General features: G+C 65.2%; 53 protein-coding genes (2 of these 53 running past the window's edge). 26 read left to right on the forward strand and 27 right to left on the reverse strand.

Annotated features, from left to right (window positions below):
- Positions 1–653: the 3' portion of a serine hydrolase domain-containing protein gene (locus tag ASF98_RS19965; protein ID WP_055805776.1), read on the forward strand. 487 nt of this gene lie to the left of the window's left edge; only the last 653 of its 1,140 coding nucleotides appear in the window; the start codon falls outside the window, past its left edge; its stop codon occupies positions 651–653.
- A gap of 47 nt (positions 654–700) precedes the next feature.
- Complete coding sequence (locus ASF98_RS19970; protein ID WP_055805779.1) at positions 701–1,822, forward strand: FUSC family protein; 1,122 nt, start codon at positions 701–703, stop codon at positions 1,820–1,822.
- 1 nt (position 1,823) lies between these two features.
- On the opposite strand, the gene ASF98_RS19975 is transcribed toward ASF98_RS19970, so the two are convergent.
- Genes ASF98_RS19975 through ASF98_RS19985 form a run of 3 tightly spaced genes read right to left on the reverse strand, consistent with a single transcriptional unit; the run spans position 1,824 to position 5,453 of the window.
- Positions 1,824–2,735 (reverse strand): MaoC family dehydratase, encoded by a 912-nt coding sequence (locus ASF98_RS19975; RefSeq protein WP_055805782.1) that lies wholly within the window; start codon positions 2,733–2,735, stop codon positions 1,824–1,826.
- The gene (locus ASF98_RS19980; protein ID WP_055805784.1) at positions 2,732–4,072 is read right to left on the reverse strand and encodes a 3-oxoacyl-ACP reductase; all 1,341 of its coding nucleotides are present in this window, start codon (positions 4,070–4,072) and stop codon (positions 2,732–2,734) included. The genes ASF98_RS19975 and ASF98_RS19980 overlap by 4 nt, the downstream gene beginning before the upstream one ends.
- Before the next feature lie 10 nt (positions 4,073–4,082).
- Entirely contained in the window at positions 4,083–5,453 is a 1,371-nt protein-coding gene (locus ASF98_RS19985; protein WP_156372488.1) for an acetyl-CoA C-acetyltransferase, read from the reverse strand.
- A 120-nt stretch (positions 5,454–5,573) separates the two neighbouring features.
- Here ASF98_RS19985 and ASF98_RS19990 point away from each other — a divergent pair, with 120 nt between their 5' ends.
- Positions 5,574–6,284 carry a TetR/AcrR family transcriptional regulator gene (locus ASF98_RS19990; protein WP_055806623.1) on the forward strand — a complete coding sequence of 237 codons (711 nt, stop codon included), beginning with the start codon at positions 5,574–5,576 and terminating at the stop codon, positions 6,282–6,284.
- Complete coding sequence (locus ASF98_RS19995; protein ID WP_055805787.1) at positions 6,281–8,395, forward strand: acyl-CoA dehydrogenase family protein; 2,115 nt, start codon at positions 6,281–6,283, stop codon at positions 8,393–8,395. Before ASF98_RS19990 ends, ASF98_RS19995 begins: the two co-directional genes overlap by 4 nt.
- Before the next feature lie 132 nt (positions 8,396–8,527).
- Here the strand turns inward: ASF98_RS19995 and glgA are convergent, their stop codons facing one another.
- Positions 8,528–9,724, reverse strand: coding sequence for a glycogen synthase (gene glgA / locus ASF98_RS20000; protein ID WP_055806626.1), 1,197 nt, complete (start codon positions 9,722–9,724; stop codon positions 8,528–8,530).
- Positions 9,725–9,826: 102 nt separating this feature from the next.
- Between glgA and glgC the strand changes: the two genes are divergently transcribed.
- The 3 genes from glgC to ASF98_RS20015 all read left to right on the forward strand — a co-directional run bounded on the left by glgC (position 9,827) and on the right by ASF98_RS20015 (position 13,329).
- Positions 9,827–11,224 carry a glucose-1-phosphate adenylyltransferase gene (gene glgC / locus ASF98_RS20005; RefSeq protein WP_055805790.1) on the forward strand — a complete coding sequence of 466 codons (1,398 nt, stop codon included), beginning with the start codon at positions 9,827–9,829 and terminating at the stop codon, positions 11,222–11,224.
- A gap of 68 nt (positions 11,225–11,292) precedes the next feature.
- Positions 11,293–12,744: an SDR family NAD(P)-dependent oxidoreductase gene (locus ASF98_RS20010; protein ID WP_055805791.1), complete on the forward strand. Its 1,452-nt coding sequence runs from the start codon at positions 11,293–11,295 to the stop codon at positions 12,742–12,744.
- Positions 12,745–12,864: 120 nt separating this feature from the next.
- Positions 12,865–13,329 carry a pyridoxamine 5'-phosphate oxidase family protein gene (locus ASF98_RS20015; protein ID WP_055805794.1) on the forward strand — a complete coding sequence of 155 codons (465 nt, stop codon included), beginning with the start codon at positions 12,865–12,867 and terminating at the stop codon, positions 13,327–13,329.
- A 75-nt stretch (positions 13,330–13,404) separates the two neighbouring features.
- Here the strand turns inward: ASF98_RS20015 and ASF98_RS20020 are convergent, their stop codons facing one another.
- Entirely contained in the window at positions 13,405–13,848 is a 444-nt protein-coding gene (locus ASF98_RS20020; RefSeq protein WP_055805797.1) for a universal stress protein, read from the reverse strand.
- 271 nt (positions 13,849–14,119) lie between these two features.
- On the opposite strand from ASF98_RS20020, the gene ASF98_RS20025 reads away from it, so the two are divergent.
- Positions 14,120–14,884: a response regulator gene (locus ASF98_RS20025; protein WP_055805800.1), complete on the forward strand. Its 765-nt coding sequence runs from the start codon at positions 14,120–14,122 to the stop codon at positions 14,882–14,884.
- On the opposite strand, the gene ASF98_RS20030 is transcribed toward ASF98_RS20025, so the two are convergent.
- The gene (locus ASF98_RS20030; protein WP_055805802.1) at positions 14,881–16,578 is read right to left on the reverse strand and encodes a GAF domain-containing sensor histidine kinase; all 1,698 of its coding nucleotides are present in this window, start codon (positions 16,576–16,578) and stop codon (positions 14,881–14,883) included. The two genes, ASF98_RS20025 and ASF98_RS20030, sit on opposite strands and share 4 nt — an antisense overlap.
- Positions 16,579–16,733: 155 nt before the next feature.
- Here ASF98_RS20030 and ASF98_RS20035 point away from each other — a divergent pair, with 155 nt between their 5' ends.
- Complete coding sequence (locus ASF98_RS20035) at positions 16,734–17,219, forward strand: pyridoxamine 5'-phosphate oxidase family protein (RefSeq protein WP_055805805.1); 486 nt, start codon at positions 16,734–16,736, stop codon at positions 17,217–17,219.
- A gap of 19 nt (positions 17,220–17,238) precedes the next feature.
- Here ASF98_RS20035 and ASF98_RS20040 read toward each other — a convergent pair whose 3' ends face one another.
- The 3 genes from ASF98_RS20040 to ASF98_RS20050 all read right to left on the reverse strand — a co-directional run bounded on the left by ASF98_RS20040 (position 17,239) and on the right by ASF98_RS20050 (position 20,651).
- Complete coding sequence (locus tag ASF98_RS20040) at positions 17,239–18,090, reverse strand: transglutaminase family protein (protein ID WP_055805806.1); 852 nt, start codon at positions 18,088–18,090, stop codon at positions 17,239–17,241.
- Positions 18,087–19,013, reverse strand: coding sequence for an alpha-E domain-containing protein (locus tag ASF98_RS20045; RefSeq protein WP_011691978.1), 927 nt, complete (start codon positions 19,011–19,013; stop codon positions 18,087–18,089). Before ASF98_RS20045 ends, ASF98_RS20040 begins: the two co-directional genes overlap by 4 nt.
- Positions 19,014–19,094: 81 nt before the next feature.
- On the reverse strand, positions 19,095–20,651 hold the full coding sequence (locus ASF98_RS20050; protein WP_028269258.1) for a circularly permuted type 2 ATP-grasp protein: 1,557 nt from the start codon (positions 20,649–20,651) through the stop codon (positions 19,095–19,097).
- A gap of 233 nt (positions 20,652–20,884) precedes the next feature.
- Between ASF98_RS20050 and ASF98_RS20055 the strand changes: the two genes are divergently transcribed.
- Together ASF98_RS20055 and pepN are read left to right on the forward strand one after the other, a co-directional pair.
- A complete protein-coding gene (locus ASF98_RS20055) occupies positions 20,885–21,910 on the forward strand; it encodes a putative sulfate exporter family transporter (protein WP_235506118.1) in 1,026 nt (341 codons plus the stop codon).
- A 77-nt stretch (positions 21,911–21,987) separates the two neighbouring features.
- The gene (gene pepN, locus ASF98_RS20060; protein WP_055805810.1) at positions 21,988–24,597 is read left to right on the forward strand and encodes an aminopeptidase N; all 2,610 of its coding nucleotides are present in this window, start codon (positions 21,988–21,990) and stop codon (positions 24,595–24,597) included.
- Here the strand turns inward: pepN and ASF98_RS20065 are convergent.
- The 5 genes from ASF98_RS20065 to ASF98_RS20085 form a co-directional block, all read right to left on the reverse strand.
- Positions 24,594–25,700, reverse strand: a complete 1,107-nt coding sequence (locus ASF98_RS20065; protein ID WP_055805813.1) for a lipoate--protein ligase family protein — start codon at positions 25,698–25,700, stop codon at positions 24,594–24,596. The genes pepN and ASF98_RS20065 overlap by 4 nt on opposite strands.
- A gap of 90 nt (positions 25,701–25,790) precedes the next feature.
- The gene (locus ASF98_RS20070; protein WP_011691973.1) at positions 25,791–26,048 is read right to left on the reverse strand and encodes a type B 50S ribosomal protein L31; all 258 of its coding nucleotides are present in this window, start codon (positions 26,046–26,048) and stop codon (positions 25,791–25,793) included.
- Positions 26,049–26,238: 190 nt separating this feature from the next.
- Positions 26,239–27,048: a TrmH family RNA methyltransferase gene (locus ASF98_RS20075; RefSeq protein WP_055805816.1), complete on the reverse strand. Its 810-nt coding sequence runs from the start codon at positions 27,046–27,048 to the stop codon at positions 26,239–26,241.
- A gap of 47 nt (positions 27,049–27,095) precedes the next feature.
- Complete coding sequence (locus ASF98_RS20080; RefSeq protein WP_055805819.1) at positions 27,096–27,881, reverse strand: sulfite exporter TauE/SafE family protein; 786 nt, start codon at positions 27,879–27,881, stop codon at positions 27,096–27,098.
- Positions 27,882–27,899: 18 nt separating this feature from the next.
- Positions 27,900–28,685, reverse strand: a complete 786-nt coding sequence (locus ASF98_RS20085; protein ID WP_055805822.1) for an ABC transporter ATP-binding protein — start codon at positions 28,683–28,685, stop codon at positions 27,900–27,902.
- Positions 28,686–28,807: 122 nt separating this feature from the next.
- Here ASF98_RS20085 and serB point away from each other — a divergent pair, with 122 nt between their 5' ends.
- A complete protein-coding gene (serB, locus tag ASF98_RS20090) occupies positions 28,808–29,701 on the forward strand; it encodes a phosphoserine phosphatase SerB (protein WP_055805825.1) in 894 nt (297 codons plus the stop codon).
- A gap of 105 nt (positions 29,702–29,806) precedes the next feature.
- Here serB and ASF98_RS20095 read toward each other — a convergent pair whose 3' ends face one another.
- Positions 29,807–30,568, reverse strand: coding sequence for an SDR family oxidoreductase (locus ASF98_RS20095; protein WP_055805828.1), 762 nt, complete (start codon positions 30,566–30,568; stop codon positions 29,807–29,809).
- 203 nt (positions 30,569–30,771) lie between these two features.
- Here ASF98_RS20095 and ASF98_RS20100 point away from each other — a divergent pair, with 203 nt between their 5' ends.
- Complete coding sequence (locus ASF98_RS20100) at positions 30,772–31,152, forward strand: DUF5655 domain-containing protein (RefSeq protein ID WP_235506096.1); 381 nt, start codon at positions 30,772–30,774, stop codon at positions 31,150–31,152.
- 134 nt (positions 31,153–31,286) lie between these two features.
- The gene (locus tag ASF98_RS20105; RefSeq protein ID WP_082506970.1) at positions 31,287–33,899 is read left to right on the forward strand and encodes an AMP-binding protein; all 2,613 of its coding nucleotides are present in this window, start codon (positions 31,287–31,289) and stop codon (positions 33,897–33,899) included.
- Positions 33,900–33,930: 31 nt separating this feature from the next.
- Here the strand turns inward: ASF98_RS20105 and ASF98_RS20110 are convergent, their stop codons facing one another.
- Both ASF98_RS20110 and fabG read right to left on the reverse strand, forming a co-directional pair.
- Complete coding sequence (locus ASF98_RS20110; protein ID WP_055805831.1) at positions 33,931–34,347, reverse strand: Hsp20/alpha crystallin family protein; 417 nt, start codon at positions 34,345–34,347, stop codon at positions 33,931–33,933.
- 154 nt (positions 34,348–34,501) lie between these two features.
- On the reverse strand, positions 34,502–35,227 hold the full coding sequence (gene fabG, locus ASF98_RS20115) for a 3-oxoacyl-ACP reductase FabG (protein ID WP_028269270.1): 726 nt from the start codon (positions 35,225–35,227) through the stop codon (positions 34,502–34,504).
- Positions 35,228–35,367: 140 nt separating this feature from the next.
- Here fabG and ASF98_RS20120 point away from each other — a divergent pair, with 140 nt between their 5' ends.
- From ASF98_RS20120 to ASF98_RS20135, 4 genes are read left to right on the forward strand one after another with little or no spacing between them, the layout of a single operon-like run.
- The gene (locus ASF98_RS20120) at positions 35,368–35,799 is read left to right on the forward strand and encodes a DUF3099 domain-containing protein (protein WP_055805834.1); all 432 of its coding nucleotides are present in this window, start codon (positions 35,368–35,370) and stop codon (positions 35,797–35,799) included.
- On the forward strand, positions 35,796–36,056 hold the full coding sequence (locus ASF98_RS20125) for a hypothetical protein (protein WP_055805837.1): 261 nt from the start codon (positions 35,796–35,798) through the stop codon (positions 36,054–36,056). Before ASF98_RS20120 ends, ASF98_RS20125 begins: the two co-directional genes overlap by 4 nt.
- The gene (locus ASF98_RS20130; protein WP_055805840.1) at positions 36,057–36,923 is read left to right on the forward strand and encodes an SURF1 family cytochrome oxidase biogenesis protein; all 867 of its coding nucleotides are present in this window, start codon (positions 36,057–36,059) and stop codon (positions 36,921–36,923) included. It abuts the gene before it with no gap.
- 3 nt (positions 36,924–36,926) lie between these two features.
- Positions 36,927–37,406 (forward strand): YbaK/EbsC family protein, encoded by a 480-nt coding sequence (locus tag ASF98_RS20135; protein ID WP_055805843.1) that lies wholly within the window; start codon positions 36,927–36,929, stop codon positions 37,404–37,406.
- Positions 37,407–37,423: 17 nt separating this feature from the next.
- Here the strand turns inward: ASF98_RS20135 and ASF98_RS20140 are convergent, their stop codons facing one another.
- Entirely contained in the window at positions 37,424–39,022 is a 1,599-nt protein-coding gene (locus ASF98_RS20140; RefSeq protein WP_055805845.1) for an ABC-F family ATP-binding cassette domain-containing protein, read from the reverse strand.
- 327 nt (positions 39,023–39,349) lie between these two features.
- On the opposite strand from ASF98_RS20140, the gene ASF98_RS20145 reads away from it, so the two are divergent.
- The 3 genes from ASF98_RS20145 to ASF98_RS20155 are packed head-to-tail and all read left to right on the forward strand — an operon-like array spanning position 39,350 to position 41,464.
- Entirely contained in the window at positions 39,350–40,039 is a 690-nt protein-coding gene (locus tag ASF98_RS20145; RefSeq protein WP_055805848.1) for a biotin transporter BioY, read from the forward strand.
- A 1-nt stretch (position 40,040) separates the two neighbouring features.
- Entirely contained in the window at positions 40,041–40,793 is a 753-nt protein-coding gene (locus ASF98_RS20150; protein WP_055805850.1) for an energy-coupling factor ABC transporter ATP-binding protein, read from the forward strand.
- Positions 40,790–41,464, forward strand: a complete 675-nt coding sequence (locus tag ASF98_RS20155) for an energy-coupling factor transporter transmembrane component T family protein (protein ID WP_055805854.1) — start codon at positions 40,790–40,792, stop codon at positions 41,462–41,464. The genes ASF98_RS20150 and ASF98_RS20155 overlap by 4 nt, the downstream gene beginning before the upstream one ends.
- Before the next feature lie 14 nt (positions 41,465–41,478).
- Here the strand turns inward: ASF98_RS20155 and ASF98_RS20160 are convergent, their stop codons facing one another.
- Positions 41,479–42,708 (reverse strand): thiolase family protein, encoded by a 1,230-nt coding sequence (locus tag ASF98_RS20160; protein WP_055806637.1) that lies wholly within the window; start codon positions 42,706–42,708, stop codon positions 41,479–41,481.
- 16 nt (positions 42,709–42,724) lie between these two features.
- Positions 42,725–44,119, reverse strand: a complete 1,395-nt coding sequence (locus ASF98_RS20165; RefSeq protein WP_055805857.1) for a class I adenylate-forming enzyme family protein — start codon at positions 44,117–44,119, stop codon at positions 42,725–42,727.
- A 60-nt stretch (positions 44,120–44,179) separates the two neighbouring features.
- Here ASF98_RS20165 and ypfJ point away from each other — a divergent pair, with 60 nt between their 5' ends.
- A complete protein-coding gene (gene ypfJ / locus ASF98_RS20170; RefSeq protein ID WP_055805860.1) occupies positions 44,180–45,061 on the forward strand; it encodes a KPN_02809 family neutral zinc metallopeptidase in 882 nt (293 codons plus the stop codon).
- A 91-nt stretch (positions 45,062–45,152) separates the two neighbouring features.
- Here ypfJ and ASF98_RS20175 read toward each other — a convergent pair whose 3' ends face one another.
- From ASF98_RS20175 to ASF98_RS20200, 6 genes are read right to left on the reverse strand one after another with little or no spacing between them, the layout of a single operon-like run.
- Complete coding sequence (locus ASF98_RS20175) at positions 45,153–45,485, reverse strand: metal-sulfur cluster assembly factor (protein WP_028269281.1); 333 nt, start codon at positions 45,483–45,485, stop codon at positions 45,153–45,155.
- A gap of 13 nt (positions 45,486–45,498) precedes the next feature.
- Positions 45,499–46,296, reverse strand: coding sequence for a Fe-S cluster assembly ATPase SufC (sufC, locus tag ASF98_RS20180; protein ID WP_028269282.1), 798 nt, complete (start codon positions 46,294–46,296; stop codon positions 45,499–45,501).
- A 43-nt stretch (positions 46,297–46,339) separates the two neighbouring features.
- The gene (locus tag ASF98_RS20185; RefSeq protein WP_055805863.1) at positions 46,340–46,696 is read right to left on the reverse strand and encodes a non-heme iron oxygenase ferredoxin subunit; all 357 of its coding nucleotides are present in this window, start codon (positions 46,694–46,696) and stop codon (positions 46,340–46,342) included.
- A gap of 19 nt (positions 46,697–46,715) precedes the next feature.
- Positions 46,716–47,966, reverse strand: coding sequence for a Fe-S cluster assembly protein SufD (gene sufD / locus ASF98_RS20190; protein WP_055805867.1), 1,251 nt, complete (start codon positions 47,964–47,966; stop codon positions 46,716–46,718).
- Entirely contained in the window at positions 47,966–49,429 is a 1,464-nt protein-coding gene (gene sufB, locus ASF98_RS20195) for a Fe-S cluster assembly protein SufB (RefSeq protein WP_055805870.1), read from the reverse strand. Before sufB ends, sufD begins: the two co-directional genes overlap by 1 nt.
- Complete coding sequence (locus ASF98_RS20200; protein ID WP_082507000.1) at positions 49,429–50,298, reverse strand: helix-turn-helix transcriptional regulator; 870 nt, start codon at positions 50,296–50,298, stop codon at positions 49,429–49,431. The genes sufB and ASF98_RS20200 overlap by 1 nt, the downstream gene beginning before the upstream one ends.
- A 114-nt stretch (positions 50,299–50,412) precedes the next feature.
- Here ASF98_RS20200 and ASF98_RS20205 point away from each other — a divergent pair, with 114 nt between their 5' ends.
- Genes ASF98_RS20205 through ASF98_RS20215 form a run of 3 tightly spaced genes read left to right on the forward strand, consistent with a single transcriptional unit; the run spans position 50,413 to position 53,088 of the window.
- Complete coding sequence (locus tag ASF98_RS20205; RefSeq protein ID WP_055805875.1) at positions 50,413–51,381, forward strand: ABC transporter ATP-binding protein; 969 nt, start codon at positions 50,413–50,415, stop codon at positions 51,379–51,381.
- Entirely contained in the window at positions 51,378–52,136 is a 759-nt protein-coding gene (locus ASF98_RS20210; protein ID WP_055805877.1) for an ABC transporter permease, read from the forward strand. Before ASF98_RS20205 ends, ASF98_RS20210 begins: the two co-directional genes overlap by 4 nt.
- 7 nt (positions 52,137–52,143) lie before the next feature.
- Positions 52,144–53,088, forward strand: a complete 945-nt coding sequence (locus ASF98_RS20215; protein WP_055805879.1) for a COX15/CtaA family protein — start codon at positions 52,144–52,146, stop codon at positions 53,086–53,088.
- A 373-nt stretch (positions 53,089–53,461) separates the two neighbouring features.
- Here the strand turns inward: ASF98_RS20215 and ASF98_RS20220 are convergent, their stop codons facing one another.
- Positions 53,462–54,421, reverse strand: coding sequence for a heme o synthase (locus ASF98_RS20220; RefSeq protein WP_055805882.1), 960 nt, complete (start codon positions 54,419–54,421; stop codon positions 53,462–53,464).
- 438 nt (positions 54,422–54,859) lie between these two features.
- Between ASF98_RS20220 and tkt the strand changes: the two genes are divergently transcribed.
- Positions 54,860–56,532: the 5' portion of a transketolase gene (tkt, locus tag ASF98_RS20225; protein ID WP_055805885.1), read on the forward strand. 445 nt of this gene lie beyond the right edge of the window; 1,673 of the gene's 2,118 nt are visible here — the first part of the coding sequence; its start codon is at positions 54,860–54,862; its stop codon lies off the right edge, out of view.

A 56,532-nucleotide genomic window follows, 5' to 3' on the forward strand; every position in this document is an offset into this window, starting at 1 on the left:
GGCGGCTCTCCGGCAGTACCCTCCAGGAGCTGTACGCGTCACGCATCCGGCTGCCGTACGGCATCGACTTTTTCCTGGGGCTCCCGGCGGAGCAGGAGCCCCGTTACCGGGACGTGCTGTACACCGTCGACCCCAGCCAGCCTTGGCTGGACCCGCTGGGACTTGAAGGCCTCAACGGCAATGCCGCAGTCAGCACAGTGATGGAACTCCCCAACCAGCGAGTCATTCGCGAACACGGCATGAGCAGCGCCGGAGGCGTGGGATCGGCAGAGGGTCTGGCCCGGCTCTATGCTGCCGCCACCACTGGCCTAGAGGGCCGTCCGGCCTTCCTGTCACCGGAAACCATCCGGATCATGTCCGAAGAACAGGTATGGGGGCTGGACCGCGCGTCCGGGCTGGACAACGCCTTTGCTGTTGTCTTTATGAAGCCGCACCCCAGCCGCAACTTCGGCAGCCACCGGGCGTTCGGCCACGAAGGTGCCAGTGGCGCCCTGGGTTTTGCGGATCCTGCCTACGACCTCGCCTTCGGCTACGTGCCCGGAACGCAGGAGGAAGGCAGAACCCCGGGCCGCGCACACCGGCTGGCCCACGCGGTCCGGCAGGCGGCTGCCTCCGTCGGAGGGGCCACGGCGCCAGCTCTTACCCGTGAGTAGGTTTATCCACTTGTAGCAGCTTCAGGACAGCCCTATGGTGAGGCCCAATGGCTAACTCAAAACAGCAGGAAGAGGCCCTCCCCTCGCGGGCCGGCAAGATATGGCAGTCCGTTACGGACAGCATTGCGGTGGCACTGTCAGGCCCACGGCTGAAACTCGCAGCCAAGGCAGGGCTGGCCGCCGGGCTTTCCTTCCTCATTGCGCCCCTGATGCCCGGCGCCGCGGCCCAGTACCCTTACTATGCCCCGCTCGGCGCACTGGTCGCCATGTACGAGAACGTGTCGGGTTCCATGAAGCAGGGCGTCCAGACGCTGGTGGGCCTTGGGCTTGGCATCGGCCTGGCCTTCCTGCTGATCAGTGTCAGCAAACCCTCGCCTGTCACCGTGGCCATCTTTATGGGACTCGGCGTCCTGTTGGCCGGGCTGCCGCGCCTGGGGGCCGGCCGCGACTGGATCCCGACGGCGGCCCTGCTGGTGCTGCTGGTAGGCGGAAACAACCCTGACGATTTCTCCTTCGGCTACCTTGTTCAGATGGGCGTCGGAGTCGCCGTCGGTATCGCCGTCAACATGCTGGTTTTCCCGCCCCTGCATTTCAAGGCTGCCGCGCTCAGCCTCGCCGAGCTCCGGTGGGCGCTCGCCAAGCAGCTCTCGGACATGGGCGAGGCCCTGAGGGAAACATGGCCGCCCGAGCATGAAGACTGGGCGGTGCGGTCGGAGGAGCTCGCCCAGTCGGCCCGGGCTGTTCGGGCCGCCGTCCAAAAGGCGGATGCAAGCCGGCAGGCCAATCCGCGGCGCCGGCTCCATCCACATGACCTGGACCGGGACTACAACAACGTCAGGGGCCTGGAGAGCGTTACCTTCCACATCCAGGACATGACCGAGGTGCTGGCGGACGTCATTTGGGACAAGGACGTGCCCTTCGTCATCCCACTGCCCTACAGCGAGCCGCTGGCTGATGCACTGGCCGCAGTCAGCGAGGTCCTCAGGTCCATGGAAGACGAGCACCCGCAAAAGCAAAACGAGCTGATTGAGTCAGCCAAAACCGCCGTGGACGCACTGGCAGAGCGGATGGCATCCGACGATGTCAATCCGGATGCCCCCAGCGCTGCCGAATCCATCGTGCTGAATCTCCACCGGATCCTCCGGGTGGTCTCGGCCGGGCAGTCCTGAGCTACAGCAAACTTACGCTGCCTGTGAAGTGCCGGCGGCCGGACCGCGGATTCCATGCGGAGTAGTCGGAGCACAGCCAGGCCCCGGCAGGGGTATGGACCGAACTGATGTCCAGCGCGACCCGTGCCGGCAGGAACACCGGCGCTTCAAACGCAACATCCCAGCGGAAGGAATCCCCCTTCACGGCGCCGACGTCGGCGAGTGCCCGCGAGGCCAGGTACATGCCGTGCGCTATGGAACGGCGCAAACCCAGGGCTTTGGCCGAGAGCACGCTCAGGTGGATGGGGTTGAAGTCGCCGGACACGGCCGCATAGGCCCTTCCCGTGTCAACGCCCAACTGCCACAGCGCCGTGGGATCCGGCGCAGAAAACGACGCAGGTGCAGCCGGCGCCGAGGGCTTGTCGATCCCGGGGAGGAAGACGCCCTTGGCGAGGTAGGTGGACGTTCCCTTCCAGAGGACCGCGGATTCCCCTGCGCGCCGAACCTCCGCGACGATGTCAACCTGCGTGCCGGCACGGTGACCGCCCAGGTTCTCGGCCCAGGACGTGATGTCCAGGGCCTCCGTGAACAGGATGGCTCCGTGCTGCTCCACTTTGTTGCTCAGGTGCACCATTCCTAGTAGCGGCAGCGGAAAATCGTCACGGTTCATTACGCTCATGGACACCGGAAACGCCAGGGCGTGAATGAATCCGGCAGGCAAAACGTCGCTTGCCGTCTCGCCCACCAGATGCTGGTAGGCGGTAAGATTTGCCACCTGGGCCCGCACTCCCCTGACTTCATGCCCGCAGGGTGGAAGCGTGATCCCCGCGTCAGTACCCAGCACCCGGCGCCGTGCTGCGGTGGCCGCGGCATTCACATAGAGCTTGGATAACGACGGCATGTCCCCGAGGATCACGGGCTGGGCACCGGTCATGCGCCCACCAGGCTCTGTCCGCACACCCGCAGCACTTCGCCGGTAATGCCGCCGGCGGCGTCGCCCGCCAGGAACGCGATCGCCTCTGCGACGTCTTCGGGCCGGCCGCCCTGCTGGAGGGAGTTCAGGCGGCGGGCAACTTCGCGGGTGGCAAACGGAATCCGGGCAGTCATTTCGGTTTCGATGAAGCCCGGCGCCACAGCGTTGATGGATCCGTGGCGTTCCGCGAGCAGCGGTGCCGTGGCACGCACCATGCCCATCACGCCGCCTTTGGATGCCGCGTAGTTCGTTTGCCCGCGGTTGCCTGCGATACCGCTGGTGGACGCGACCGAGACGATCCGCGGGGAGTTGCGGAACTGTTCTGACGCCAGCAAGGCCTCATTGATGCGCAGCTGGGCGGCGATGTTGACGGCAATGACGGAGTTCCAGCGGTCCGGATCCATGTTGGCCAGCAACTTGTCCCGGGTAATGCCAGCGTTGTGGACAACTATGTCCAGGCGTCCGTGCCTGCCCACTGCATGGTCGATGATCCGCTGCCCGGCGTCTTCCCGGGTGATGTCTAGCTGAAGCGCTGTGCCGCGGACCTCGTTGGCCACTGCCGCCAGATGGTCGCCGGCGGCAGGGATGTCGACGACCACCAGGGTGGCCCCGTCCCGGTGAAGCGTGCGGGCAATTGCGGCGCCGATGCCGCGGGCAGCACCGGTCACGACTGCGACCTTCCCGGCCAGCGGCTTGTCCGGATCGGCCGGCAGTTTCCCTTCCCCGGATGCAATGGTGAGGAACTGGCCGTCGACGAAAGCCGACCGGGCGGAGAGGAAGAACCGCAATGCTCCCAGGGCGCTGGGACTCGTGGTGGTTACCCCGTCCGCAAGGACGATGCCGTTTGCCGTGGCGCCGGCGCGCAACTCTTTAGCGAGGGAGCGCAATAGTCCGTCCACACCCTGGCGCGCTGCCGCAGACGCCGGACCCGGCGCGCCTGCCGCTGTCCGGGACACCGTCACGACGCGGGCGTTGGGTGACAAATCCCGGATGGACGCTGCTGCCGCGAGGACGGGCCCTTCCAGATCCTCGGGGCGGGCCAATTCGTCAAGCACCAGGATGATGGCGCCCAGCTTCTCCCGGGGCACCGCATGCCGGCGGACGTCGAGGTCCCAGGACAAAAGGGCAGCGGCCAGTTCGTCGGCGCTGTCGCTGGAGCCCTGGACCAGGATCGGACCGGGGACCAGGGGCTGTCCCGGCTGGTAGCGCCGGAGCACTACCGGCTGCGGCAGGCCGAGCTTTTTGGCCACATCCTTGCCGATTCCGCGGCTTACAAATTGTGTGTACTTGTCAGTCACACCGGCCTCCTTAGAATGCTTCAAGAATGGCGACGACCCCTTGGCCGCCGGCGGCGCAGATGGAAATCAGGCCGCGCGCCGGACGGCCGTCCACCCGGCCCTTTTCGTGGAGCATCTTCGCCAGGGAGGCCACGATCCGGCCGCCGGTCGCAGCAAAGGGGTGCCCCGCGGCCAGTGAGGATCCGTTGACGTTCAGTTTGGAGCGGTCGATGCTGCCCAGCGCGCCGTCCAGGCCCAGGCGAGTGCGCCCGAATTCCTCGTCTTCCCAGGCGGCCAGCGTGCTGAGGACGGTGCCGGCAAACGCTTCGTGGAGCTCGAAGAAGTCGATGTCATCGAGCGTCAGGCCGTTGCGGGCCAGCAGGCGCGGCACGGCAAATGCCGGCGCCATCAGCAGACCGTCCTTGCCGTGGACGAAATCGACGGCGGCCGCCTCGCCGTCAATTACGGTGGCGAGCTTGGGAAGTTCGTGGGCGTCGGCCCATTCCTCCGACGCAAGAAGCACGGTGGACGCGCCATCGGTGAGGGGTGTGGAGTTGCCCGCTGTCATAGTTGCCTCGGCGCCGAGGTTCTTGCCGAAGACGGGCTTGAGCGTTGCCAGTTTTTCCAGGGTGGTGTCAGCGCGGAGGTTTGAGTCCCGGGTCAGCCCACGGTAGGGCGTGAGCAGATCGTCGAAAAAGCCTGCATCGTAGGCGGCGGCGAGGTTGCGGTGGCTGTTGTACGCCAGCTGGTCCTGGGCTTCCCGTGTGATCTTCCACTGTGCGGTGGTGAGGGCCTGGTGCTCACCCATGGACAGCCCGGTCCGGGGCTCCCCCGTATTGGGGGCGTCGGGTGCCAGGTCCTTGGGACGAAGGCGGCTCAGGACCTGAAGCCGCTGGGGCAGGGTTTTGACCCGGTTGAGGTCCAGCAGGACCTCGCGCAGACCCTCACTCACGGCAATCGGCGCATCGGATGCTGAATCGACGCCACCGGCAATCGCCGAATCAATCTGTCCAAGCTTGATCTTGTTGGCTAAGCCCAGGACCGTTTCGAGCCCCGTGGCACACGCCTGCTGGAGGTCATAGGCGGGTGTTTCCGCGGAGAGCGCCGAGCCCAGAACTGCTTCCCGGGTGAGGTTGAAGTCGCGGGAGTGCTTGAGCACGGCGCCGGCGGCAACCTCGCCGATCCGTTCATCCTGAAGGCCGAAACGGGCGATCAGACCGTCCAGGGCTGCAGTCAGCATGTCCTGGTTCGAAGACTTGGTATATGCGCCGCCGGTCCGCGCGAACGGAATCCGGTTTCCGCCCACCACCACAGCTTTGCGCAACGAGTCCCGTCCATGTGTGGCCGCTTGGGCGTTGGATGATTCCTCTGGTCCGGTGGCGGACTGTCCGGTAAAGGACATGTGCTGTCTCCTTTGGCTGAACTCTGATTACCGATACCCAGCGTACCTGATACGCTGAGTATCGTGAAGATTCCCCCCGTTGATCCTCCCGCGCGCCGGGACGGCAACTCCCCCGGCGGTATTTCCGCAAGCGGCACGGCCATCGACGGACGTGCCGCCCGCTGGCAGTCGCACCGTGAGGAGCGGCGGCGCGAACTGATCAAATCGGCTCGGAAGGCAGTCCACGCCCTGGGGAGCGACGCTTCCATGGAGGACATCGCGGCTGCAGCCAGCACGTCCAAGTCCGTGTTCTACCGCTATTTCGGCGACAAGGCCGGCCTGCAGCAGGCAGTCGGCGAGGTGGTGCTCAGCCAGATGCAGCGCCGTATCCAGGAAGCAGCGCAGAGCGCGCAAACGCCCAGGGAGGGGCTTCTGGCCATGGTGTCCGCCTACCTCCAAATGGCTGAAACCAGTCCCCACGTCTACACGTTCGTCACCACCTATTCGGCGGGCGAGCCGGGAACGACCACCGGCGGAATGGCCGCCGCCGGTGCCCTTGGCCACTTCTTCGAAGAAGTCCGCGACATGATCGCCCGGCCCATGCGGGAACACCTCGGAGCTGGCAAGGAAGCTGTGATCGGGTACTGGCCTACCGCGGCGATCGGACTCGTCCGGAATGCCGGGGAGCAGTGGCTCGCCACACCGGAATCATCCAACAAACCGGACCAGGAAACGATGGCCCGCCAGATCACGGCGTGGCTGTGCGTCGGGATAGCCCCGGAACTCGAAGTCCTGGATCCGCTCCATCCGACCCTTAGTGAATTGTCAGAACCAAAGAAGGAATCGACATGACTGACGTAGTTGACCGCCCCGCCAGCCAGGCAAGCCGCCCCGCCGCCCGCGCACACCACCGCGCAGACGCAACGCCGTCCGTCGACGTCGCGGCGCTTGGTGAGCAACTTCTGGGCAAGTGGGCCCGGATCCGCCTGCACTCGCGCGAGCTTGCAGGCCGCCCCGAACTGTACAAGACCGAGGGCCTGACCCATACGCAGCACCGGATGCGCACATTCGGCCAGCTCAAGTACCTGGTGGACAACGGCGCCGTCCACCGCGCCTTTCCCGCGTCGCTGGGCGGTTCCGATGATCACGGCGGCAACATCGCCGGGTTCGAGGAACTCGTCACGGCCGATCCGTCGCTGCAAATCAAGGCGGGCGTCCAGTGGGGCTTGTTTGGTTCGGCTGTGATGCACCTCGGCACTGAGGAACACCACGCCAAGTGGCTGCCCGGCATCATGAATCTGGACATTCCCGGCTGCTTCGCGATGACGGAAACCGGGCACGGCTCCGATGTTGCCAGTATTGCCACCACGGCTACCTTTGACCCGGCCACCCAGGAATTCGTGGTCAACACGCCTTTCCGTGCAGCGTGGAAGGACTACATCGGCAACGCCGCCATAGACGGGCTCGGCGCCGTGGTGTTCGCCCAGCTGGTCACCAGCGGCGTGAACCACGGTGTGCACGCCTTCTACGTGGACCTGCGGGATCCGGAAACGAAGGAATTCCTGCCGGGCATCGGCGGTGAGGACGACGGCGTCAAAGGCGGCCTGAACGGCATCGACAACGGCCGGCTTCATTTCAGCAACGTCCGCATCCCGCGGACCAACCTGCTCAACCGCTACGGCAACGTTGACACTGACGGCGCCTACACCTCGTCCATCGCCAGCCCCGGCCGACGCTTTTTCACCATGCTGGGCACCCTGGTCCAGGGCCGCGTCTCGCTGGACGGTGCCGCGGTGGCTGCCAGCAAGATCGCCCTCAAGACCGCCATCCAGTACGCCACCGAACGCCGCCAGTTCAACGCTTCATCACACACTGACGAAGAAGTGCTGCTCGACTACCAGCGCCACCAGCGGCGGCTGTTCACCCGGCTGGCCACGACCTACGCCGCGGGCTTCGCCCACGAGCAGCTGCTTCAGAAATTCGACGACGTGTTCTCGGGCGCCCACGACTCCGACGAGGACCGCCAGGACCTCGAGACCCTGGCCGCTGCGCTCAAACCTCTCAGTACGTGGCATGCCCTCGACACGCTCCAGGAATGCCGTGAGGCCTGCGGCGGTGCCGGGTTCCTGATTGAGAACCGCTTTGCATCCCTGCGCGCCGACCTGGACGTCTATGTCACCTTCGAAGGTGATAACACGGTGCTGCTCCAGCTGGTGGCCAAGCGGCTCCTCGCGGATTACGCCAAGGAATTCCGCAACGTCGATGTCGGGGTGCTGGCCCGCTACGTGGTGAGCCAGGCCGCCGGCACTGCAGTCCACCGGACGGGCCTTCGCCAGGTCGCCCAGTTCGTGGCCGACACGGGCTCCGTCCAGAAGGCAGCCATTGCGCTGCGGGACGAGGCCACGCAGCGGTTGCTGCTGACCGACCGGGTGCAGACCATGGTTGCCGAGGCGGGAGCCGCACTGAAGGGGACGAACAAGCTGCCGCAGCAGAAGGCTGCCGAGGCGTTCAACCAGCACCAGCACGAACTGATCGAAGCGGCGCAGGCGCACGCGGAGCTATTGCAGTGGGAGGCCTTCACCGAGGCCCTGGCCAACGTGAAGGACCCGGGCACCAAGCGGGTGCTGACCTGGCTGCGGGACCTGTTCGGACTCTCGCTCATCGAGAAGAACCTGTCCTGGTACCTCATGAACGGGCGGCTGTCGATGCAGCGTGCGCGAACGGTGGGCGACTACATTAACCGGCTCCTGGTCAAGATCCGTCCGCACGCAGTGGATTTAGTGGACGCCTTCGGGTACGGACCGGAGCATCTCCGGGCGGCGATTGCGACCGGCGCCGAACAGATCCGGCAGGACGAAGCCAGGGCCTACTTCCGTTCGCAGCGCGCCGACGGCAAGGCCCCCGTTGACGAGAAAGTCCTTCTTGCGAAGAAGGCGCGTGAGTCCAAGCCTCAGCGCCGCTAGGTTCCCGGCACTGTCCGGACAGTCTGAGGACGATCGCTGGTAGGAAAACCGCTTCTAGGAAGTCATACCGGCAGGAAACCACGACGGCGCCGCCCCCTTAGGGGGTGCGGCGCCGTCGTCGATTAATTCCGTTTAGGCAAGGACCGAGCGGTACACCTCAAGGGTGGTTTGCGTGATGGAGTCCCAGGAGAAGTGCTCCTCCGCGCGGCGGCGGCCGGCCTGTCCCATGGCGCGGGCGCGCTCGGGGTCGGACACCACCTCGGTCAAGGCGGCTGCGAATTCGTTGACGAACTTCTCCGGATCCAGCGGGGTTCCGGTGCCGTCGGTGACCTGTTCCAGATCCACCAGCAGTCCGGTTTCGCCGTGCTGGACCACTTCCGGGATCCCGCCGGTGGCGCTGGCCACCACGGCCGCACCGCAGGCCATGGCCTCGAGGTTGACGATCCCCAGCGGTTCGTAGATGGACGGGCAGGCAAAGGCGGTTGCGTGGCTGAGGACCTGGATCAGTTCGTTGCGCGGAAGCATCCGTTCAATAAGGACAACTCCGCTGCGCTGACTCTGCAGCTCCTCGATCAGGCGGGCAGTTTCCGCGGCGAGTTCGGGAGTGTCCGCCGCGCCGAGGCACAGCACCAGCTGGACATCCGCCGGCAGCTTGGCCGCGGCACGCAGCAGGTACGGAACACCCTTCTGGCGGGTGTTGCGGCCTACGAACACCACGCTGGGCAGGGCCGGATCGATGCCCAGGGCGCGGATGGCGTCATCGGCCTCGTCACGCTGCCAGAGTTCGACGTCAATGCCGTTATGCACCACGCGGACCTTGGCCGGATCCACATCGGGGTAGCTGCGCAGGATGTCCTGCCGCATCCCTTCGGACACGGCGATGATGGCAGCGGCGGCCTCGTAGGCGGTCTTTTCCACCCAGGAGGACAAGGCGTAGCCGCCCCCGAGCTGTTCGGCTTTCCACGGCCGGAGCGGCTCCAGGCTATGGGCGCTCAACACATGCGGGATGCCGTGCAGCAGCGAGGCCAGGTGGCCCGCCATGTTGGCATACCAGGTGTGCGAATGCACAAGGTCGGCCCCCGCGATGTCCGGCACGATGCGCAGATCGACCCCGAGCGTCTGGACGGCGGCGTTGGCGGCTCCCAGATCCTCCGGAACGGAGTAGGACGTCACCTTCGCCCCGTGATAGTCGGGATCCCGGGGCGCCCCGAAGGCCCGCACCTGCAAATCCACATGCTTGGCCAGCACGCGGCTCAGTTCAGCCACATGGACCCCGGCGCCACCGTAAATCTCGGGCGGGAACTCTTTAGTCACAATGTCTATTCGCACGATACCCAAGGTAGTCCTTACGGCGTATCTGTTCTAGTGTGAAGGGGTCCGGGCGTGCCGGACTATTGGGGAAAGATACGAAGGCGTACAGGAGCGACCACCATGCCGTTGAATAAGAAAGTCCTGGCCATTGTCCTCGCAGGCGGCGAGGGCAACCGTCTGATGCCATTGACGGCGGACAGGGCCAAACCCGGCGTGCCTTTTGCCGGAAGCTATCGGCTGATTGACTTTGCACTTTCCAACCTCGTGAATTCCCGTTATTTGCAGATTGTGGTGCTCACGCAATACAAATCCCACAGCCTGGACCGGCACATTTCCGAAACGTGGCGGATGTCCACGCAGCTGGGAAACTACATTGCTTCCGTCCCCGCGCAGCAGCGTGTGGGCAAGAGCTGGTTCCTTGGCAGCGCTAATGCCATTTACCAGTCCCTGAACCTGATCCATGACGCCAACCCGGACATCGTGGTCGTCGTCGGTGCGGACCACGTCTACCGCATGGACTTCGCGCAGATGGTGGAGCAGCACGTCGCCAGCGGCGCCAAGGCAACGGTGGCCGCCGTCCGCCAGCCCCTCAACATGGCCGACCAGTTCGGCGTCATCGAAGTGGACCAGAACGATCCCCAGAAGATTGCGGCCTTCGTGGAGAAGCCGTCCTCAACTCCGGGCCTGGCCGCTGATCCGACGCAGTTCCTGGCTTCCATGGGTAACTACGTGTTCGATGCCGATGCCCTGGTGGACGCCCTGCATGTTGACGCCGAGCGCCTCGACACTAAGCACGATATGGGTGGCGACATCATTCCGTACTTCGTCAACAAAGGCGAAGCAGGCGTTTATGACTTCACGCTGAACGACATTCCGGGTTCCACCGAACGGGACCGGACTTACTGGCGCGACGTGGGCACCATCGACTCCTTCTACGATGCGCACATGGACCTTATTTCCCCGATGCCGGTTTTCAACTTGTACAACTCGGAATGGCCCATTTACACCCGGCAGAGCATTTCCCCGCCGGCAAAGTTCGTTCGCGGCAAGGGAAACACCGTGGGTACGGCGCTCGATTCGATCGTGGCCAGCGGCGTGGTGATCTCCGGCGGCATCGTGGAGGGTTCAGTCCTGTCCAACGACGTCTACGTGGGTACGTCCAGCCGGGTGGTTGATTCGGTCCTGATGGACAAGGTCCAGATCGGCGAAGGAGCCGTAGTCAACCGCGCCATCATCGACAAAAACGTCAAAGTACCCGCCGGCGCAGCGATCGGCCTGGACCCGGAGCGCGACCGGGCCCGCGGGTTCAAAGTCACCGATTCGGGCATCACCGTGCTGTCCAAGGGCCAGGAAGTCCCCGAGCCGGACGACGCCGAACGCGCACTGTCCGCCGCCAACCTTCACTTGGTCCCCAACGCGATAAAGGCGGCAACGGAAAACTACCCGGCTGTGCGGGACACCGTGACCAAGCTGGGCGAAGCCCACGCAGCGACGCTGGGTGTGACGGTCGCCGACTAGGACCCGGATCCCTATCCCCCGAAACCTGACGGCAGGCCGAAGGATTCCCAGGCTGTAAAATTGGACCAATGAACACCGCCGATTTGACGCCTGAGGACATCCAGGCCTGCCTCAAGGTTCTCAACACCATCCACGCCTACGACGAGGAACACCCTGACTACGTCTCGGTGCGCCGCGCCACGGGCAAGATGTTCAAGGCTGTTAAACGCCACCGCCGGGTCACGAAACGCGACCTGATCGCGGAATCGGACCGGGCAGTGATCGCCCAGACGGCCACGGCTGCACCCGACCGGATCGACGACGAAACCCGCGGGAACAAACTGGAACCCTCAGCGACGGGGAAAGTTGCCGGGCACCTCATCAGGTCCCGCCCCTGCTACATCTGCAAGAACCACTACACGCAGGTTGACGCTTTCTATCATCAGTTGTGCCCTGAGTGTGCTGCCTTCAGCCACAGCAAGCGTGATGCGCGCACCGACCTCACAGGCCGGCGCGCTCTGCTCACGGGAGGGCGCGCAAAAATCGGCATGTACATTGCGCTGCGGCTGCTCCGCGACGGCGCCCACACCACGATTACCACGCGGTTCCCGAAGGATGCTGCACGTCGCTTCGCGGCCATGGAGGACAGCGGTGACTGGCTTCACCGGCTCCGGATTGTGGGCATCGACCTCCGTGATCCCTCCCAGGTGATGGCCCTGACCGACTCCCTCGACGCCGCGGGGCCCCTGGACATCATCATCAACAACGCCGCCCAGACCGTCCGCCGGTCCGGGAACGCGTACAAACCCCTGGTTGATGCCGAGGACGAGCCCTTGCCGACAGCCCTTGAAGTAGCCAATGGCGGCCCGGAACTGGTGACGTTCGGCCATGCCCATGACAAACACCCGCTCGCCCTTGCCAGCAGCGTCATGGAGCACCCCGTCCTGGCCGGGGATGCCATCACCTCCCTTGCCCTCTCGACAGGCTCGGCATCGCTGGAACGCATTGCCTCCGGCACGGCCATTGACGCCGGCGGACTGGTCCCGGATCTTGCCGCGATCAATAGCTGGACCCAGGTGGTGGACGAAGTGGATCCGCTGGAAATGCTCGAGGTGCAGCTCTGCAACGTCACGGCGCCCTTCCTGCTGGTAAGCCGGCTGCGTGCAGCCATGAAGCGCTCCACCGCGCACCGGAAGTACATCGTGAACGTCTCGGCCATGGAGGGCCAGTTCTCACGCGCCTACAAGGGCCCGGGCCACCCCCATACGAACATGGCCAAAGCGGCGCTGAACATGATGACCCGGACCAGTGCGCAGGAAATGCTTGATTCCGACGGCATCCTGATGACCGCGGTGGACACCGGGTGGATTACCGATGAGCGGCCCCACTTCACGAAGGTCAGGCTCATGGAGGAAGGCTTCCATGCACCGCTGGACCTCGTGGACGGTGCAGCCAGGGTCTACGACCCGATTGTCATGGGCGAAAACGGCGAGGACCAGTACGGCGTCTTCCTCAAGGACTACAAGCCCAGCCCCTGGTAGGCGCCACAATCCTGGTAAGGCGCAACAACGCAGCTCGTCCGCTATCAGAGGCTGTTGTGGTGCCGCAAGGGGCCCTATGGCCCTAATGGGCATGGCGGCAGGACCGTAACGTGGGTTTACATGAACAACATGACGCCGCCCGAAGGCCAGCTGTCCATTGACCAGTGCTGGGTCATGCTCGACACGGAGACGGTGGGAAGGATCGCCCTCATTGTCGACGGCCACCCCGAGATCTTCCCGGTGAACTTCGTGCTCCAGCGCCGCAGCATCGTCTTCCGCACTGCAGGCGGGACCAAGCTCTGGGCTGCCATGACCGCCAAGCCCGTGGCTTTCGAAATCGACGGCTATGACGCCCATGAAGAGATGGCCTGGAGCGTCGTTGCCCGCGGCGAAGCCGAACTGATCGAGGCCAAGGACGAAAAGGACGAGGTTGATGCCCTCTTCCTGGAACCATGGCAGCCCGGCGACAAGGACTACTACGTCAGGGTCGCGCCAAAGGCCCTGACCGGCCGGCGATTCAAGGTCAAGAAGCCGGACCTGTGGAACACCCGGCTCTCCGATCCCCGGCGCGCGGCTTTCGAGTAGGCAGCGCGGCCTTCGGACAGGCCGCGCACGCCCGGCCGCCGGCGTCTACATTCGCCGGCGTCTACATTCCGCGCGTCAACGCTTCTCCGGGGTGTGCACCACCAGCACCGGGCAATGCGCGTGCGCAACGCAGGCAGAACTCACGGACCCTAGCAGCAGGCCGCCGAAGCCGCCGTGGCCGCGGCGGCCGACCACCAGCATGTCCGCGGTCCGGCTGGCGTCAATGAGGGTATGACGCGGGCGCCCCTGCACCAGCCGGGTCTCGACGTTCGGCGGTGTCTCCGGCCCGAAGGCCTTGGCTACGGATTCGTTCAGGATCTCCCCGGCACGGACATCGAAGTCGTTAATGCCCATGGCCACGTAGCCGTCGTACACGGGTGGGTAATCCCAGCACGCCAGCGCGACAACCTGGGCTCCGAGTTGCCCCGCAAGGCCCTGCGCCCGCTTCAGGGCTTCCACCGACGCGTCCGAACCATCCACTCCGACAACGATGGTACGGACATCCCTGGCCTCATTCATGTCGTTCCCTTTCGCAGGGGCTTTCACGGGTGGAACCCGGCCGCGGACCGGCAGGTGTTCTTCAAGGATGTGTGCCGGAACCGCGCGGTGCTAGGGCCTAAAGTCATGCCCGCTGTGGGTCCAAGGACCCTTGTTGCGCCCGGAGGTGTCAACGAGAATGGCAGGGCCGGATGAGGGAAACCGGGTCCGGACAGACATAATGGGATCTGCACCGCACCGCAAGCCGGTTGCGGACCGATGATGGCGGCTCCGGCCGCCGGACAGGAGGACCATGATTCCTCGGGCAGACCAAGGTCCCACCGCACAGGACGCGCACACTGACCTGATCCGTGTGTTCATCCTCGATGACCATGAACTTGTCAGGCGCGGGCTTCAGGAGCTTCTTGAGGGCGAGGGTTTCCAGGTTGTGGGCAGCTCAGGTTCCGCTGTCGAGGCAACGCGGCGCATCCCCGCTCTGCACCCCGACGTTAGCGTGCTCGACGCCCGCCTTCCGGACGGCACGGGCATCGAAGTCTGCCGGGATGTCCGGTCGGTGGACCCGAATCTCAACTGCCTGATCCTGACGAGTTTCGACGATGAGCAGGCCCTGCGGGGCGCGGTACTCGCCGGCGCCCGCGGTTACGTCCTGAAGGAAATCGGCGGCACTGACCTCATCGGGGCACTCCGGCGTGCGGCTGCCGGTGAGTCGCTGTTCGACGACGGCGTGGCGGCCAGCGTCGTCGAAAGCCTCGTCACGCCCCAGCAGGTGGACCCGAGGATTGCCGGGCTCACACCGCAGGAGCGGCGCGTCCTGGAACTCGTAGGTGGCGGCCTGACGAACCGGCAGATTGCTGGGGAGATGTTCCTGGCGGAGAAGACCGTTAAGAACTACGTGTCCTCGCTGCTGGCAAAACTTGGGTTTGAACGGCGGACGCAGGCTGCGGTGTATATTGCCAACAGCTCCATGCCGGCTGCGTCGTCTTCAGGGCACTCCGCAGCGGCACATTCGTCCTCGGCCCACTCGGCCGGCACCGATTCCGACGGGCACAGGCACTAAAGCGGAACCGACCACTCGAGGCTGGTGCCCGCACCTGGCGCGCCGGTGATGGTGCACGTTCCCTCCAGCATCCTGGCGCGCTCCTCCATGTTGTTGAGACCGTTGCGCTTCGTGGAACCGTTGAACCCGCTGCCGTTGTCCGTGACCAGGACGGTCATCCTGCCGTCCAGGGCAGAAACGGACACCTCGATCGAGTCCGCTCCCGAATGGCGGATGGCGTTGCTCAGCCCCTCTGAAACTACGGCCACCACATGTTCGGCCTTGTCCGGGAGGACTGAGTCAACCGGGCCTTCCAGCATGAGTCCGGGCGCAAAGGGCAGTGACTTGGCCGCGCTCCGGGTGACGCGGCGGAGCCGCGCGCTGAGCAATTCCGTATCGCCGTTGCCGGTCCTCAGCGAGTAGATAGTGTCCCGGAGGCTGCGGATGGCCTCATCGAGTTCCCCGGTGACGGCGCGGATCCGATCCAGGGCAAGTTCTTCCTTCGTGAAGCGGTTCAGGCTTTGGACGCTCAGGCCGGCGGCGAAGAGCCGCTGGATTACGAGGTCATGAAGATCGCGGGCAATACGGTCGCGATCGGTGTACACCAACAGTTCTTCCCGCAGTCGATGGACCCTGGCGAGTTCCAGCGCCAACGCGACATGGGACCCAAAAACAGCGCCCATCTCCACATCGATCCGGCCGTACGGGCCGGCCCCGGAATCCCGGACGAGGAGGAGCAAGCCATGATGGGCGCCCTGGGTGCTGAGTGCCACTGCAAGCAGGGGTCCGGCCACGGTACCTTCCAACACTCCTAGCACGTCGGCGGCGTTGTCCACGAGAACGGGGTCGCCTCCGGAGAGCACCCCCCGGAGCGCTTCCGAATCCAGGGACAACGTCAAGGGGGAAAACAGATCGGCGCCTTCGCCGTCGGCCCCGGCCACGACGTAGCCGTCGCCGTCCGCCGCGGGTTCCACGATCAGGGCCAGCTTGGATCCGGACTCTCGAAGGGCCCTCCCGGCGATGGGACCAAGCCCGGCGGAGTGGGCGGGATCGGTCCCCAGCATCAGCCCGGCAACATCCATGCAGGCCTCAAGCCATTGGGCACGCCGCCTGGCGTCGTCGTAGAGCCGCGCATTTTCGATGGCTACGCCGGCGGCTGCCGCGAGGGCAACGGCCAACTCTTCATCCTCCACCGTGAAGTCGCCGCCGCCCACCTTCTCCGTCAGATACAGGTTTCCGAAAACAACGTCCCGGACCCGGACCGGAACGCCAAGGAATGACTGCATGGGCGGATGGTGTTCGGGAAAGCCGTAGGCCTCGGGATGGGTCCTCAGGTCATGAAGCCGCAGTGGCCGGGGGTCGGAGATCAGCAATCCCAAGACGCCATGGCCGGTGGGGAGGGGGCCGATCTGCTTGGCGAGTTCGCCGTCGATCCCGACCGTTATGAAGTGGCTGAGGGCGCGGTCATCCCCGATGACACCCAAGGCCCCGTAGCGGGCGCGCAGTAGCTGGCAGGCTGACTGGACAACCCGTTCCAGGACGGCGTCGAGGCTCAAGTCCTCTGCAACGGCAACCACCGCTTCGAGCAGGCCACCCATGCGTTCCTGGAACTGGAGGAGTTCACCGGCCCGGGAAACAAAGTCCTTGAGCAAGTCCTCGATCCTGGTGCCGCTTGGCGCGGTGTATCGCCCCGGGCCGTCGCCATCGGCATGCATATCCACAAACCACTCCTGACCGCGTCCGTCCGCTCCGGCGTCGTGAGGCCACAATACCGTTAAGGCAATCACCATGGGGTGAGTGGGGTGTCGATTTGGCGGCAGGGACCTTGGGCCCTAGCTTTCCGGACCTACCCTCGCTTAGGCTCGGCGTCATGAGCACTGATCCTAAACCGGGCGCTGACCATCCGCACGAAGTCGAAAACCTTGACAATCACGAATGCTGGCGTTTGCTGCGGAGCGTCTCAGTGGGCCGGCTGGCAGTCTGGGTCGAGGACCACCCGGACATCTTCCCCATCAACTACAAGGTGGACCACGGAACTCTCGTCTTCCGCACGGCAGATGGCACCAAGCTGCAGGCAGCCACGGGCGACACTCCTGTTGCCGTGGAGGCAGACGGCGTGGATGCGGACAGCGGCGTCGCCTGGAGCGTGGTGATCAAAGGGCAAGCCGCGCCGGTCAAGAACCAGCAGGAGGTTCTGGACACTGTGGGACTGCTACTTTTCCCCTGGCAGGCCGGCAAGAAAGAGCACTTCGTCCGGATTACACCGGACACGGTCACGGGCAGGCGTTTCAAGGTCACTCCCCCGTTGACCTGGTGGACGCCGCTGGATGACGCCACCAGGTCCGGGTACGAATAAGCCTGCCAAGGCCGCCGGCCTACGCCAGACGGGTGATTTCGACGCTCACGTTCAACGCGGAACCTCCGCCGCCTGACAGGATGCCCTTGAGCGGCGGCACATCCCGGTAATCGCGTCCGCGTGCCACGGTGACATGGAAGTCGCCGGCCGGTTTGTGGTTGGTCGGGTCCCAGCTGCGCCATTCGCCGTCCCACCACTCCAGCCACGCGTGCGACTGGCCTGCCACCGTTTCGCCGATGTCCGCCGTCGAACGCGGGTGAAGGTAACCGGAGACGTACCGGGCCGGAATACCGCAGCTGCGCAGCGCCCCGATGGCGAGGTGCGCCAAGTCCTGGCAGACGCCCTGGCGTTGCCCCCAGGCCTGCGCGGCGTTGGTGGTGACGCCGGTTGAGCCTTTCATATAGGTCATCTCGCCGCGCATCCATTCGAAGATGGCCATGGCGGACCCGTGCGGATTCCTGCCTTCGACGATCCCCGGAATGATCCCGAGGACTTCGTCTCCGGGACCGCTCAACCTGGACTGCGGGACCCAGTCGCTGAACTGGTTAAGCGTCTCAGGCGCCTGCAGCACGTCCCACGAGACGATGTCGCCCTCCGCCGGGACGCGCTCTGCACGGTGGACTTCGACCGTGGTGGTGGCGACCACCTCCAGGTACTCGTGCGGCATCTGCATGTCGAAGGCAGTAACGCGTGTGCCCCAGTAGTCGCGATAGCTGCTGATGGCGGCCTGCGACGGCGCAACTTTCATGGACGATTCCAGCACTACCTGCTGCGGATCCGTCAGCGGCGTCATGCGGGCTTCGTTGTACGAGAGCGTGACTCGTTTGTTGTACTTGTAGCCGGTTTTATGGATGATGCTCAGCCGGGTCATGAAACTTCTCCCACCCAGGCCAGTTCGTCCGCCTGATTGAAGTACTTACGGGAAATGGCGTCGGACGCCTGCGACACAGCCTTCTGGACGCGCTCCATGTGCTCCGGCAGTTCGGACATGAGGTCGTCCGTACGGTGGAACTCCAGGAAGGTCCGGGCCTGGCCCACGATCCGGCGTGCGTCGTTGATGAAACCGACACGCTGGGCGGAAGGGTCGAGCTTCGCCAGGCACTCATCAGCATCACGCAGGGCGTAGACGATGGAACGCGGGAACAGCCGGTCCAGCAGCAGGAACTCGGCGGCATGCTGGTCCCCGAAGGCGGCCCTGCGGGTCCGGAGGAAGGACTCATATGCCCCGGCGCAGCGGAGCATGTTGACCCATGACATGCCGGCGGAGAGCACATCGCGGGTTGAAAGCATGCGTGCCGTCATGTCGGCACGCTCCAGGGAACGTCCCAGGGCCAGGAACAACCAGCTGTCGTCGTGGCTCACGGTGGTGTCCGCCAGGCCGCTGACCATGGCCGTGCGCTCCAGCACCCAGTGGCAGAACCGGTAGGTGCCGACGACGTCCTTGCGGTGCTGGTTCAGGCCGTAGTAAGTGGTGTTCAAGCTTTCCCAGAGCCCGGAGGAAACCGTTTCGCGGGCACGGCGCGCGTTTTCGCGGGCAGCACCCAGCGATCCGGCGATCGATGTGGCGCTCTGTTTGTCGTAGGCGAGGGCGTGCAGCAGCTCCTCGAGGCCGAATTCGTCGCTCTCGGGCCGGGCTCCCATAACAGCCAGGAGTTCCCGGGCCACATTGTCCCGTTCCTCCGTGGGCAGGTGGTTGAGCCGCTCAAGGTGGACGTCGAGGATGCGGGCGGTACCGTCAGCCCGCTCCACATAGCGGCCGATCCAAAATAGGGACTCAGCAATACGGCTAAGCATTCGCGGCTACCTCCTGCGGGTCCGAAATCTGCATGTACATAAAAATGGAAACTGGTGCGGGGAGCTCCCGACGGCGGCGGCTCACTGCTGCTGTTCCGTCTGGCGGTCGCGCCAGTTGCTTTCGACCGGCCACACCGAAACCCGCTCGCGGACGGTGATGGACGGCCTGGGCAGGAGCTCCACCGGAACCTCGGGAGAATCCGACAGCACCCACGTGTCCTTGGACCCGCCGCCCTGGCTGGAATTGACGATCAGCGAACCCTCCTTGAGGGCAACCCGCGTCAGTCCGCCCGGAAGCACCCAGACTTCGTCGCCGTCGTTGACGGCGAACGGTCGCAGGTCGACGTGCCGAGGGCCAAACTTATCACCGCTGAGGGTGGGAACCGTAGACAGCTGCAGGACCGGCTGCGCAATCCAGCCACGGGGATCCGCGATGACGCGCTTGCGGAGCGCCTCGAGTTCTTCCTTGGACGCGTCGGGCCCGATGACCAGGCCCTTGCCGCCGGAGCCGTCCACCGGTTTTACCACCAGTTCATCCAGCCTGTCCAGGACGTGCTCACGCGCTTCCTTCTCCTCCAGCCGGAACGTGTCCACGTTGGCGATCACGGGCTCTTCGTTGAGGTAGTAGCGGATGAGGTCGGGCACATAGCTGTAGACGAGCTTGTCGTCGGCTACGCCGTTGCCCACCGCATTGGCGATGGTCACGCCACCGGCGCGGGCCGCATTGACCAGACCGGGGCAGCCCAGCATGGAATCGGCGCGGAACTGCAGCGGGTCGAGGAAGTCGTCGTCAATCCGCTTGTAGATCACGTCAACGCGCTGTTCGCCGGCGGTAGTACGCATGTACACCCGGTTGCCGCGGCAGATGAGGTCGCGGCCCTCAACGAGCTCAACGCCCATGAGACCGGCCAGCAGGGTGTGTTCGAAGTACGCGCTGTTGAACACGCCGGGCGTGAGGACCACTACGGTGGGGTCGTCGACGCCGGACGGTGCCGTCTTGCGGAGTGCCGACAACAGCCGGCGGGGGTATTCCTCCACCGGACGGATCAGTTGCTGGCCGAACGCCTCGGGCAGGCCCTTGGCCATGGCCCGGCGGTTTTCCAGCACATAACTTACGCCGGAGGGTACCCGCACGTTGTCTTCGAGCACCCGAAAGGTTCCCGCAGCGTCACGGACGACGTCGATCCCCGAGATGTGGACGCGCACGCCGCCGGCCGGCTCGAAACCGTGAACCTGGCGATGGAAGTGGGCACTGGTGGTGACGAGCTGGCGCGGGATGACGCCGTCTGCCACGACCGTCATCTTGTCGTAGACGTCATTGAGGAAGGCTTCGAGGGCACGGACCCGCTGGGCCACGCCCTTCTCCAGGACGGTCCACTCATCGGCAGGGATCACCCGGGGGACGATATCCAGGGGAAACGGACGTTCCTCTCCGGCGAAGTCGAAAGTGACACCGCGGTCCAGGAACGTACGCGCCATCGAATCGGCACGGGCAGTGACATCGGTGAGGGAAAGTTCCCGGAGGGCACCCGCGACCTGTCCGTAGGACTTCCTGGCTTCTTGGCCGGGTGCAAACATCTCGTCGTAGGCGCCGGTGCGGCCGGCAGCCTCGGAGTAATCCTGGAATAGGTCAGACATGGTCATTAGCCAACCACCTTTTTGTTTCGAATTCATTACTGATGCCCATTGGGGCGTGTTGAAGCCACCCTTCCGGTTCGTGTTTTTCCGCACTGTTCCGGCAAGGTAGGTGAGTGCCATTGCCCAGATTCCCCGCCGCCCTCCAAGGGCGGATCTCCACACGGATCCCACCCCTGTTGCCGGGACTACTCACTGCCGTTTTCGCCGTCGGGGTGGCCTTTACCGTACACGCAATGGTGCCTGTCCTGCCCGCCATGACCGTCGCCGTGGTGCTGGGCCTGCTCGCTGCGAACCTCCCCGGCACGGGAACCTGGGCGGCGGGGCGGGCGCGTCCGGGGCTCGACTTCGCCGGCAAGCACCTGATGCGGGCCGGGATTGTTTTCCTCGGACTGAAAGTAAGCGTGCTGGACGTCCTGGGGCTTGGCTGGCAGTCGCTGCTGCTGATCACGGGGGTGGTTCTGGTCAGCTTCGTCGGAACATACGGGATTTCCCGGATGTTCCGGCTGACCCGCGATGCCTCCCTGCTCATCGCCACCGGCTTTTCAATCTGCGGCGCCTCTGCCATTGGGGCGATGGCGGCGGTCCGCAGGATCCGCCATGTGGACACCGTCCTGCCGGTTGCACTGGTCACGCTGTGTGGCACGTTGGCCATCGGTGTCCTGCCGCTCCTCCTGCACCCGCTGCAGCTCACTCCTGAAGTGTTCGGCGCGTGGACCGGGGCTTCGGTGCACGACGTCGGCCAGGTGGTGGCCACCGCACAGACCGCAGGCACCGGTGCATTGGCGATCGCCGTCGTCGTGAAGCTGACGCGGGTGGTCCTGCTGGCCCCCATGGTGGCCGCTGCGGGGATCCACCAGCGGTCGGCCATCAACCGCGATAAGCGCAACGGGGCTGTGCCGGACGGGGCTGTGCCGGACGGCGCGGGGACGGACGGGATTGCCCGTGCGGAGTCGGGCGGCCCGGCATCCGACGCCGACGGTGCGGAGCTGCGGATGCCGCCCGTTGTTCCGCTGTTCGTCATTGGATTTGTGGCCATGGTGGGCGTGCGGTCCACCGGGTGGCTGTCCCCCGGTTGGCTGGAGGCGGCGGCCGCCGTGCAGGACCTGCTGCTCGGCACGGCGCTCTTCGGCCTGGGCTCGGCGGTTCGGGTGCGAACCCTGCTCCACACCGGCGCCAGGGCCCTGTTGGCTGCCCTCGCCGCGTGGCTCCTCATCGCCGCCCTGGGCCTTGGGGCTGCCATGCTGATCGTTCAGCCGTGACTGTCTGGTCCCACCCGGACAACGGCACCGGAACTGCGGCACCGGTGATCCGGCTTGCGCCATGATTCAATAGCTTGGTGTCGAATGAGAACCTGCAACGCGATGAAGCGGCTAATCGCTCAGCCCTGATCACCACCCATAGCTACGACGTTTCGCTCGACGTCCGCACGGCGCTGGATCCGGAGGTTACCGGCTACACCAGCCGCAGCGTTATCAACTTCTCCGCCCGGGAACCCGGCGGCTCCACATTCCTGGACTTCATCAGCAGCGACGTGCACAGCGTGTTCCTGAACGGGAAGGGGCTGGCCGTCGCCGACGTCGTGGACGGATCCCGTATCCGGCTCGACAACCTGCGGGCCGAAAACCAGGTCACCGTCACCGGGACCGCGCTGTACAGCACATCAGGGGAAGGCATGCACCGCTTCTTCGACCCCGCCGACGGCCAGTGCTACCTCTACACGCAGTACGAGCCGGCTGATGCCCGGCGGGTGTTCGCCAACTTTGAACAGCCCGACCTCAAGGCGGAATTCACGTTCCATGTGATGGCTCCCTCCGACTGGCAGGTCGCTTCGAACGGCGCCGAGGCAAACCGCACGCAGCTGACCAGCGATCCCGCAACGAGCCGCTGGGACTTCGCACCGACGCGGCGAATGTCCACCTACATCACTACGGTGCTGGCAGGGCCTTACTTCAAGGCTGAGGACCACTGGAGCGGAACCCTGGAGGACGGCACTGCGCTGGAAATCCCGCTGGCGCTCTACTGCCGCAATTCCATGGCAGGATCCTTCGACACCGGGCACCTGTTCCAGCTCACCAAGCAGGGTCTCGGATTCTTCAACAACCTCTTCGACTACCCCTACCCCTGGGGCAAGTACGACCAGGCGTTCGTGCCCGAATACAACCTCGGTGCCATGGAGAACCCCGGGCTGGTCACCTTCACTGAAAACTATGTGTTTACGTCCCGGGCCGCCGATTCCCAGTACCAGGCACGCGCCAACACCCTGATGCACGAAATGGCACACATGTGGTTCGGCGACCTCGTGACCATGCAGTGGTGGAACGATCTCTGGCTCAAAGAGTCCTTCGCCGACTACATGGGCACCCTGGGCGTGGACCGCGCCACGGACTGGGACACGGCCTGGGTGAACTTCGCCAATAACCGCAAGGCGTGGGCCTACGTCCAGGACCAGCTGCCCACCACCCACCCGATCGTGGCTGACATTCCCGACCTCGAGGCGGCCAAGCAGAACTTCGACGGCATCACCTACGCCAAGGGCGCGTCCGTGCTGAAGCAGCTGGTGGCCTACGTCGGCTTTGAGGCGTTCATCGCCGGCTCGCGCCGGTATTTCCGGGACCACGAGTACGGCAACACCACCCTGGCGGACCTGCTGGCCGCGCTTGGCGAGGCGTCCGGCCGGGACCTCGCAGCATGGGCCCGCCAGTGGCTGCAGACTTCAGGGATCTCCACCGTCACGGCAGAAATCGAAGAGCACGACGGCGTGCTGGGCAGGGTGGCCCTCGTCCAGGAGGCAGTGGACCCGGTCACCGGACAGCAGGAACTGCGGCCACACCGTCTACGGGTCGGGCTGTACGATTTCGACGCCGACGGGTTGCTGGTCCGCACGGACAGCGTGGAGACCGACCTGACCGGCCAGAGCACGGTGGTCCCGGAACTGGCGGGCAAGCCTGTGCCCGCCCTCCTCCTGGTCAACGACGACGACCTCAGCTACGTGAAGGTCCGCTTCGATCCCCGATCGGAAGCCACCGCGCGGGCGTCCCTCGGCGCCCTGCAGGACCCGATGGCGCGGGCGCTCTGCTGGACAGCGCTCTGGGATGCAGCCCGCGACGGTGTGGCACCGGCGGACAGCTACGTTGCGGCCGTGGAGAAATTCGGCGCCGCTGAAAACGGAATCGGCGTCCTGCTCAACGTGTTGGGCAACGCTTCGACCGCCATCGACCGCTACGTCCCGGTTTCCGTGCGGGACTCGGTTCGCAACCGCTTCCTGGACGTGGCTGCCCGGGAACTTGGCGCAGCCCGGCCGGGTTCGGACCACCAGCTTGCCTGGGCAAGGACCCTCGCCGCCACGAGCAGGCAGTCAGCAGGCCGGCTAGGCCTCGTGAGGGGGATCCTGGACGGCACAACCGTCGTCGAGGGCCTGGCGGTGGACCCGGAGCTCCGCTGGAGCCTGTGGCATGCCCTGGCGGCCAACGGACAGGCAACGGAGGCTGAACTGGACGCCGAACTTTCCCGTGACACCACGGCTTCGGGCCGGGCGGGCCACGCCACGGCGCTGGCAGCCCGGCCCGAGGCGGCCGTCAAAGCCGCAGCCTGGGATGCCGCCGTCAAAGGCAGCGCTCTTTCCAACCAGCTGCTCAGCGCCACGATTGCCGGTTTCAACACGGCACCGGGCGGCCTGCTGGACCCGTTTGTGGAACCGTACTTCGAATGCCTGGAGAACGTCTGGGCGGAGCGCAGCATCGAGATCGCCAGCCGGATTGTCCGCGGGCTCTATCCGGCTGGCCAGGATTTGGACGGCAGCAGTCCGGACGCCCACGCCGTGATCGTCCGGACGGACGACTGGCTCGCCGCGCACCCGGAGGCTCCACGGGCGCTTCGCCGCATCGTCATCGAGCAGCGGAGCCACCTGCACCGTTCCCTCACAGCACAGGCTCGCGGACGGGGCTAAGGCACCCGGTGCAGCCATTCCGAGGTGCCGAATTTCGCCGTCACGCGATCACGGGCGGCGGCCAGTTCTCCGTCAGTCAGGACTGACGGAGTGGCCCCGTAGCGGCCGCTGAACACATCCATCATGGCCGCAACAATTTCCGTTCGGGCCAGGCCGGTCTGGCGGCGCAGCGGATCGACGCGCTTTTTGGCACTGGCGGTGCCTTTGTCCGAGAGTTTTTCCTTGCCGATCCGGAGGACCTCCACCATTTTGTCGGCGTCGATGTCGTAGCTCATGGTGACGTGGTGCAGCATGCCGCCGTTGGCCAGGCGCTTCTGGGCGGCACCGCCGATCTTGCCCTGCTCCGTGGCAATGTCGTTGAGGGGGACGTAGAAGGCACTGATGCCCAGTTTCTCCAGTGCAGCCATGACCCAGGCGTCCAGGAAAGCGTAGGAGTCGGCGAAGCTGATGCCGTCCACAAGGGTCTGGGGCAGGTACAGCGAGTAGGTGATGCAGTTGCCCGCTTCCATGAACATGGCTCCCCCGCCGCTGATCCGCCGGACCACGCTGATGCCGTGGCGTGCCACGCCCTCGGGATGGACCTCGTTGCGGACCGACTGGAAACTGCCGATCACAACTGACGGTTCCTCCCAGTCCCAGAACCGGAGGGTCGGGTTACGGCGCCCTGCCCCCACTTCCTCGGTGAGCACCTCGTCCAGGGCAACGTTGATGTGCGTCGGCAGGACCGAGGGCGCGATGACATTCCAGTGGTGGTCTGCCCAGCCGGTCGCCTTCGCGAGGGCCCTGCGGACAGCGATGGACACGGCGTCGGCCGAAAACCCGAAGAGCACAGCGTCTTCGGGGAGGCCGGCGGCCACAGCGGCGGAGATGTCCGCCGCTGCAGTTGTTTCCGATAACCCAGTCAGGGCGCGGTTAATGTCCAGCAGCGCTTCATCGGGTTCCAGGAAGAAGTCACCGCTGACGGAAACGTGCGCGAGGCGGCCCCCGACGACGTCGAAATCCACCACAACGAGCTTGCCGCCCGGGACCTTGTACTCACCGTGGCGCCGGCCGCCGTCGTGCGTGCCGTCCGCCGGACCGGTCTCAAAAGGAGGGAATGTCATGCATCCCATCCTGCCCCACCAACGCAAAAGCCCGCATCTTCCGGAATTCCGGAAGATGCGGGCTTTTCCAACTGCCTTGGGGAGAAGTTGTTACTTCTTGCCGCCGAAGCCCTTGAAGCGAGCGTTGAAGCGCTCGACGCGGCCTGCGGAGTCCATGATGCGCTGCTTGCCCGTGTAGAACGGGTGGGACTCGGAGGAGATTTCGACGTCGATGACCGGGTAGGTGTTTCCGTCTTCCCACTCGATGGTCTTCTTGGAAGACACAGTCGACTTGGTCAGGAACTTGACGCCGGAAGCCAGGTCGTTGAAAACAACAGCTTCGTACTTCGGGTGAGTATTAGACTTCATAATTGGACCTTCGTTCGCACAACTGGATTTTGCCAGCTGCCAGGTATGAATGGGATGAGGGTGCGGGGGCAACGATGATTGCTAAAAAGCCATGCAAACACCGGGTGTCCGGACCAACACTCAATCCTAGCCTAAACACGGTTTCGGCACGAATCAGAGGGGCGCGAACCGGGCAGGGTGGCGGGCGGGGTCAGCCCTTCGGGCGGAGTTCCCAGAAAGCGACGGCGGAGGCCGCCGCGACGTTGAGCGAATCGACTCCCGCCCGCATGGGAATCTTGACGGCGAGGTCCACGGCGGCGAGCGTCTCCGGGCTCATGCCCGCTCCTTCGGTGCCCAGCACTAGCGCGAGCTTGTCCGGGTTGCGGGCGGCCAGTTCGTCGAGGTCCACGGCGTCTCCCGTGAGTTCCATGGCCGCCACCGTGAAGCCCTGCTCCCGGAGGACTTTAAGATCGCCCGGCCACGACTCCAGGCGCGCCCACGGAACCTGGAACACGGTACCCATGCTCACGCGGACACTGCGCCGGTAAAGGGGGTCCCCGCACCGTGGCGAGACGAGCACGGCGTCCACGCCCAGGGCGGCCGCGGACCTGAAGATGGCGCCGACGTTGGTGTGGTCCACGATGTCTTCGAGGATCGCCACCCGGCGTGCACCGGCCAGGAGTTCGGGCAGCGGCACGGGTGCCGGGCGGTGCATGGCCGCCATGGCGCCGCGATGCAGGTGGAATCCGGTGATGTCTTCCAGCAGCGCGGCGCTGCCGACAAACACCGGGACGTCCGGAAACTGGGCAAAGACGTCGGTCAGGTCCTCAAGCCACTTCTCGGCAAGGAAAAAGGAGCGCGGCCGGTGACCGGCAGCCAGGGCGCGCCGGAGCACGCGCGATGATTCCGCGATGTACATGCCTTCCGCGGGTTCCCGGACCTTGCGCAAGTGGACGTCCGTCAGCCGGGTGTAGTCGGACACCCGGGGATCATCAGCGGATTCGAGGTAGTGGAAAGTCACTGGAAGTCATTTCATCGGGACGGGTGATGCGTCGGGTCAAGTGATGGTCATTTGAACAGGTTCGCGATCATGAACCCCAGGGCCACGAGGCCCAGCGCGAAGATGACGCCGCGCAGAACGGGCGGGGAAAGCCTCCGGCCCACCTTGGAACCGACGATGCCGCCGATCAGGGAGCTCACCGCGATAATGGCCACAACCGGCCAGTTGATGCGCCCGAATGCGAACAGCAAATAGGACGCGGCCGCCACGATGTTCACCCCGAGGACGAGGATGTTCTTCATGGCGTTGGCGTTCTGGATGGTTCCGGTCATAAACACGCCCAGGATGCCCACCAGGAGGATGCCCTGCGCGGCCACGAAGTAGCCACCGTAGACACCGGCCAGATACACCAGCACGATCAGGAGCACGCCGTGGCGCTTGTCGTTGATCGCGTGCTCGGGGTTTGCCTCCCGGTTGCGCACCCACTGCTGGAGCCGGGGCTGGAAGACTACCATCAGCAGGGCGAGCACAATCAGAGCAGGCGCGGCGTAGTGGAAGACTTTCTCCGGCAGATGCAGCAGCAGCCAGGCCCCGCTGATGCCGCCCAGCAGGGATGCCGGCAACAGCCGAAGCAACTGCCTGCCGCGTCCCGCGAGTTCTTTCCGGTACCCCCAGGCGCCGGCGGCGTTCCCCGCCACCAGCCCCATGGCATTGCTAATGGAGGCTGTTACCGGGGTAATGCCCAGGGCAATGAGAACAGGGAACGTGACCAGGGTGCCTGAACCTACAACACTGTTGATGGTTCCGGCCCACAGCCCCGCGAAGAAGATGAAGACGCCGTTGAGTAACTCCACGCTTGGAAGGCCGCCGGGTCAGCGGCGTGCGGTGGCGGCGTAGCGTCCCGCGTTGACCGTGACGTCGAGCGGCAGGCCAAAGGTCTCGCTGAGGTGCTCGGAGGTCAGGACTTCGGCAATCGGACCGGCCGCCACAACGCTGGCATCGCGCATCAGCATCGCGTGGGTGAAGCCCGGCGGAACTTCCTCGAGGTGGTGTGTCACCAGGACAATCGCCGGGGCAGCCTCGTCGCGTGCCAGTTCACTGAGGCGGTGCACCAGGTCCTCGCGGCCGCCGAGGTCCAGCCCTGCCGCGGGCTCGTCCAGGAGAAGCAGTTCCGGGTCTGTCATCAGGGCACGGGCAATCTGGACCCGCTTCCTTTCGCCTTCGGACAGGGACGCGAACGCACGGTTCAGGAGCGGACCCATCCCCCACTCGTTCAGGAGCCGGAATGCACGGCGTTCGTCGTCCTTCTCGTACCCTTCGCGCCAGCGTCCGGTCACTCCGTAGGCAGCCGTGACCACTACGTTGAGTACTTTCTCCTGCTCGGGAATCTGGTTGGCAAGGGCAGCCGAGGACAGGCCGATGCGGGGCCGGAGTTCAAAAACGTCAACAGCCCCCAGCATCTCTTCCAGGATGCCGGCCATCCCGCTCGTGGGGTGGAGCCGTGCCGCCGCAATCTGGAGCAGAGTGGTCTTGCCCGCGCCGTTGGGTCCGAGGATTACCCAGCGTTCGCCTTCTTTGACCTGCCAGTCCACTTTGTTGAGGAGCGTTTTGGCTCCGCGGACAACGCTGACAGCAGCCATTTCAAGAACATCACTCATAGGAGTAGACACTAGGACAAAACACGGCGCGACTGATAACTGATACACCACGCCCGGGGCCTGCAACAGGGCGGGACGAAACGAATTCGGGTGCCGCGAGTGCGCTGGCTAAGATTGCAGCCATGAGTTCGAACGTGACTGCGGTCAGCTACGGCGTCAAATTGTCCCCTCCGGAACTGGAACACCTCCGTTCCCTGCTGACCGGAGCAGGCGCTTCCTTCTCCGCAGAATCCCGCGGCGGCGACCACCGCTTTGAGGTGTACACAGTGGATTTCTCCGTGGAATCCGGCACCGCTGCCGAGATCGCCGCGCTCCGCCATGCCGTGGCTTCCGCCGGCTTCACCGCGATGGACACGGCCATTGTCCCGGCCGTCCTCCGGGAGGCACCCCGCAAGTTCCTCATCATGGATGTTGATTCCACGCTGATCCAGCAGGAGGTCATCGAGCTGCTGGCCGCCTACGCCGGGAAGAAGGAGGAGGTCACTGCGGTCACCGAAGCGGCCATGCGCGGCGAGCTCGACTTCGCCCAGAGCCTGCATGCCCGGGTGGCGGTCCTCGCCGGGCTGCCGGCCGACGTCGTCGATTCCGTACGGGCCGAGGTGAAACTCAGTGAGGGCGCAGCGGACCTCGTGGCAGCGTTCAAAGCGGCAGGTCACGCCGTGGCAGTCGTTTCGGGCGGCTTCAACCAGATCCTGCAGCCCATCGCGAAGGACCTCGGGATGGATCACTGGATCGCCAATGAGCTGGAAATTGTCGACGGCGCGCTGACGGGCAAAGTGCTCGGCGCGGTGATCGACCGTGCGGCGAAGGAGAAGTACCTCCGCGAGTGGGCTGCCGCCGAGGGCATCCCCATGGAACACACCATCGCCGTGGGCGACGGCGCCAACGACCTGGACATGCTTGGAGCCGCCGGAATCGGCGTGGCCTTCAACGCCAAACCCGCGGTGCGCGCAGTCGCGGACGCAGTAGTCAACATGCCCTACCTGGACGCCGTGCGGCACATCGCCGGGGTCTGAGGCATTAGCCGCTTGAGGCATTAACCGCGAGATGGCACGCCGCGGCAATGTTCCTGGGAACAATTGCCGCTACGTGCCATCTGGGCGGGCTGGGCGCTAAGGGTCCTAGCCGGCCTGGCCGGTGCTCTTGCCGAAGTAATCGGCACCGCCGGCGTATTCGGTGTGGCCTGTTTCGACGTCGGCAGTCACCATCTTGGCGATTTCCGCGGCGAACTCGGCGACGGAATACAGCTTGCCGGCCTCGGCCCGGCGGGCCTCGATGGCGCCCGGGTTGGAGCGGTCAAGCAGCGTGGCCGTCACGGTTCCTTCGATCATGTCGCCGGAAACCACCACGAAGGAAATGCCCTTGTCGGCAAGGTTCGGGATGAGGGCGCGCAGGGCATCCTCGCCGGCCCGCTTGCTGCGTGCTACCGGCTCGTACTCCGGCATGGTGGGGACCGAATCGATGAAGTGGGCCTGGTGGCTGGTGACAAACACCACGCGGGAGCCTTCCCGCATCAGCGGCACGGCGGCGTTGAGCATGTTGACCTGGGCATCCCGGTTCAGCTTCAGGGCGTAGCCCTCTTCCATGCCCGATTCCATGCCGCCGGAGGCGTTGAGAACCAGGACATCGAGCGTGCCGAAGTTTTCCATGGCGGCGCTGGCCAGTGCCTGGACGCCTTCCTGCGTGGTCAGGTCGGCGCCGACCGCCGCGGCACGGCCGCCGGCGGCCTCGATTTCGGCCACAACCTTGTTGGCACGCGGTGCCTTCTGACGATAGTTCACCACGACGGCGGCACCTTCGGCAGCGAGGAGCTTGGCAACATCAGCGCCGATCCCCCTCGACGAACCGGTCACAATGGCAGTCTTGTTGTCCAGCAATCCCATTCGAGCTCCTTTGTTCCAAACGTCCAAAATCTGTCGGTCTGCCATCCATCATGCCAGCGGACGGGAAGAATCCAGTTGTTCAACGTCAACAAAGAAGCGGACCGGGGATAGTTGCGGCGAGGCGCATGCCATTGCTGGGCCCCGGCGGACCGGCGTAGGCTCGCCGCCATGAAAGCCAGGGACCTCCCGTCAGAAGTCGCGCCATGATGACCCGCGGTGCCGCCGAGGAGTCCACCCCGGAGGAGGTCTTCCGCGGTTCCCCGCTGGGCCTGGAGTTACTGCGGCAGGTGGAGGGCATCCTGGCCGCGTACCCGCCGTCGACCATGAACGCCACCAAAAGCCAGGTGGCGTTCCGCGGACACCGCGGATTTGCCTACATGTGGTGGCCGGCCAGGTACATCAGGTCGGACGTGCCCGCCGTTCTGTCGATAGCTTTGCCGCGACGCATCGATTCGCCCCGGTTCAAGGAAGTGATCAGCCCGGCCCCCGGCGTGTGGATGCATCACCTGGAGCTGCGCTCCCGGGCCGACCTCGACGACGAAGTGGCGGGCTGGCTTGGCGAAGCACGCAGGGAAGCGGGCTGAGGGCCACGCCTGCCGTTGGGGCGGCCATCATTAGCCAAGGGTCTGGAGAAATAGGGCATATTTTAGTTTCTTAATTACTCCACCGAGGCTGTACAGTTTCGGAGTTAGGTAAGCCTAAATCCCCTAGGAAATCCATGGTCCTCATCCACAGCCGGCGCACTGGCGCATATCCGGCCGACGCCGACGTTCTTGCCTCCCTGAGTATTCAAGCCGACGTTGCGCGGGTGCCCTTCGCTGCTGAACTAGCCAGCCGAGGTGAACGGCCGGCGATCGTTACGGCAGAGCTCGTCCTCAGTTACCAGGAGCTCGCAGAACGCGTCGAGGCTTTGCGGCTCCGACTGGGAACCGCGCGGCGGCTCGTGGCCCTTACTGCCGGCAACGACGTTGCCTCCGTCGTCGGGTACCTCGCGGCGTTGGCCGGCGGCCATCCGCTGATCCTTCTCCCGGAAGACAAGCCTGCTGCCTTCGACTCGCTCGTGGCCGCCTACGACCCCGACGTCATCCTGAGATCCGGAGCCGACGGACAGAACCTGCTGGAAGAGCGACGGGAAGTAACCCGGCACCAGTTGCACCCCGACCTCGCGCTGCTGTTGAGCACGTCGGGCTCCACGGGATCCCCTAAACTGGTCCGGCTTTCCCACGCCAACCTCCAAGCCAACGCCGAGTCCATTGCCGACTACCTCGGCATCGGAGAGGACGACCGTGCGATAACAACGCTGCCCATGTCCTACTGCTACGGACTGTCCGTGATCAACAGCTACCTGGTGCGCGGAGCCAGCCTTATCCTGACAGACCTTTCTGTTGTGGACACCTGCTTCTGGGAGCTGTTCCGCCGGCATCGCGTCACATCGTTCGCTGCGGTCCCTTACACTTTCGAACTCCTCGACCGCGTGCGGTTCGCCGACATGGAATTGCCCAGCCTCCGCTACATCACGCAGGCAGGCGGCAGGCTGGCGCCCGATATGGTGGCACGCTACGCCGAACACGGCCGGCGGCGCGGGTGGGACCTCTTCGTGATGTATGGGCAGACGGAGGCCACCGCCCGGATGGCTTACCTTCCTCCACGCCTGGCGGCCAGCCGCCCCGGCGCAATCGGAATTCCCGTCCCGGGCGGCACCTTCCGCATCGACCCCGTTCCCGGGCTGGAGGACGGCGAACTTGTCTACACCGGCCCGAATGTGATGCTCGGGTACGCGCAGAGCCCTGAGGATCTCGCGCTGGGCCGGACCGTCCGCGAGCTCCGCACCGGCGATCTGGCCAGAACGGATTCCTCGGGCCTGTACGAGGTTGTCGGCCGGCGCAGCCGGTTCGTGAAAATCGTCGGGCTCCGCGTCGACCTCGGGCAGGTCGAACGCATCCTTGCGGACCTCGGCATGGAAGCTGCCTGTGCCGGCACGGACGAAGGACTCGTCGTCGCTGTCAAAGGCTCCAACGATCTGCAACTCGTGGCCAAGGTCCTGGCGCAGGGCATAGGCCTGCCGCGGGCGGCGCTGGAAGTCTACGGCGTGCCGGAGATTCCGCGCCTCGCTTCGGGCAAGGTGGACTATCAGGGAATCCTGGCCCTCCCGCAGCACAAACGCGTGCCAGTGGAGCCGTCAATTGCCTCCGTCGAGGATACCGGCACCGGGCGGGACAGCGTCAGGAAAATCTTCGAAGCCACACTCGAGCGGACGGACGTGACCGACGGCGACACGTTCGTCTCACTTGGTGGAGACTCACTGTCCTACGTGGCGGCGTCTGTGCGACTCGAACAGATGCTCGGGCACCTTCCGCCTGACTGGCATGTGACACTGGTCCGGGATTTGGAACCGCAGGCCCGGACTCCGCATCATCCCGCACGAAGGCGCTGGTTCGCCCCGACTGATACGAGCATTGTGCTCCGTGCGGTTGCGATCATTCTGATCACCGGTACGCATGTCGGACTGTTCAGCTGGCCGGGTATGGCACACGTGCTGATGGCCGTCGCGGGATTCAATTTTGCCCGCTTCCAGTTGGCCGGAGATCGCGTTCCCCGATTGAAGCGGCAACTCGGGAGCCTCTCCCGCGTGGTGATCCCCAGCATGGCCTTCATCACGGTTGCTTACCTGTTGACAGACCGCTATAGCCTGGCAAATATCGTCCTGCTCAACGCAGTCATCGGGCCTGAGGAAGTAACCACCCAATGGCATTTCTGGTTTGTCGAAGTCCTCGTATATGTGCTGCTGGGGATGACGGCGCTGCTCGCCATCCCCTGGGTCGACAAAGCGGAAAGGCGTTTTCCGCTACTCTTTCCGCTTACCCTCCTGGCGGCAGGGCTCACAACCCGCTACGACCTGGTCGATCCCGGAGTCCCGCACACGGCGCCGGCCTTGTGGCTCTTCGCCCTGGGATGGGCCGTGGCCCGATCCAGGACCTGGGCCCACCGCTGCACGGCGTCGGCTATCGCGGTACTCAGCATTCCCGGATTCTTCGACAACCCGGTCCGGGAAATGACCCTCCTCGCCGGAATCCTCGTGCTGATGTGGCTGCCCAGCATCCCCGTACCGCGCGGACTTCAACGGCTCACCGGTCTGCTGGCAAGCTCCTCGCTGTATATTTACCTCGTCCATTGGCTGGTCTATCCGCCAATTTCAGAAGTTAGCCAGGCACTGGCAGTGGCCGCCTCGCTCTGCGCAGGTGTGGCTTACTGGGCTGTATGCAGCCACATACCCCGGCTGCTGACACGTGCGATCGGCTACGGTCGCCGTCAGCCCGGTTACACCCAGTAGGCCGGGCCGCAACGGAAGCCGGCGCCCCTCCTCAGCTGTGGTTGATCTGAATCTTGCGCGTCCCGGTTGCCGGAGCTTGCTCGCTCGCCGGCGCGCGGACTTCCAGGACCCCGTCGTTGTAGGAGGCCGTCACGTCTTCCTCCCGGGCGCCGGGCGGCAGCGAGACACTCCGCGAGAATGAGCCGTAACGAAACTCCGAGCGATAGCCGCTCTTGCTCTTGTGTTCGGATTTCTCCTCGCGCTCCGCTTTGATGTGGAGCATACCGTCGGCCACGGAGACGTCCACGTCCTTCTCGGGATCAATGCCGGGCAGTTCCGCCCTCACCACGAGCGCGTTTCCGTCCATGAACTGTTCCACGCGCATGGACGGCATCGTCAGGTCTCCTTCAAGGAACCGCCGGATCGGGTCCAGAACGTCCGACGGCGTCCACTTGTTGAGATCGGCCATGATAGCTCCCTAGTGTTGTTCGCTGCAGATTGTGGCCGGCCGGGAATGGTCACGACCGATATGCCCATTACACACCCGCAGGAGCGGGGTGTAATGGGCAGAAAGGTCCCCTCATGGCCAGGGGTTCGGCGCAGCGCCGGGAGGATGCGAAAGGTCAGTGGCCCATGCCCAGGCCGCCGTCAACGGGGATAACGGCACCCGAGATGTAGGACGCTTCATCACTGGAGATCCACCGCACCACGTTCGCCACTTCAGCGGCTTCGGCGAAACGTCCCGCCGGCACCTTGGACAGGTAGTCCTTCTGGGTGGCCTCCGGCAGTTCCGCCGTCATATCAGTGTTGATGAATCCCGGCGCCACAACGTTGGCCGTAATGCCGCGGCCGCCGAGTTCGCGGGTCAGCGAGCGGGCAATTCCCACCAGTCCGGCTTTGGAGGCGGAGTAGTTGATCTGGCCCGGAGCGCCGTAAAGCCCGGAAACAGAGGAAATCAGCACAACCCGGCCTTTGCGCATGCGGATCATGCCCTTGGAAGCGCGCTTGATGACGCGGAAGGCGCCGGTCAGGTTGGTGTCGATGACCGAGGTGAAGTCGTCTTCGCTCATGCGCATCAGCAGCGTGTCCTTGGTGATTCCCGCGTTGGCCACCAGCACCTCGACCGGGCCGTGCGCAGCCTCAACCGTGGCGAACGCGGCGTCCACGGACGCCTCATCCGTGACGTCGGCCTTGACGCCCAGGATTCCCTCCGGGAGTGCCGACTCGCTGCGATAGGTCACGGCAACTTTGTCACCGTTGGCCAGGAAGGCCTCGGCAATGGCCAGTCCGATGCCGCGGTTTCCGCCGGTGATCAGGACGCTGCGGCCGGTCGATGCTACTTCAGTCATAGTTTGCTCCGGGATTCTGCGGCATGGGGCACCGCGGTGAGGGGCGGGATTTTTACTGCCTCCGATCTTAGCCTCCGTTTGGGCGGCACTGGTGAGGGTGAGAGAATTGGATTAAGCCTTGGGAGCGTGATGAAACAGCCGTGACACTTGCAAAACGACCCGGACCTTCGATGTCCGGTGAACCGGACGCCGTCTCCGGTGACGCCGAGGTTCACAGCATCACGGATGCCGCCAGCGCCCATTCAGAAGAGATGCGCGTGCGGATGATCAAGTATGCCGTGGCGATGGGCATCCGCATGGTGTGCCTGATCCTGGTGTTTGTTGTCGATGGCTGGTTCAAAGTCCTCCCGATTGCCGGGGCAGTATTCCTGCCGTGGATTGCCGTGGTCATCGCCAACGGGAGCGACAAAGCAGAAATTCACAGCGACCACCTGCTTGACGCTGCCCCGCTGGCAGAGCTCGAAGCACCGGAATTCCCGGCCGCCGTCACGGACGAAGGCCCCACGGTACTCCAGGGCGAACTCATCGAGGACGAAGACGATAACGACGGCCAGGAACGGGCAGCTTCATGAACATTTTTGACCTTGCCGGCGGCGCCGCCGGGCCTGCGGAAACGGCTGCACCCATGTGCTCGAGGAAGGCCTGCCGGACCGGCGCCGCCTGGCAGCTGCTGTGGAACAACCCGAAGATCCACTCGCCCGAACGCCGCAAAGTCTGGCTGGCTTGCGAGGAGCACCGGCTGTGGCTGGAAGATTACCTGCAGACCCGCGGCCTCTGGAAAGAGACCCTGCCGCTGGATCTTGCCGCTGTTTCAGGCACGGACAGCTGAATGTACCGCTTCCTCTTCTCCAGCAAATGGCTGGGTTACCTCTTGCTGGCTGCGATTTTTGCCACTGCCTGCGTGTTCCTGGGCCGCTGGCAGATGGACCGCAGGGCGGAGACCCTGGCGGAGATCAACAGGGTCACGTCGAACTACTCGGCCACCCCCCTGCCCTTCGCAGCTGCCGAAGCACAGTTCTCCCGGCTGGACGCCGACAAAGAGTGGACCCAGGTGGAGCTGAAGGGCCGTTACGACGTCGGCGGCCAGCGAGTGGTGCGGAACCGCCCGCTCAACGGCCAGCCCGGCTACGAAGTGGTGGTCCCCTTCAGGCTCAGCACCGGACAGACGGTTGTTGTGGACCGCGGCTGGCTCCCAATCGGGAACAACACTCCAGGTCGCCCTGATTCCGTTCCGGAACCGCCGTCGGGCGATGTCACCGTGGTGGTCCGCCTGAAACCCGGTGAGCCCGAGCTTCAGCGCGGCGCTCCCGACGGGCAGCTTGCCTCCATCGATCTTCCGGCCTACGCCGCCCAGCTAGGCTACCCGGTGCTAACCGGCGCGTACGGGCAGCTGGCCTCCGAAACACCGGCCGTCGCCACCATGCCGTACCCCTTCCCGAAGCCCTCCGTGGAAGAAGGGACACACCTGTCCTATTCACTGCAGTGGTTCGCTTTCGGCGTGTTGATGTTTATTGGCTTCGGCTACGCGGCGCGTCAGCAGGCACGCAATGCGGAGATTGACGCGCAGGACGCAGCCGAGGACGGTACACCCGAGTACGCCATGGCCGCGAACCGGCGTCGCCCTGCGCCCCGCAAGCGGAAGAATCCGACGGCGGAGGAAGAGGAAGACGCGATCCTGGACGCCCAAGGGTACTGACCGATGAGTTTTGACAGCATCCCCGAACCGGTGGCCAACGTCAAGCGCACCCTGACCGCGCTGGGCGCCGACGACACCGTGACGGTGTTCGACTCAAGAGTCCCGACGGCCGCAGCTGCCGCCGCCACGCTGGGCTGCGACCTCGCGGCGATCACCAACAGCCTGGTGTTCGACGTCGACGGCGCCCCGCTGCTCATTCTGGCCAGCGGCGCCGCCAGGGTGGACGTCCGCAAGGTCGCCGAGCAACTGGGCACGGGCAAGATCCGCCGGGCCTCCCCCGAGTTTGTCCTGCAGCACACGGGGCAGGAAGTGGGAGGAGTAGCCCCGGTAGGCCACCCGGAGAAGATCAAGACCCTCCTGGACACCTCCCTCAAGACGCACGGCGTCCTCTGGGCAGGAGCCGGCGACCACAACTCGATGTTCAGCATCACCTACGACGAGCTACAGAAGATCACCGGCGCAGAAGAAATGGCCGTCCGCTAAGCAGGGATGAACGCAGCCTAAGCCAGCGTAATGAGGTCCAGGTAGTCTTCGTTCCAGTGGTCCTCGACACCGTCGGGCAGCAGGACAACGCGTTCGGGGTTCAGCGCTTCGACGGCACCTTCATCGTGGCTGACCAGGACGACGGCGCCGGTGTAGTTACGCAAGGCGCCCAGGATCTCGGAGCGGCTGGCGGGGTCCAGGTTGTTGGTGGGCTCATCGAGGAGCAACACATTCGCGCTTGACGCCACGATGGTTGCCAAGGCCAGGCGGGTCTTCTCGCCGCCGGAGAGCACGCCGGCAGGCTTGTCGACGTCGTCACCGGAAAACAGGAACGAACCAAGGATGCCGCGCACCTCAGCGTCATTCATGTCCGGTGCGGAGGACCGCATGTTCTGCAGGACAGTGCGGTCGACGTCGAGCGTCTCGTGTTCCTGGGCGTAGTAACCCACCTTCAGCCCGTGCCCGGCGATCACTTCGCCGGTGTCAGGCTTGTCGACGCCGGCCAGCATCCGCAGCAGGGTGGTCTTGCCGGCGCCGTTGAGGCCCAGGATGACCACCTTGGAGCCGCGGTCGATGGCCAGGTCCACGTCGGTGAAGATTTCCAGCGATCCGTAGGACTTGCTGAGGCCGTCCGCAGTGAGCGGGGTCTTGCCGCAGGGCGAGGGATCCGGGAAGCGCAGGGCAGCCACGCGGTCGTTTTCGCGAACAGCCTCGAGCCCGCTGAGCAGGCGTTCGGCGCGCTTGGCCATGTTCTGCGCGGCAACGGCCTTGGTGGCCTTCGCCCGCATTTTGTTGGCCTGGTCGAACAGGACCTGGGCCTTCTTTTCGGCGTTGGCGCGTTCCCGCTTGCGGGCGCGTTCGTCCGTTTCGCGCTGCTGGAGGTAGCGCTTCCAGTCCATGTTGTAGAAGTCGATCTGCGCGCGGTTGGCGTCCAGCAGGAACACCTTGTTAACAGTGGCTTCGAGCAGTTCCGTGTCGTGGCTGATCACGATCAGACCGCCCTGGTGGTTCTTCAGGAAGTCGCGGAGCCAGGCGATGGAGTCCGCATCGAGGTGGTTGGTCGGTTCATCGAGGAGCATGGTCTCGGCATCCGAGTAGAGGATGCGGGCGAGCTCCACACGGCGACGCTGTCCACCGGAGAGTGTCTTCAGGGGCTGGTTCAGCAGGCGGTCCGGCAGCGCCAGGTTCGAGCAGATCGCTGCCGCCTCGGCTTCGGCCGCATAACCGCCGGCAGCCAGGAATTCCGATTCCAGCCGGTCATAACGGTTCATCGCCTTGCGCTGGACGGCTGCGTCCTCGCTTGCCATCTCTTCATGGGCCAGGCGAAGCTTGCCGACGGCAACGTCCAGGCCCCGGACGGAAAGGATCCGGTCCCGGGCGAGCTGTTCCATGTCCGGCGTGCGGGGGTCCTGGGGAAGGTAGCCGATCTCGCCGCTGCGGGTGACCTTGCCGCCGGCGGGCAGTCCCTCGCCGGCCAGGACGCGGGTGAGCGTGGTCTTGCCTGCACCGTTACGGCCCACAAGGCCGATCTTGTCTCCCTTGTCGATCCGGAAGCTCACCTGATCCATGAGGAGGCGGGCGCCGGCGCGCAATTCGAGATCCTGGACGGTAATCAATGCAGCTAAGGCCTTTCACAACAGGGAACGCCACGGCACAGCGGATGGAGTCTGGGCGGGGCCGGGGCAGTGTGGCCGAGAGAACGGCCTTTACCAGTCTACCGGCACCGCACGTCCTGGAAGACCCGCAGGGTGTACCCCGCCCCGGCACCCGCCGCACGGCTGCGTTGGCCACCCCGTCCAGAGTCAGCGCCTTCCGTTAGTGGATCCCCTACAAAAAAGGGTTGCGGCCGGAGACGTATCGTCGGAATTGAGGGGAAAAGGCTGCCCGCAGGCAGTTGCCCCTCCCCGTTGCATCGCACTTGCACTGACCGACAGGACTTCCCCATGACCCACACTGACAAGGCCGTCACCAACCAGCCGGCCACCAGCCCTGAACCAGGCGCCCAATCGGCCCGGCACCGCTGGAACGCCACGGATCTAGGCCTCATCGCCGTTTTTGCCGCCCTCGTGGCCGGCTCCGCACTCATCGCCGCGATTCCCGTGGGCGGCCTCGGCGTGCCCATCACCTTACAGACCCTCGCGGTGATGCTGACGGGTATGGCGCTTGGCCCCGGGCGGGCGTTCGCCGCCGTCGGCCTGTATACCCTGCTGGGGCTCGCCGGACTGCCGATCTTCAGCGGGGGCCGGAGCGGCCTGGGGATCCTCGCCGGCCCCTCTGCCGGCTACATCATCGCCTTCCCGCTCGCCGCCCTGGCCGTCGGCTGGCTGACCACCATCGTCCTCCGCCGCACCGTGAAGTACCGTGGCCTGTTCCTCTTCGCCGCGGCCATGGCCACCAGCATCGTGCTCGTCCACAGCCTGGGCGTGCTGGGCATGATGGTCAACGGCAAGCTGGACCTTTCCAAGGCCTTCCTCCTAGACCTCGCCTACTACCCCGGCGACATCATCAAGAACGTCCTTGCCGTCACGGTCGCACTCGCCCTGCACAAGGCGTTCCCCGATCTCCTGATCCGCCGTGCCGGTGTCCGGAACAACGGGGCGGTCGCCACCCGAGAGGGCCAGGCCGGCAACTAGCATGGGCAGCATTCTTCTGGACGAAGTCGACGTTCGGGTAGCGGTGGACGGACATCCCGAGCCGAAGACACTGCTGCACGGAATCTCGCTGAGCCTCACCGAACAGCGGATCGGAGTGATCGGCGCGAACGGGTCAGGGAAGTCCACCCTCCTGCGGCTCCTGAACGGACTGGTCGCGCCGAGCCACGGAACCGTGACGGTTGACGGTGACGATACCGTCAGGTCGGTCCGCGGCGTGCGCCGGAAAGTTGGTTTCGTGTTCACGGACCCGCTCTCCCAGCTGGTGATGCCCACCGGCCGGGAGGACGTGGAACTCTCCCTGCGGCGTTCCGTCCGGAACCCGAGGGAACGCCGGGACGCCGCCGCGGCGATCCTTAACCGCTTCGGGCTGTTGGCCCTGGCCGACCAGAGCATCTACGAGCTTTCGGGCGGCGAACGGCAACTGATGGCACTCGCCGCCGTTCTGGCAGTGGGGCCCTCGGTCCTGGTGCTGGACGAGCCGTCCACCCTCCTGGACCTCCGGAACCGTGAACTCCTCCGCCGGACCATAGCGGGCCTCAGTCAACAGATCGTGATGTCCACCCACGACCTTGAGCTGGCCAGGGACATGGACCGCGTCCTGGTGGTGGACTCAGGACAGGTGGTGTTCGACGGCGGTGCGGACGCCGCCGTCGAACATTACCGGGCACTCTCCGCCGCCGGCCTCCCGCCGGTGGGCGCCGCGTCCTGGCCGCACCATCCGGAGTCCACGTGAGCGGCCACGGATTCCTGCTGGTCAACTACGTTCCGGGTACGTCACTGGTCCACCGGGCACCGCTCTGGCTGAAGTTCCTCTCGGTGGTTGGTTGCGGCATGGCGTCGTTCCTGGTGGTGGACTGGGTGGTTGCCACGGGAGTGCTGGCCCTGATGTGCATTGTGTTCCTCGCCAGCGGTGCCGGCCCGGCCCGCCTGTTCAAGGCAGTCAGGCCCATCCTGCCGGTGCTGGCGGCCATCGGACTGCTCCAGTGGTGGCAACTGGGCGGTCCGGTTGCTGCGCGGATCGTCCTGAACGTCCTGGTCTGCGTGGTTGCCGCGTCCATACTGACGGCCACCACTCCGATGCAACGCCTGCTCGACGGCGTCGTCTCCCTGGCGGTCCCGTTCCGACGCTTTGGTGCGGACCCCGAACGGTTCGCGCTGACCATTGCGATCATGCTCCGCAGCATTCCGTTCATCGCCGGAGCCTACTCGGACGTCAGGGATTCAGCCCGTGCCCGCGGACTTGAACGCAACCCCCGGGCACTGGTGCTGCCGGTCTTCATCACCACGGTGGCCTATGCGCGACAGACGGGCGACGCACTTGCGGCCCGGGGCCTCGGTGAGCCCGGCACGGAGGACGACGACATGAAGGACAACGACATGCAGGACGACGCCGGGCGGGGCTAGCCGTCGGCCGCGGTTTACTGGCCGCGGGTCCCGTCCAGCCGTTCGTATCGGAACAGGGCAGCGGTGCCCATCCCCCCGGCAATGCTGATCATGGCCAGAGCCAGCGGGCCGGCCCTGCCGCCCGCGGACGGTGATGTCTTTCGGGCCTGAGCCAGGAGCCGCGTGACCAGAACGGCGCCCGAAGCACCGTACGCATGGCCCAGAGCCAGCGCACCGCCGTCGAGGTTGGCCCGTTCCGGGTCGATACCGAGGGCATCCAGGCACGCGAGGGTCTGGGACGCGAAGGCCTCATTGAACTCCACCAGGTCAATATCCGCGGCCGTGACACCGTGCTGCGCCAATAGGCGCCCGGCCGCCGCGGCGGCCCCCATTCCCAGAACTCGGGGGTCCACGCCCGCGGTATCGGTACCCAGCACGAGGAGCCCGTCCGCCGCCCCCAGTTCCCGTGCACGCTGCAGGGAAGTAATGACGACGGCGGACGCGGCGTCCGCGTCGAAACAGGAGTTGCCGGCGGTGACGGTGCCGTCCTCGGCGAAGACGGGCGGGAACCGGGACATCAGGGCGGCCGTCAGGCGTGCCCGCGGACCGTCGTCGGACGCCACGGTTCCGCTGCAGGCCACGGTTCCGGACGTGGCCTGCAGCGGAACCGTCTCGCCGGTGAAGCTCCGGGCCGCTGCTGCCGCCAGCGCGCGCCGGTGGCTTTCCAAGGCAAACCGGTCCTGGCGGTCGCGGCTGATGCCGTAAACAGCGGCCACGTTGTCCGCTGCGGCGCCCATGTCCGGATCGCCATAACTGAGGGGCACGAACTGCGCCCGGCGGAAGAACTCGGGGCTGCCGTCGGCGGCCTTGTTCGCGCGGAGCGGAGCAGTACTGATGCTTTCGACCCCGCCCGCAAGGTAGGCGCCGCCGCCTCCGGCCGCCACTAACCGCGCGGCGAGCACAATGGCGTCGAGGCCGGAGCCGCACTGCCGGTCCACGGTGACGCCCGGTACGCTGACGGGCAGGCCGGCCTCCAGGGCAGCCAGGCGCGCAACGTTGCCGCCGCCTCCCACCGCGTTGCCGATCACGACGTCCGTCACTGCGCCTGCAGGCAGGCCCGTCCGGTCAAGGAGGCCGCGAAGCACGGGGGCCAGGAGTTCATGGGCCCTGAGTTCTTTGAACGCTCCGTTGACCCTGCGGATTGGAGTCCGCAGCGCCGCGATGACCACCGGCTGGCGGTCGGGCGGCAGCTGGTCGGGGAGCATCTGCGCGGCGGCCGGCTCAGCCAAGGCGGCGGACCCGTGTATCGCCGCGTTCAATCCAGTCCAGCAGCAGTTGCCTGCTGACTTTCCCCCGGTCCGTCACAGGCAGCTCAGTCAGGGCGAAATACTGCAACGGCCGCTTGTCCCTGGGCAGGACGTCATCAAGGCCGGCTTTCAGCTGGGTTGCCGTGATGCCCCCGTGGGAGGGGACCACCCCTGCCACGACGCGTTGGCCGCGGACATCGTCCTGCATGCCTGAGGCAACGGCGGCCGCCACGCCGGGGACGGACGCGAGGGCCAGTTCCACCTCATGCGGGTAGACGTTCTTGCCCGCCGTGATGATCATGTCCGCGCGGCGGCCCAGGATGTGAAGCTCGCCATCCTGCAGGTACCCCTGGTCCCCCACCGTGTACCAGCCGTCGAAACAGCGCAGCGCCTGACCGTCGTCGCCCCAGAGGTAGCCGTTGCTGACCATTCCGCTGCGCACGCAGATATTGCCGTCCGTGCCGTCGGGAAGCGGGGCGCCGTCGTCGTCCATGATCCGGACTTCGACGCCGGGGAAGGGCTTCCCGATTCCGGTTCCTCCCGCGTCCAGCGGAGCCCCGGAGCGCAGCGCAACCCCGGAAACGAAGCTCAGCTCGGAGGCGCCGTAGTACTCGAAGATGGTTGCCCTGGGTGCCCAGCGGCGCGCGGCCTCCAGGGTCCGGGCATCCAGCTTGGACCCCGCGCAGATGATGGACGTAATGCCGGACGCATCCACGCAGCCGGCAAGCCCGCGCTCACTAAGCAGCCGGAGCATGGTGGGGACCAGGACCAGCCGGGTGATGCCGTCATGCGTGATGGCGGCGTGCACATCGCCCACGTCGAAGGATTCCAGCGTGTGGAATTCCGAGCCGGCATAGAGGCACTCGGACAGTGCATACAGGTTGAGGCTGGCCGCCAGCGGCCCCGGGGCGAGCGTCTTGTCCTGTGGGGTCAGTCCGAAGAACTCGATGGACGCGTCAAATGAGAGCTGCCACGAGCGCCTAGAGCGGGTGAACGCCTTGGGAACCGAAGTGGTGCCCGACGTCAGGCCGATCAGGAACACGGAATCCGGGCTGCCGTCCCGGAGCGCAGCCGACGACGGATTGCCGGGTTCTGTGTGCAGCCGCTCCGCGATCTCGGCCTGCAGCTGCGCGGGCCAGGTGGGGTCGAGGACGGCACATTGCCGGTCGCCGGACACCGCGGCGGCGAACGACACGGCGAAGTCGACCGAGTTCGCCTGAGCCAGCACGGTCACCTTGCCGGTGTCCGCCGCCTGCGCCGCGGCGGCGTCCCGCAGGGCGGCCCAGCTGAGGTGCCGGCCGGCCACGACGACGGCGGTGTCGTCGGGGCGGTCATCGGCCCAGCGTTGGAGTCTGTTGAGGAATGGCATCGGATCAACTTTACCGGCGACCACGGGTCCGGGCCGGGCCTGTCCGGCTATTGTGACATTATGAGTTTCAATGACAATGTCCAACTGGACCCGTCGCAGGTCCAGGACCGCCGCGGCATGGGCCGCGGAACCAAGATCGGCGGCGGCATCGGCGGCGGAATCATCCTGCTGCTGGCCGCACTGTTTGGGATCAACCCCCAACTGCTGGAAGGCCTGGCCGGGACGGTTCAGGAGCCGCAGAGCACGGGAAGTGCACCGGCCTGCGAGTCCGGCGCCGACGCGGACGCCCGGCTCGACTGCCGCATTACCGGGACGGTAAACAGCCTCAACGCTTTTTGGCCGGCCTACCTTGCCCAGTACAACACCGAGTATCCGCGTCCCACGACGGTGATCTTCAGCCAGGCCACCAATACCGGCTGCGGCGGTGCAACCTCCGAGGTGGGCCCGTTCTACTGCCCCGCTGACACCACCGCCTACTTCGATCCCGGTTTCTTCCAGGACCTCGTGGACCGCTTCGGATCGTCCGGCGGACCGCTGGCCCAGGAGTATGTTGTGGCGCACGAGTTCGGCCACCACGTCCAGAACATCCTGGGCAACCTTGACCGCGCCCAGCAGGATCCGCAGGGTCCCCAATCGGGCGCCGTCCGCGTCGAGCTGCAGGCTGACTGCTATGCCGGACTCTGGGTCCGCCACGCCACCACCCAGCAGGACCCCAAGACCGGGCAGCCGTTTCTTGAGCCGCTGACCCAGCAGGACCTGAATGACGCCCTATCCGCGGCGTCCGCCGTTGGTGACGACCGCATCCAGAAAGCAGCTACCGGCCGCGTTTCGCCGGAGGCCTGGACCCACGGGTCCAGCGAACAGCGGCAGAAATGGTTCTACCAGGGCTACAAGACCGGCGATATCAACCAGTGCGATACGTTCAGTGCCGCCTCGCTCTAGCTGAACCGAAAAGAACGACGGCGGCCGGTTACCTTCTCCAAGGAAGGTAACCGGCCGCCGTCGTTATTTAACCGCGGTTGCTAACGGGAGCCTAGATGTTGAAACCCAAGGCCCGCATCTGGTCGCGTCCGTCTTCGGTGATCCGCTCCGGACCCCATGGCGGCATCCAGACCCAGTTCAGCCGCCATTCGTCCACGACGCCGTCGAGGGCCTTGCCCACCTGCTCCTCGATGACGTCCGTGAGCGGGCACGCCGCCGTGGTGAGCGTCATGTCGATCAGGAGGGCGCCGTCGTCGTCCGAGTACTTCAGGCCGTACAGCAGCCCGAGGTCAACAATGTTGACGCCGAGCTCGGGGTCGATGACGTCTTTCAGTGCCTCTTCGACATCTTCGAGGCCCGTACGGGCCGCTTTGATTTCGGTCATGGCGTTGTCCTAACTAGCCCTGGACTGCAGCGTCAGCTGCAGAGATGGTGGCTGCGCCGGCACCCTTGGCGTAACGGTCGTAGCCTTCTTCTTCGAGGCGGTCGGCAAGTTCCGGGCCGCCTTCTTCGACAACCTGGCCGTCGACAAAGACGTGGACGAACTCAGGCTTGATGTAGCGCAGGATCCGCGTGTAGTGCGTGATGAGCAGCGTGCCCATGTTGCCTTCGGCGTGGGCGCGGTTGACGCCTTCGGAGACGACCTTCAGTGCGTCGACGTCCAGGCCGGAGTCGGTCTCGTCCAAGACGGCGAACTTCGGCTTGAAGAGCTCGAGCTGGAGGATCTCCACGCGCTTCTTTTCGCCGCCGGAGAAGCCTTCGTTGACGTTGCGCTGGGTGAAGTCGGCGTCGATCCGCAGCTTCTGCATGGCGGCCTTGACGTCCTTGGTCCAGGTACGCAGCTTGGGCGCTTCGCCGTCGATGGCGGTCTTGGCGGTGCGGAGGAAGTTGGTCATGCTCACACCGGGAACCTCCACCGGGTACTGCATGGCCAGGAAGACGCCGGCGCGGGCGCGCTCGTCCACGGACATGGCCAGGACGTCTTCGCCGTCCAGCGTAATGGAGCCGCTGGTGACGTTGTAGCGCGGGTGGCCGGCGATGGTTGACGCCAGGGTGGACTTGCCCGAACCGTTGGGGCCCATGATGGCGTGCGTCTCACCGGTCCTGATGGTCAGGCTGACGCCCTTCAGGATCTCCTTGGTGCCCTGCTCGGTCTCAATGCTGACGTGCAGGTCCTTGATCTCAAGAGTTGACATGCTCTTCTTTCTTTTCGTTCGTAAGTCTTGTGAAGCCGGGCGCTCAGTAGTTGTTGACCGTGGCGCCGTTCAGAACATTGGTCACGTCCACGTAGACGTCGTCACCGTGAAGCTCGACGGCGAAGACGGGCACGGGATCGTAGGCAGGAAGCTGAAGCGGCTGGCCGTTGCGCAGGTCGAACTGCGAGCCGTGGCCCCAGCACTCGATCGCGCAGCCTTCCACCTCGCCTTCAGACAGCGAGATGTCCGCGTGCGAGCAGGTGTCGCCGATGGCGTGGATTTCGCCCATCGAATCCTTGACGACCGCTACGGGGTAGTCGTCGATCAGGATTCGCAGCGCCTGTTTCACCTGGATGTCGTTGGCATTGCATACCAGTTCACCCTTGGGCTGTTCACTCATGCGTGCCGGCCTGCCCGTTTCAGTTTTCGCTCGCGGCGAGCTCGCGCTCGACAGCGTCGGTCAGGCGTTCTTCGAGTGCCGGAACATTGATCTTCTGGATGATCTCGTTGAGGAACCCGCGAACTACCAGACGGCGGGCAACATCTTCGGGGATGCCGCGGGCCATGAGGTAGAACAGGTGCTCGTCGTCGAAACGCCCGGTGGAGCTTGCGTGCCCGGCACCTTCGATAAGACCCGTCTCGATTTCCAGGTTCGGAACCGAATCCGCGCGGCACCCGTCCGTCAGGATCAGGTTCTGGTTCTTCTCGTACGAGTCGGTTCCCAGGGCCTGCTTCTGGATCAGGACATCGCCGACCCATACGGTGTGCGCATCCTTGCCCTGCAGGGCGCCCTTGTAGAGCACGTTCGACTTGCAGTTGGCCACGTTGTGGTCGACGAAGGAACGGTGCTCCAGGTGCTGTCCGGCGTCGGCGAAGTAGAGGCCCAGCAGCTCGGCCTCGGCGCCCTCGCCGGAGAAGCGGACGTTGGAGTTCAGACGCACGATGGATCCGCCCAGGGACACGGCGATGTGCTTGTACACAGCATCCTTGCCAACCTGAGCGTCGTGCTGCGCGAGGTGCTTGGCGTCGTCTTCCCAGAGCTGCACTGAGATCACGGTGAGCTTGGCGCCTTCACCGACGATGACTTCCAGGTTGCCGTTGTGGTCGGCGGCACCGGTGTGCTCCAGGATCACGACGCTGCGGGAGTTGGCGCCCGCTTCAAGCACGTAGTGTGCGTTGGAGCGGTGGCCGGCGCCTGCGCCGTGGACCAGGATGCGGAGCGGCTCGGCCGGTTCGGCGTCCGCGGGGATGACGACGTGCAGCGCCTCCTCCGTGTTGGCGGAGGCGACGGCGGCGGCACGGTCCGCAGGGACCAGGACGGTTCCTCGCGGTGCGGACCCGGCAGCCAGCGGGCTGCGGACATACCCTTCCGGCGCTTCGACCGTGAAGTCGGCGGCCGGAGCGGGATCAAGATCCGTCGCGGTGTCGGAGAGCAGGTTGGCCAGTGCGCGGACCGGGCTGAAGCGCCATTCCTCTTCGCGGCCCGTAGGCAGCGGGAAGTCGGCGACATCGAAGCTCGTGAGGCGTTCGGCGCGGGAAGACATCACAGTCACGCCGTGATTGTGGCCGTGGTCCACCTTGGCGGCAACCAGACCCTCGCCTTCCTCGGTGAAGCCGGCGATGGAAGGCGCCCCGATGCGGGCCTTTTCAGTAACAGTTTCGGCAGTCATTAACCGACGGATCCTTCCATCTGGAGTTCAATGAGGCGGTTCAGCTCGAGGGCATATTCCATCGGCAGCTCGCGGGCGATCGGCTCGATGAAGCCGCGCACGATCATCGCCATGGCTTCGTCTTCGCGCATGCCGCGGGACATGAGATAGAAGAGCTGCTCTTCGGAAACACGCGAAACAGTTGCCTCGTGGCCCAACTGGACGTCATCTTCGCGGATGTCGATGTACGGGTACGTGTCCGAGCGGCTGATCGTGTCCACGAGGAGAGCGTCGCAGCGGACCGTGTTGGCCGAGTGCTTGGCGCCTTCGCGGATCTGGACCAGGCCGCGGTAAGCGGCGCGGCCGCCGCCGCGGGCCACCGACTTGGAGATGATGGAGCTCTTGGTGTTCGGTGCGATGTGCACCATCTTCGAGCCCGTGTCCTGGTGCTGGCCTTCGCCGGCGAACGCAATGGACAGGGTTTCACCCTTGGCGTGCTCGCCCACAAGGTAGACGGCCGGGTACTTCATGGTCACCTTGGAGCCGATGTTGCCATCGATCCATTCCATGGTGGCGCCTTCTTCGCAGATGGCGCGCTTGGTGACCAGGTTGTACACGTTCGTGGACCAGTTCTGGATGGTCGTGTAGCGGACGCGGGCGCCCTTCTTCACGATGATCTCCACCACGGCGGAGTGCAGCGAGTCCGAGGTGTAGATCGGCGCCGTGCAGCCTTCGATGTAGTGGACGTAGGAGTCCTCGTCGGCGATGATCAGGGTGCGCTCGAACTGGCCCATGTTTTCGGTGTTGATACGGAAGTAGGCCTGCAGCGGGATGTCCACGTGGACGCCCTTGGGGACGTACACGAAGGAACCGCCGGACCAGACCGCCGTGTTCAGCGAGGCGAACTTGTTGTCGCCCACCGGGATGATGGTGCCGAAGTACTCCTGGAAGATCTCCGGGTGCTCGCGCAGCGCGGTGTCCGTGTCCAGGAAGATGACGCCCTGCTGTTCCAGGTCCTCGCGGATCTGGTGGTACACAACTTCGGATTCGTACTGTGCTGCCACGCCAGAAACCAGGCGGCTGCGCTCAGCTTCCGGGATGCCCAGCTTCTCGTAGGTGTTGCGGATGTCCTCGGGGAGGTCCTCCCACGTGGCGGCCTGCTTCTCCGTGGAGCGCACGAAGTACTTGATGTTGTCGAAGTCGATGCCCGAGAGGTCTGCACCCCAAGTGGGCATGGGCTTGCGGTCGAAGTACTTCAGGCCCTTCAGGCGCAGGTCCAGCATCCACTCCGGCTCGTTCTTCTTGGCCGAAATGTCCCGGACAACTTCGTCGTTGATGCCACGACGTGCGTTGGCTCCGACATCGTTCTTGTCGGCCCAGCCGTACTCATAGGTGCCAATACCGTGGAGCTCGGGGTTCTTCTCCAGAATCTCCGAAATCACAGTAGTTTCAGCAACCTTGTTCTCTGATAGTTGGTCCGTCATCACGGCCTTTCTTGCAGATGGTTGGATACTTCGCCCAGGCTGTCCGTGGTGCGTCCGGAGCCGGATGGCCCCTTGGCGGCCGGACGGCCTGTAGGTATGTGGGTGGTGCAGACGTGTCCGCCACGTGCCAGTGTGGACAGCCGCCGCACGTCAACGCCGACGAGCCGGGAAAACACTTCGGTTTCGACGTCGCAGAACACGGGGAACTTCGTGGCCAGCTGTTGGATGGGGCAATGCCCCTGGCACAGCTGGACGCTGGAGAGCGCAGCGGGGAGCGGCGCCTTGGCTTCGATGGAGGCCGCGGAGGCGACGAACCCGTCGCGGCTCAAAGCTGCGGAAAGAGCTTGCGCCCGTGCGGTGATATCCGGTCCGGCAGCCTCGATCTCCGGCGCGTAGCGGCGCTCCATGTCGGCAAACCGCTCGACTGCGAACTCGCGGACGGCGTCGGGGCCGGCGATTTCCCCCAGGCGCTGGAGAGCCAGGCCGGCAATGTCGAGGTAGTCGTCGCCGAGGCTGGACTGGCCCTGGGTGCTCAGGACGTAGCGCCTCGCCGGGCGTCCTGCGCCGGCCCCCGCTTTCGCCACGCGCTTGACTTCAATCACACCGCTGCGTGAGAGGTGGTCCAGATGGCGGCGCACGGCTGCCGGAGTGAAGCCGAGCAGGTCACCGAGTTCTGCTGCGCTGACCGGCCCGTGCTCCAGCACGGCATTCAGGACGCGGTCGCGGGTGCGTTCGTCCGAGTCCGCCGGCAACGTGTGCGGCGTGGCGGGCTGCCGGCCTGTGGGCGACGAACTCCCGGGCCGGAACGAACCGGCGGCGCCATTTGGCGCGGCAGACCCGGTTCGGGGCGCAGAAAGTCGAGTGCTCATGGAATACACAACACAATCATGTCGTAATTTACTCCCCCGTACTAGTAAGGCGAGGCTGACCTACGGTCATATCCGGTCGGGTGGTGCGGCTACTACATCCCGTAGAATGCTTTGGTGCGATCTCCCGATTCTCCCGTCCTGTCCATTAAGGGACTCATTAAGGACGTTGGCCCGCTGGCCTCCCTTGACGGCAAGATGCTCCGGGTGGTCAGCGGCGTTTCCCTTGCCGCCGAACGCGGACAGGTCACCGCCCTGCTGGGGGCCAACGGTGCCGGCAAGACCACCACCATCGAGTGTGCGCAGGGCCTGCAGCGGCGGTCGGGCGGGGCAGTCACCCTGCTCGGCCAGGACCCGGACACCGCAGGGGCGTCACTCCGTTCCCGCGTGGGTGTCATGCTGCAGGACGGCGGACTGCCGCCGTCGGCCCGTCCCATCCCCCTGCTGAAGCATATCGCCGGAATGTACCAGAATCCATGGCCTGTCGATGAGCTGATCGGACGCCTGGGCATTGACACCTTCAGCCGGACCACCGTCCGGCGCCTTTCGGGCGGGCAACGCCAGCGGCTTGCTCTGGCTGCCGCCTTGGTGGGAAACCCCGAAGTCCTCTTCCTGGACGAACCGAGTGCAGGCCTGGATCCGCAGTCGCGCCAGCTTGTTTTCGAGCTGATTTCGGAACTGCGGGATGCCGGCATGGGAATCATCCTGACGACCCACCTCATGGACGACGCCCAGCGCCTGGCTGATTACGTGTACATCATCGACGCCGGCAGGAACGTGGCCGAAGGAACAGTGGCACAGCTGCTGATGCGGAACCTGAGCACGGATAACGCGCAGGAACATGTCCGGACGCTGCTTTTCGAGGCTCGGCCCGGACTGGACTTCACGGGCGTTCTCCCCGCCGCCGTCGACGTTCGCGAAACCCGGGCCGGGAGCTACGCCGCTACCGGTGCGCTGACGCCGGAAGACCTGGCCGCGCTGACAGCCTGGTGGGCCGCGCACGGCATTATGCCCGGTTCCATGAGCCTGGAGGCGCGGAGCCTGGAAGACGTATTTTTGGATATCTCGGGAAGGGAGATCCGATGAGCCGGGTCCTCGGCAGCGCTCCTGCCCCGCTTCTTCGCCGCATTCTGCTGCAGGGCAGGTACGAGGCGCTGACCATGCTGCGGAACGGCGAGCAACTGATCCTTGCCGTCGTCCTCCCCCTGCTTGCCCTGGTGGGGCTGACCGTCACCCCGTTGCTGGACGGCCTGGGCGGCACCCGGGTCGACGTTGCGGTACCGGGCATCCTCGCGCTGTGCGCCATGTCCACCGCCTTCACCGGCCAGGGCATCTCCACCGGTTTTGACCGGCGCTACGGGGTGCTGCGTTTCCTGTCCACCACTCCCCTGGGCCGGACCGGCCTGATCGCCGGCAAGATCCTGGCTGTCCTGGCAGTCCTGGTCCTTCAGGTGCTGGTAGTGGGGGCGGTGGCATTTGCGCTCGGTTGGCAGCCGACGACGGCGGGCTGGCTCCCGGCGCTGGTGCTCCTGGTTCTGGGGGCGGCAGCCTTCACTGCCCTGGGGCTGCTGGTCGCGGGTACGGTCCGGCCCGAGGCGACGCTGGCCATCACCAACCTCCTGTGGATCCTGCTCGGAGCCCTGGGCGGCATCGTCCTGCCCGCCGAACGGTTGCCCGGCCCGGCCCGGGAACTGGTCCACTTCCTGCCCTCCGGGGCATTGGGCGAGGCCCTGAGGGACGCCTTCCTCGCTGGCACCTTCAATGGAGGCGCCACCCTAATCCTGCTGCTTTGGACGGCTATCGCCGGCGCAGCGGCCATCCGTTGGTTCAAGTGGAATTGAGAAAACCGTGAGTACGGCATCGCGCCTCCCCCAAATCCTCGGACGCATGACGTCCAAGCTCCCAGTTACGGTCGACTCGACCGTCCGCCGGCTGGCCGTCCTGTCACTCATCGGCCAGACGGTGCTCGTGGTAACCGGCGGCGCGGTCCGCCTCACCGCGTCCGGGCTCGGCTGCCCCACCTGGCCCCGCTGCACCGACGTGTCCCTGGTCAACACACCGGAGATGGGTATCCACGGGTTCATCGAATTCGGAAACCGGCTCCTGACGTTCGCCCTGGCCGCAATCGCAGTCCTGATGTTGGTCTACTTGTGGAACCTCCGCAAAGAGCGACGGGACCTCTTCCTGTTGGCCCTGGGCCTGCTGGCCAGCATCCCGGCACAGGCCGTCATCGGCGGCGTTACGGTGCTCACCCAGCTCAACCCGTGGGTCGTGGGCCTGCACTTCCTCGTCTCGATGGCCCTCGTTGTTATTGCCACCCTGCTGGTCAACAGGGCGTACGGACGTACGGGACGGTTCCCCGCCGTCGGGCTTCCCGCCCTTCCGGGCGCCGCACGTCCGGTGATGGCCGCCGTCGCCCTGTTCTCTGCCGTCGCCGTGACCCTTGGAGTGGTGGTGACGGGCGCCGGACCGCACGCGGGTGATGCGGATGCCCCCAGGAACGGCCTTGACTGGGACCTCTTCTCACACATCCACGCGGTGCCTGCCTATCTCGTCACCGCCGGAGCGCTGTTCGGTGTGTTCCTTGTGCTCCGGGACCGGATCCAAGGCCCCTTCCGCACTGCCGTGGTGTTGCTTCTTGGAGTAACTGTGCTGCAGGCGGCCATTGGCTTCACGCAGTATTACAACGGCATTCCCGCCTTGCTGGTGGGTGCCCACATGCTGGGTGCCGCGCTGCTCATGAGCGCCGCCACGAACGCCGCGGACATCGCAAGGTTCAGCCCGGTCAAGTAAGGACTGGTCGTGCTGCAGCACGAGGCCGTCACGTAAGGCAGCCTCCGTCAAGCAGTACAGCCCGATGAGCACCCCGGTCAGCATTTCTTGACCGGGGTGCTTCTCTTTGCCCGCCTGACCTTGGCGGACGCTCTCTCACTTCCTGCGGTATTTGGGCGGACGCTCTCTCAGATCCTGCGGGCTTTTCACCGACGCTCTCTCAGATCCTGCGGCCCAAAACGAAAGGCTCCTTCACCCTGGGGTGAAGGAGCCTTTCCGGGAAGCCGCGGAAGCTGAGAGAGCGTTGCCGATTTTGCCACTAGAGGTGAGAGAGCGTCCGGTATTAAACGGCAGGAAGTGAGAGAGCGTCCGGGGTTAGGAAGTGGGAAGGGGGCTAGCCCATGATGGCTGAACCCACGAAGGGGTCCACGGCCAGTGCGATGAAGAGCAGGGTCAGGTAGCTGATTGAACCGTGGAAGACCTTCATGGCGCCCTTGTTGGAGACGTCGCCACCCTGGGCCCGGTTGTACAGGGCGTGCGATTCATACAGGAACCAGGCGCCGGCGACGACGGCGGTGACGGTGTATACCCAGCCCGCCCCGCCCGCAGGGACCAGCAGCAGCGAGCAGGCAACCATGGCCCACGCGTACAGGACGACCTGGACCGAGACCACCTTCGCACCCGCAATTGCTCCGAGCATCGGCACGTTGGCGTTGCGGTAGTCCTCGCCGTAGCGCATGGACAGCGGCCAGTAGTGCGGCGGAGTCCACAGGAAGATCACCATGAACAGGACGATGGCCGGCCACTCCACAGTGTTGGTCACGGCGGACCAGGCGATCAGGACCGGGAAGCAGCCTGCCGCTCCGCCCCAGACGATGTTCTGGGCCGTGCGGCGCTTGAGGATCATTGTGTAAATGACCACGTAGAAGACGATGGCGCCGAGGCCAAGCCATGCTGAGAGAGGGTTGGCGCCGAACCAGAGGATCGCGATGGCGGCCGCACCCAGCAACCAGGAAAACACGAGCGCTTCGCGCGGTGTCACTTCACCGGTTACCAGGGGCCGGTTCTCGGTCCGGTGCATCAATTTGTCGATGTCGCGGTCGATGTAGCAGTTGAACGCACCGGCACTGCCGGCAGCGAACGCTCCACCCACGAGCGTCGCCAGGATCAGCCCGATGGAGGGGAATCCGCGTTCGGCGTAGATCATGGTGGGCAGAGTGCTCACAAGCAGGAGCTCGATGACCCGCGGTTTCGTGAGGGCAAGGTACGCCTTGGCTTTGCGGGCTATCCCGATCTTTCCGGGGAGCCGGGAGGCGTTCAGCGGCGTATCTGTTGTGCTCACGGTGGCAGTCACTCTGTTCTGTCTGGCTGTTCAGTCCGGCTGGTTCTCGCAGCGGCGGCGGCCCAAAAAGGGCCCGCTCCCTCCGGCGGTGGCCTCCGAATATCATACCGTGGCTCTCCGGCGCCCAAAGCCTCCATGATTCCGGCAGGTTAACCGATCCTCACGGCAGTGGCGCAGCGTGGTGATTCATATAAGGAAAATTCAGTCCACTTAGTGAGATACACGCTGACCAGCCCTTGGAATGGGGCTAAGCTGTCTGCAGATCAGCACGCAAGGAATGCCAATGGAATGCGCATTCCCGGAATCTCGAACGCGACTGAATGAAGATCAACGTTTCAATGGTGAACGGCTGGTACTAACCGCAGCGGGCACCAACATGCGTGCCCCCGCTCCGGCCTGTTCGTACCACCTGCCGTCAGCACAGAGAGGGGCCCGGTTTTCGTGCCACATTTGGAAGAGCAAGAACTGTCATGGACCAGTTTGGACCAGCGAGCCGTTGATACGGTCCGCATTCTGGCCGCGGATGCGGTCGAAAAAGTAGGGAACGGCCACCCGGGCACCGCGATGAGCCTGGCCCCGGCTGCGTACCTTCTCTTCCAGAAGCTGATGCGCCATGACCCGAAGAACCCGGACTGGATCGGCCGCGACCGGTTCATCCTCTCCCCCGGCCACACGTCCCTGACGCTGTACATCCAGCTGTTCCTCTCCGGTTACGGCCTGGAACTGAAGGACCTGAAGGCGTTGCGTACCTGGGGTTCGCTGACACCGGGGCACCCGGAGTACAAGCACACCGCCGGTGTGGAGATCACCACCGGCCCGCTGGGCCAGGGCCTGGCCTCCTCGGTCGGCTTCGCGTACTCCCAGCGCCGCCAACGCGGCCTGTTCGACGCCGACGCTCCCGCCGGTGAGTCCCCGTTTGACCACACCATCTGGGTCATTGCGTCCGACGGCGACCTCCAGGAAGGCGTGACCTCCGAGGCTTCCTCGCTGGCCGGCCACCAGGAACTCGGCAACCTTGTCGTTGTTTACGACGAGAACCACATCTCCATCGAAGACGACACCGACGTCGCCTTCACCGAAGACGTCCTCAAGCGCTACGAGGCCTACGGCTGGCACGTCCAGCGCGTGGACTGGACCAAGACCGGCGAATACAAGGAAGACGTGCAGGAACTGTACGCCGCCCTGATCGCCGCGAAGGCGGAGACCTCCAAGCCCTCGATCGTGTCGCTGCGCACCATCATCGGCTACCCGGCCCCGAAGAAGCAGAACACCGGCAAGATCCATGGCTCGGCCTTGGGCGCCGAGGAAGTCGCGGCACTGAAGAGCGTGCTGGGCTTTGACCCCGCGAAGACTTTCGAGGTTGACGAGGAGGTGCTGGCCCACGCCCGCGCCGTCGTGGACCGCGGTGCCGCCGCCCGCACCGAATGGCAGGACTCTTTCGAAGCATGGCAGGCCGGGAACCCGGAAGCGGCCGCACTGCTCGAGCGAGTCGAGGCCCGCAAGCTGCCCGTCGAGCTCGACGGCGCCCTGCCCGTGTTCGAAGCCGGCAAGGACGTCTCCACCCGCGCCGCGTCGGGCAAGGTCCTGAACGCAATCGGCCCGGTCATGCCGGAACTGTGGGGCGGTTCGGCCGACCTCGCCGAATCCAACAACACCACCATCGAGGGTTCGCCGTCGTTCATTCCCGCTTCCCGCTCCACCGAGGCGTGGAAGGGCAACCCCTACGGCAGGGTCCTGCACTTCGGCATCCGTGAGCACGCCGCGGCCTCGATCGTGAACGGCATCGCCCTGCACGGCAAGACCCGCGCGTTCTCCGGCACGTTCCTGATCTTCTCCGACTACCAGCGTCCGGCCATCCGCCTCGGTGCACTGATGGGTGTCCCGTCCCTGTATGTATGGACGCACGACTCGATCGGCCTGGGCGAAGACGGCCCCACCCACCAGCCGGTGGAGCAGTTGGCCTCACTGCGCGCCATCCCGGGCCTGGACGTTGTCCGCCCCGGTGACGCCAACGAGGTCGCCGCAGCCTGGAAGGTCATGCTCGAAAACCACGAGAACCCGGCCGGCATTGTCCTGACCCGCCAGAACATCCCCACCTACGCCCGCGGCGAAGGCGACGCCGA

Origin of the sequence: Arthrobacter sp. Leaf337 (assembly GCF_001423745.1) — a bacterium.
GTDB lineage: Bacteria > Actinomycetota > Actinomycetes > Actinomycetales > Micrococcaceae > Arthrobacter.

Excerpts from the sequence above, each read along its gene's own strand:
- ASF98_RS20100 (WP_235506096.1), top strand. The coding sequence starts at position 30,772 with ATGATGACCCGCGGTGCCGCCGAGGAGTCCACCCCGGAGGAGGTCTTC.
- ASF98_RS20125 (WP_055805837.1), top strand. The coding sequence starts at position 35,796 with ATGAACATTTTTGACCTTGCCGGCGGCGCCGCCGGGCCTGCGGAAACG.
- ASF98_RS20055 (WP_235506118.1), top strand. The coding sequence starts at position 20,885 with ATGGTGCCTGTCCTGCCCGCCATGACCGTCGCCGTGGTGCTGGGCCTG.
- ASF98_RS19995 (WP_055805787.1), top strand. The coding sequence starts at position 6,281 with ATGACTGACGTAGTTGACCGCCCCGCCAGCCAGGCAAGCCGCCCCGCC.
- serB (WP_055805825.1), top strand. The coding sequence starts at position 28,808 with ATGAGTTCGAACGTGACTGCGGTCAGCTACGGCGTCAAATTGTCCCCT.
- ASF98_RS19985 (WP_156372488.1), bottom strand. The coding sequence starts at position 5,453 with ATGTCCTTTACCGGACAGTCCGCCACCGGACCAGAGGAATCATCCAAC.
- ASF98_RS20050 (WP_028269258.1), bottom strand. The coding sequence starts at position 20,651 with ATGTCTGACCTATTCCAGGATTACTCCGAGGCTGCCGGCCGCACCGGC.
- sufB (WP_055805870.1), bottom strand. The coding sequence starts at position 49,429 with ATGACGGACCAACTATCAGAGAACAAGGTTGCTGAAACTACTGTGATT.
- ASF98_RS20065 (WP_055805813.1), bottom strand. The coding sequence starts at position 25,700 with ATGACATTCCCTCCTTTTGAGACCGGTCCGGCGGACGGCACGCACGAC.
- ASF98_RS20165 (WP_055805857.1), bottom strand. The coding sequence starts at position 44,119 with ATGCCATTCCTCAACAGACTCCAACGCTGGGCCGATGACCGCCCCGAC.
- ASF98_RS20025 (WP_055805800.1), top strand. The coding sequence starts at position 14,120 with ATGATTCCTCGGGCAGACCAAGGTCCCACCGCACAGGACGCGCACACT.
- ASF98_RS20095 (WP_055805828.1), bottom strand. The coding sequence starts at position 30,568 with ATGGGATTGCTGGACAACAAGACTGCCATTGTGACCGGTTCGTCGAGG.
- ASF98_RS20150 (WP_055805850.1), top strand. The coding sequence starts at position 40,041 with ATGGGCAGCATTCTTCTGGACGAAGTCGACGTTCGGGTAGCGGTGGAC.
- ASF98_RS20070 (WP_011691973.1), bottom strand. The coding sequence starts at position 26,048 with ATGAAGTCTAATACTCACCCGAAGTACGAAGCTGTTGTTTTCAACGAC.
- ASF98_RS20010 (WP_055805791.1), top strand. The coding sequence starts at position 11,293 with ATGAACACCGCCGATTTGACGCCTGAGGACATCCAGGCCTGCCTCAAG.
- ASF98_RS20130 (WP_055805840.1), top strand. The coding sequence starts at position 36,057 with ATGTACCGCTTCCTCTTCTCCAGCAAATGGCTGGGTTACCTCTTGCTG.
- ASF98_RS20185 (WP_055805863.1), bottom strand. The coding sequence starts at position 46,696 with ATGAGTGAACAGCCCAAGGGTGAACTGGTATGCAATGCCAACGACATC.
- ASF98_RS20210 (WP_055805877.1), top strand. The coding sequence starts at position 51,378 with ATGAGCCGGGTCCTCGGCAGCGCTCCTGCCCCGCTTCTTCGCCGCATT.
- ASF98_RS20045 (WP_011691978.1), bottom strand. The coding sequence starts at position 19,013 with ATGCTTAGCCGTATTGCTGAGTCCCTATTTTGGATCGGCCGCTATGTG.
- ASF98_RS20175 (WP_028269281.1), bottom strand. The coding sequence starts at position 45,485 with ATGACCGAAATCAAAGCGGCCCGTACGGGCCTCGAAGATGTCGAAGAG.
- ASF98_RS20020 (WP_055805797.1), bottom strand. The coding sequence starts at position 13,848 with ATGAATGAGGCCAGGGATGTCCGTACCATCGTTGTCGGAGTGGATGGT.
- ASF98_RS20035 (WP_055805805.1), top strand. The coding sequence starts at position 16,734 with ATGAGCACTGATCCTAAACCGGGCGCTGACCATCCGCACGAAGTCGAA.
- ASF98_RS20030 (WP_055805802.1), bottom strand. The coding sequence starts at position 16,578 with ATGCATGCCGATGGCGACGGCCCGGGGCGATACACCGCGCCAAGCGGC.
- fabG (WP_028269270.1), bottom strand. The coding sequence starts at position 35,227 with ATGACTGAAGTAGCATCGACCGGCCGCAGCGTCCTGATCACCGGCGGA.
- sufD (WP_055805867.1), bottom strand. The coding sequence starts at position 47,966 with ATGACTGCCGAAACTGTTACTGAAAAGGCCCGCATCGGGGCGCCTTCC.
- ASF98_RS20040 (WP_055805806.1), bottom strand. The coding sequence starts at position 18,090 with ATGACCCGGCTGAGCATCATCCATAAAACCGGCTACAAGTACAACAAA.
- ASF98_RS20200 (WP_082507000.1), bottom strand. The coding sequence starts at position 50,298 with ATGAGCACTCGACTTTCTGCGCCCCGAACCGGGTCTGCCGCGCCAAAT.
- ASF98_RS20160 (WP_055806637.1), bottom strand. The coding sequence starts at position 42,708 with ATGCTCCCCGACCAGCTGCCGCCCGACCGCCAGCCGGTGGTCATCGCG.
- ASF98_RS19975 (WP_055805782.1), bottom strand. The coding sequence starts at position 2,735 with ATGACCGGTGCCCAGCCCGTGATCCTCGGGGACATGCCGTCGTTATCC.
- ASF98_RS20135 (WP_055805843.1), top strand. The coding sequence starts at position 36,927 with ATGAGTTTTGACAGCATCCCCGAACCGGTGGCCAACGTCAAGCGCACC.
- sufC (WP_028269282.1), bottom strand. The coding sequence starts at position 46,296 with ATGTCAACTCTTGAGATCAAGGACCTGCACGTCAGCATTGAGACCGAG.
- ASF98_RS20110 (WP_055805831.1), bottom strand. The coding sequence starts at position 34,347 with ATGGCCGATCTCAACAAGTGGACGCCGTCGGACGTTCTGGACCCGATC.
- ASF98_RS20015 (WP_055805794.1), top strand. The coding sequence starts at position 12,865 with ATGAACAACATGACGCCGCCCGAAGGCCAGCTGTCCATTGACCAGTGC.
- ypfJ (WP_055805860.1), top strand. The coding sequence starts at position 44,180 with ATGAGTTTCAATGACAATGTCCAACTGGACCCGTCGCAGGTCCAGGAC.
- ASF98_RS19970 (WP_055805779.1), top strand. The coding sequence starts at position 701 with ATGGCTAACTCAAAACAGCAGGAAGAGGCCCTCCCCTCGCGGGCCGGC.
- ASF98_RS20085 (WP_055805822.1), bottom strand. The coding sequence starts at position 28,685 with ATGAGTGATGTTCTTGAAATGGCTGCTGTCAGCGTTGTCCGCGGAGCC.
- ASF98_RS20145 (WP_055805848.1), top strand. The coding sequence starts at position 39,350 with ATGACCCACACTGACAAGGCCGTCACCAACCAGCCGGCCACCAGCCCT.
- ASF98_RS20105 (WP_082506970.1), top strand. The coding sequence starts at position 31,287 with ATGGTCCTCATCCACAGCCGGCGCACTGGCGCATATCCGGCCGACGCC.
- glgC (WP_055805790.1), top strand. The coding sequence starts at position 9,827 with ATGCCGTTGAATAAGAAAGTCCTGGCCATTGTCCTCGCAGGCGGCGAG.